At 42.2% G+C, this 57,671-nt stretch carries 61 protein-coding genes, 1 tRNA gene and 2 riboswitches (1 of these 64 running past the window's edge); of the genes, 15 read left to right on the top strand and 47 right to left on the bottom strand.

Annotated features, from left to right (window positions below; translation table 11 throughout):
• Positions 1-197 carry the beginning of a glycine cleavage system aminomethyltransferase GcvT gene (gcvT, locus tag D3H55_RS15865; protein ID WP_119548299.1) on the bottom strand. Its footprint begins 910 nt before the window's first position, so the window shows 197 of its 1,107 coding nt (coding positions 1-197); it begins with the start codon at positions 195-197; the stop codon falls past the left edge of the window.
• 121 nt (positions 198-318) lie between these two features.
• A riboswitch (glycine riboswitch) is annotated at positions 319-399 on the bottom strand.
• A 3-nt stretch (positions 400-402) separates the two neighbouring features.
• Positions 403-494: riboswitch (glycine riboswitch) on the bottom strand.
• 169 nt (positions 495-663) lie between these two features.
• On the opposite strand from gcvT, the gene D3H55_RS15860 reads away from it, so the two are divergent.
• Positions 664-2,361 (top strand): DEAD/DEAH box helicase, encoded by a 1,698-nt coding sequence (locus D3H55_RS15860; protein WP_119548298.1) that lies wholly within the window; start codon positions 664-666, stop codon positions 2,359-2,361.
• Entirely contained in the window at positions 2,330-3,115 is a 786-nt protein-coding gene (locus D3H55_RS15855) for a YqhG family protein (protein ID WP_119548297.1), read from the top strand. Before D3H55_RS15860 ends, D3H55_RS15855 begins: the two co-directional genes overlap by 32 nt.
• 48 nt (positions 3,116-3,163) lie before the next feature.
• Here D3H55_RS15855 and D3H55_RS15850 read toward each other — a convergent pair whose 3' ends face one another.
• From D3H55_RS15850 to comGA, 9 genes are read right to left on the bottom strand one after another with little or no spacing between them, the layout of a single operon-like run.
• Entirely contained in the window at positions 3,164-3,340 is a 177-nt protein-coding gene (locus tag D3H55_RS15850) for a YqzE family protein (protein WP_119548296.1), read from the bottom strand.
• Positions 3,341-3,365: 25 nt separating this feature from the next.
• Positions 3,366-3,881 carry a shikimate kinase gene (locus tag D3H55_RS15845; protein WP_119548295.1) on the bottom strand — a complete coding sequence of 172 codons (516 nt, stop codon included), beginning with the start codon at positions 3,879-3,881 and terminating at the stop codon, positions 3,366-3,368.
• 8 nt (positions 3,882-3,889) lie between these two features.
• The gene (gene comGG / locus D3H55_RS15840) at positions 3,890-4,243 is read right to left on the bottom strand and encodes a competence type IV pilus minor pilin ComGG (protein ID WP_119548294.1); all 354 of its coding nucleotides are present in this window, start codon (positions 4,241-4,243) and stop codon (positions 3,890-3,892) included.
• A complete protein-coding gene (gene comGF / locus D3H55_RS15835; protein WP_119548293.1) occupies positions 4,233-4,649 on the bottom strand; it encodes a competence type IV pilus minor pilin ComGF in 417 nt (138 codons plus the stop codon). The genes comGG and comGF overlap by 11 nt, the downstream gene beginning before the upstream one ends.
• Positions 4,646-4,969: a hypothetical protein gene (locus tag D3H55_RS15830; protein WP_119548292.1), complete on the bottom strand. Its 324-nt coding sequence runs from the start codon at positions 4,967-4,969 to the stop codon at positions 4,646-4,648. Before D3H55_RS15830 ends, comGF begins: the two co-directional genes overlap by 4 nt.
• Positions 4,956-5,399 (bottom strand): competence type IV pilus minor pilin ComGD, encoded by a 444-nt coding sequence (comGD, locus tag D3H55_RS15825; protein WP_168413128.1) that lies wholly within the window; start codon positions 5,397-5,399, stop codon positions 4,956-4,958. The genes D3H55_RS15830 and comGD overlap by 14 nt, the downstream gene beginning before the upstream one ends.
• Complete coding sequence (gene comGC, locus D3H55_RS15820; RefSeq protein ID WP_205685498.1) at positions 5,389-5,697, bottom strand: competence type IV pilus major pilin ComGC; 309 nt, start codon at positions 5,695-5,697, stop codon at positions 5,389-5,391. The genes comGD and comGC overlap by 11 nt, the downstream gene beginning before the upstream one ends.
• Positions 5,698-5,728: 31 nt before the next feature.
• Positions 5,729-6,754, bottom strand: a complete 1,026-nt coding sequence (comGB, locus tag D3H55_RS15815) for a competence type IV pilus assembly protein ComGB (protein ID WP_119548290.1) — start codon at positions 6,752-6,754, stop codon at positions 5,729-5,731.
• Entirely contained in the window at positions 6,751-7,827 is a 1,077-nt protein-coding gene (comGA, locus tag D3H55_RS15810) for a competence type IV pilus ATPase ComGA (RefSeq protein WP_119548289.1), read from the bottom strand. Before comGA ends, comGB begins: the two co-directional genes overlap by 4 nt.
• A 114-nt stretch (positions 7,828-7,941) precedes the next feature.
• On the opposite strand from comGA, the gene D3H55_RS15805 reads away from it, so the two are divergent.
• Positions 7,942-8,013 (top strand) — tRNA-Gln (locus tag D3H55_RS15805).
• 720 nt (positions 8,014-8,733) lie between these two features.
• Here D3H55_RS15805 and D3H55_RS15800 read toward each other — a convergent pair.
• Positions 8,734-9,114 carry a Spx/MgsR family RNA polymerase-binding regulatory protein gene (locus tag D3H55_RS15800; protein WP_119548288.1) on the bottom strand — a complete coding sequence of 127 codons (381 nt, stop codon included), beginning with the start codon at positions 9,112-9,114 and terminating at the stop codon, positions 8,734-8,736.
• A gap of 315 nt (positions 9,115-9,429) precedes the next feature.
• Between D3H55_RS15800 and D3H55_RS15795 the strand changes: the two genes are divergently transcribed.
• Positions 9,430-9,672: a DUF2626 domain-containing protein gene (locus D3H55_RS15795; RefSeq protein WP_119548287.1), complete on the top strand. Its 243-nt coding sequence runs from the start codon at positions 9,430-9,432 to the stop codon at positions 9,670-9,672.
• A gap of 259 nt (positions 9,673-9,931) precedes the next feature.
• Here D3H55_RS15795 and D3H55_RS15790 read toward each other — a convergent pair whose 3' ends face one another.
• Positions 9,932-10,567, bottom strand: coding sequence for an MBL fold metallo-hydrolase (locus D3H55_RS15790; RefSeq protein WP_119548286.1), 636 nt, complete (start codon positions 10,565-10,567; stop codon positions 9,932-9,934).
• A 289-nt stretch (positions 10,568-10,856) separates the two neighbouring features.
• Here D3H55_RS15790 and D3H55_RS15785 point away from each other — a divergent pair, with 289 nt between their 5' ends.
• A complete protein-coding gene (locus D3H55_RS15785; RefSeq protein WP_119548285.1) occupies positions 10,857-11,030 on the top strand; it encodes a DUF2759 domain-containing protein in 174 nt (57 codons plus the stop codon).
• A gap of 68 nt (positions 11,031-11,098) precedes the next feature.
• Here the strand turns inward: D3H55_RS15785 and D3H55_RS15780 are convergent, their stop codons facing one another.
• From D3H55_RS15780 to D3H55_RS15750, 7 genes are all read right to left on the bottom strand, one after another.
• Positions 11,099-11,407, bottom strand: coding sequence for an MTH1187 family thiamine-binding protein (locus D3H55_RS15780; RefSeq protein ID WP_119548284.1), 309 nt, complete (start codon positions 11,405-11,407; stop codon positions 11,099-11,101).
• 15 nt (positions 11,408-11,422) lie between these two features.
• Entirely contained in the window at positions 11,423-12,535 is a 1,113-nt protein-coding gene (locus tag D3H55_RS15775) for a YqgU-like beta propeller domain-containing protein (protein WP_119548283.1), read from the bottom strand.
• 288 nt (positions 12,536-12,823) lie between these two features.
• Positions 12,824-14,011 (bottom strand): M14 family metallopeptidase, encoded by a 1,188-nt coding sequence (locus D3H55_RS15770; RefSeq protein WP_119548282.1) that lies wholly within the window; start codon positions 14,009-14,011, stop codon positions 12,824-12,826.
• 127 nt (positions 14,012-14,138) lie between these two features.
• The gene (locus tag D3H55_RS15765) at positions 14,139-16,019 is read right to left on the bottom strand and encodes an LTA synthase family protein (protein ID WP_119548281.1); all 1,881 of its coding nucleotides are present in this window, start codon (positions 16,017-16,019) and stop codon (positions 14,139-14,141) included.
• Positions 16,020-16,699: 680 nt separating this feature from the next.
• Positions 16,700-17,671, bottom strand: coding sequence for an ROK family glucokinase (locus tag D3H55_RS15760; RefSeq protein WP_119548280.1), 972 nt, complete (start codon positions 17,669-17,671; stop codon positions 16,700-16,702).
• Between the two features lie 15 nt (positions 17,672-17,686).
• Complete coding sequence (locus D3H55_RS15755; protein WP_119548279.1) at positions 17,687-17,884, bottom strand: YqgQ family protein; 198 nt, start codon at positions 17,882-17,884, stop codon at positions 17,687-17,689.
• A gap of 616 nt (positions 17,885-18,500) precedes the next feature.
• Positions 18,501-19,958, bottom strand: coding sequence for a spore germination protein (locus D3H55_RS15750; protein WP_119548278.1), 1,458 nt, complete (start codon positions 19,956-19,958; stop codon positions 18,501-18,503).
• 179 nt (positions 19,959-20,137) lie between these two features.
• On the opposite strand from D3H55_RS15750, the gene D3H55_RS15745 reads away from it, so the two are divergent.
• A complete protein-coding gene (locus D3H55_RS15745) occupies positions 20,138-21,031 on the top strand; it encodes a hypothetical protein (RefSeq protein WP_168413127.1) in 894 nt (297 codons plus the stop codon).
• On the opposite strand, the gene D3H55_RS15740 is transcribed toward D3H55_RS15745, so the two are convergent.
• The 9 genes from D3H55_RS15740 to D3H55_RS15700 form a co-directional block, all read right to left on the bottom strand.
• The gene (locus D3H55_RS15740) at positions 21,025-22,533 is read right to left on the bottom strand and encodes a rhomboid family intramembrane serine protease (RefSeq protein ID WP_205685497.1); all 1,509 of its coding nucleotides are present in this window, start codon (positions 22,531-22,533) and stop codon (positions 21,025-21,027) included. The two genes, D3H55_RS15745 and D3H55_RS15740, sit on opposite strands and share 7 nt — an antisense overlap.
• A gap of 371 nt (positions 22,534-22,904) precedes the next feature.
• On the bottom strand, positions 22,905-23,081 hold the full coding sequence (yqgO, locus tag D3H55_RS24405; protein ID WP_168413126.1) for a protein YqgO: 177 nt from the start codon (positions 23,079-23,081) through the stop codon (positions 22,905-22,907).
• 106 nt (positions 23,082-23,187) lie between these two features.
• A complete protein-coding gene (locus D3H55_RS15730) occupies positions 23,188-23,970 on the bottom strand; it encodes a DUF92 domain-containing protein (protein ID WP_119548275.1) in 783 nt (260 codons plus the stop codon).
• Positions 23,963-24,526: a 5-formyltetrahydrofolate cyclo-ligase gene (locus D3H55_RS15725; protein WP_119548274.1), complete on the bottom strand. Its 564-nt coding sequence runs from the start codon at positions 24,524-24,526 to the stop codon at positions 23,963-23,965. Before D3H55_RS15725 ends, D3H55_RS15730 begins: the two co-directional genes overlap by 8 nt.
• Before the next feature lie 62 nt (positions 24,527-24,588).
• A complete protein-coding gene (gene rpmG / locus D3H55_RS15720) occupies positions 24,589-24,738 on the bottom strand; it encodes a 50S ribosomal protein L33 (RefSeq protein WP_006837007.1) in 150 nt (49 codons plus the stop codon).
• 58 nt (positions 24,739-24,796) lie between these two features.
• Complete coding sequence (locus tag D3H55_RS15715; protein ID WP_136035720.1) at positions 24,797-25,414, bottom strand: hypothetical protein; 618 nt, start codon at positions 25,412-25,414, stop codon at positions 24,797-24,799.
• A gap of 8 nt (positions 25,415-25,422) precedes the next feature.
• Positions 25,423-26,469, bottom strand: coding sequence for a nucleotidyltransferase family protein (locus D3H55_RS15710; RefSeq protein ID WP_119548272.1), 1,047 nt, complete (start codon positions 26,467-26,469; stop codon positions 25,423-25,425).
• Positions 26,466-28,796, bottom strand: coding sequence for a glycosyltransferase family 4 protein (locus D3H55_RS15705; RefSeq protein WP_119548271.1), 2,331 nt, complete (start codon positions 28,794-28,796; stop codon positions 26,466-26,468). The genes D3H55_RS15710 and D3H55_RS15705 overlap by 4 nt, the downstream gene beginning before the upstream one ends.
• A gap of 9 nt (positions 28,797-28,805) precedes the next feature.
• The gene (locus tag D3H55_RS15700) at positions 28,806-29,432 is read right to left on the bottom strand and encodes a DUF4912 domain-containing protein (RefSeq protein ID WP_168413125.1); all 627 of its coding nucleotides are present in this window, start codon (positions 29,430-29,432) and stop codon (positions 28,806-28,808) included.
• A gap of 503 nt (positions 29,433-29,935) precedes the next feature.
• Between D3H55_RS15700 and D3H55_RS15695 the strand changes: the two genes are divergently transcribed.
• On the top strand, positions 29,936-30,295 hold the full coding sequence (locus D3H55_RS15695) for a hypothetical protein (RefSeq protein WP_119548269.1): 360 nt from the start codon (positions 29,936-29,938) through the stop codon (positions 30,293-30,295).
• An 11-nt stretch (positions 30,296-30,306) separates the two neighbouring features.
• Positions 30,307-30,774 carry an endolytic transglycosylase MltG gene (locus tag D3H55_RS15690; RefSeq protein ID WP_119548268.1) on the top strand — a complete coding sequence of 156 codons (468 nt, stop codon included), beginning with the start codon at positions 30,307-30,309 and terminating at the stop codon, positions 30,772-30,774.
• Between the two features lie 31 nt (positions 30,775-30,805).
• On the opposite strand, the gene phoU is transcribed toward D3H55_RS15690, so the two are convergent.
• The 10 genes from phoU to D3H55_RS15640 all read right to left on the bottom strand — a co-directional run bounded on the left by phoU (position 30,806) and on the right by D3H55_RS15640 (position 42,342).
• Positions 30,806-31,462 carry a phosphate signaling complex protein PhoU gene (gene phoU / locus D3H55_RS15685; protein ID WP_119548267.1) on the bottom strand — a complete coding sequence of 219 codons (657 nt, stop codon included), beginning with the start codon at positions 31,460-31,462 and terminating at the stop codon, positions 30,806-30,808.
• Positions 31,463-31,496: 34 nt separating this feature from the next.
• Entirely contained in the window at positions 31,497-32,324 is an 828-nt protein-coding gene (gene pstB, locus D3H55_RS15680) for a phosphate ABC transporter ATP-binding protein PstB (protein ID WP_119548266.1), read from the bottom strand.
• A 23-nt stretch (positions 32,325-32,347) separates the two neighbouring features.
• Entirely contained in the window at positions 32,348-33,232 is an 885-nt protein-coding gene (pstA, locus tag D3H55_RS15675; protein WP_119548265.1) for a phosphate ABC transporter permease PstA, read from the bottom strand.
• Position 33,233: 1 nt separating this feature from the next.
• Entirely contained in the window at positions 33,234-34,181 is a 948-nt protein-coding gene (gene pstC / locus D3H55_RS15670; RefSeq protein ID WP_119548264.1) for a phosphate ABC transporter permease subunit PstC, read from the bottom strand.
• A 124-nt stretch (positions 34,182-34,305) separates the two neighbouring features.
• The gene (locus D3H55_RS15665; protein ID WP_119548263.1) at positions 34,306-35,295 is read right to left on the bottom strand and encodes a PstS family phosphate ABC transporter substrate-binding protein; all 990 of its coding nucleotides are present in this window, start codon (positions 35,293-35,295) and stop codon (positions 34,306-34,308) included.
• Positions 35,296-35,516: 221 nt separating this feature from the next.
• A complete protein-coding gene (locus D3H55_RS15660; RefSeq protein ID WP_119548313.1) occupies positions 35,517-37,682 on the bottom strand; it encodes a peptidoglycan D,D-transpeptidase FtsI family protein in 2,166 nt (721 codons plus the stop codon).
• 218 nt (positions 37,683-37,900) lie between these two features.
• Positions 37,901-39,118, bottom strand: coding sequence for an MFS transporter (locus tag D3H55_RS15655; protein WP_119548262.1), 1,218 nt, complete (start codon positions 39,116-39,118; stop codon positions 37,901-37,903).
• Positions 39,119-39,225: 107 nt separating this feature from the next.
• On the bottom strand, positions 39,226-39,834 hold the full coding sequence (sodA, locus tag D3H55_RS15650; protein ID WP_119548261.1) for a superoxide dismutase SodA: 609 nt from the start codon (positions 39,832-39,834) through the stop codon (positions 39,226-39,228).
• A gap of 224 nt (positions 39,835-40,058) precedes the next feature.
• Positions 40,059-40,538: a DUF456 domain-containing protein gene (locus D3H55_RS15645; RefSeq protein WP_119548260.1), complete on the bottom strand. Its 480-nt coding sequence runs from the start codon at positions 40,536-40,538 to the stop codon at positions 40,059-40,061.
• 190 nt (positions 40,539-40,728) lie between these two features.
• Positions 40,729-42,342, bottom strand: a complete 1,614-nt coding sequence (locus D3H55_RS15640) for a Na/Pi cotransporter family protein (RefSeq protein WP_119548312.1) — start codon at positions 42,340-42,342, stop codon at positions 40,729-40,731.
• Positions 42,343-42,599: 257 nt separating this feature from the next.
• Here D3H55_RS15640 and D3H55_RS15635 point away from each other — a divergent pair, with 257 nt between their 5' ends.
• Entirely contained in the window at positions 42,600-43,367 is a 768-nt protein-coding gene (locus D3H55_RS15635; protein ID WP_119548259.1) for a DUF1189 domain-containing protein, read from the top strand.
• Positions 43,368-43,416: 49 nt separating this feature from the next.
• Here the strand turns inward: D3H55_RS15635 and D3H55_RS15630 are convergent, their stop codons facing one another.
• The gene (locus tag D3H55_RS15630; RefSeq protein ID WP_240628606.1) at positions 43,417-45,183 is read right to left on the bottom strand and encodes a methyl-accepting chemotaxis protein; all 1,767 of its coding nucleotides are present in this window, start codon (positions 45,181-45,183) and stop codon (positions 43,417-43,419) included.
• A 291-nt stretch (positions 45,184-45,474) separates the two neighbouring features.
• Here D3H55_RS15630 and yqfZ point away from each other — a divergent pair, with 291 nt between their 5' ends.
• Together yqfZ and ispG are read left to right on the top strand one after the other, a co-directional pair.
• Positions 45,475-45,822 (top strand): protein YqfZ, encoded by a 348-nt coding sequence (gene yqfZ / locus D3H55_RS15625; RefSeq protein WP_119548257.1) that lies wholly within the window; start codon positions 45,475-45,477, stop codon positions 45,820-45,822.
• 129 nt (positions 45,823-45,951) lie between these two features.
• Positions 45,952-47,064, top strand: a complete 1,113-nt coding sequence (ispG, locus tag D3H55_RS15620) for a flavodoxin-dependent (E)-4-hydroxy-3-methylbut-2-enyl-diphosphate synthase (RefSeq protein WP_119548256.1) — start codon at positions 45,952-45,954, stop codon at positions 47,062-47,064.
• 99 nt (positions 47,065-47,163) lie between these two features.
• On the opposite strand, the gene D3H55_RS15615 is transcribed toward ispG, so the two are convergent.
• Positions 47,164-47,565: a DUF4190 domain-containing protein gene (locus D3H55_RS15615; protein WP_119548255.1), complete on the bottom strand. Its 402-nt coding sequence runs from the start codon at positions 47,563-47,565 to the stop codon at positions 47,164-47,166.
• 170 nt (positions 47,566-47,735) lie between these two features.
• Between D3H55_RS15615 and D3H55_RS15610 the strand changes: the two genes are divergently transcribed.
• Positions 47,736-48,305 carry a hypothetical protein gene (locus D3H55_RS15610; protein WP_119548254.1) on the top strand — a complete coding sequence of 190 codons (570 nt, stop codon included), beginning with the start codon at positions 47,736-47,738 and terminating at the stop codon, positions 48,303-48,305.
• Between the two features lie 95 nt (positions 48,306-48,400).
• On the opposite strand, the gene D3H55_RS15605 is transcribed toward D3H55_RS15610, so the two are convergent.
• Genes D3H55_RS15605 through D3H55_RS15595 form a run of 3 tightly spaced genes read right to left on the bottom strand, consistent with a single transcriptional unit; the run spans position 48,401 to position 50,456 of the window.
• Entirely contained in the window at positions 48,401-48,811 is a 411-nt protein-coding gene (locus D3H55_RS15605) for a Fur family transcriptional regulator (RefSeq protein WP_119548253.1), read from the bottom strand.
• Positions 48,808-49,671, bottom strand: a complete 864-nt coding sequence (locus tag D3H55_RS15600) for a metal ABC transporter permease (RefSeq protein ID WP_119548252.1) — start codon at positions 49,669-49,671, stop codon at positions 48,808-48,810. Before D3H55_RS15600 ends, D3H55_RS15605 begins: the two co-directional genes overlap by 4 nt.
• Complete coding sequence (locus D3H55_RS15595; RefSeq protein WP_119548251.1) at positions 49,668-50,456, bottom strand: metal ABC transporter ATP-binding protein; 789 nt, start codon at positions 50,454-50,456, stop codon at positions 49,668-49,670. Before D3H55_RS15595 ends, D3H55_RS15600 begins: the two co-directional genes overlap by 4 nt.
• A 349-nt stretch (positions 50,457-50,805) precedes the next feature.
• On the opposite strand from D3H55_RS15595, the gene D3H55_RS15590 reads away from it, so the two are divergent.
• Positions 50,806-51,060 carry a DUF2624 domain-containing protein gene (locus D3H55_RS15590; protein ID WP_119548250.1) on the top strand — a complete coding sequence of 85 codons (255 nt, stop codon included), beginning with the start codon at positions 50,806-50,808 and terminating at the stop codon, positions 51,058-51,060.
• Between the two features lie 45 nt (positions 51,061-51,105).
• Here the strand turns inward: D3H55_RS15590 and D3H55_RS15585 are convergent, their stop codons facing one another.
• Entirely contained in the window at positions 51,106-51,999 is an 894-nt protein-coding gene (locus D3H55_RS15585) for a deoxyribonuclease IV (protein ID WP_119548249.1), read from the bottom strand.
• Positions 52,000-52,027: 28 nt separating this feature from the next.
• Positions 52,028-53,332, bottom strand: coding sequence for a DEAD/DEAH box helicase (locus D3H55_RS15580; protein WP_119548248.1), 1,305 nt, complete (start codon positions 53,330-53,332; stop codon positions 52,028-52,030).
• Positions 53,333-53,782: 450 nt separating this feature from the next.
• On the opposite strand from D3H55_RS15580, the gene vrrA reads away from it, so the two are divergent.
• Together vrrA and D3H55_RS15570 are read left to right on the top strand one after the other, a co-directional pair.
• Entirely contained in the window at positions 53,783-54,418 is a 636-nt protein-coding gene (vrrA, locus tag D3H55_RS15575; RefSeq protein ID WP_119548247.1) for a VrrA/YqfQ family protein, read from the top strand.
• A 196-nt stretch (positions 54,419-54,614) separates the two neighbouring features.
• A complete protein-coding gene (locus D3H55_RS15570; RefSeq protein WP_119548246.1) occupies positions 54,615-55,571 on the top strand; it encodes a 4-hydroxy-3-methylbut-2-enyl diphosphate reductase in 957 nt (318 codons plus the stop codon).
• Positions 55,572-55,636: 65 nt separating this feature from the next.
• Here the strand turns inward: D3H55_RS15570 and D3H55_RS15565 are convergent, their stop codons facing one another.
• Both D3H55_RS15565 and D3H55_RS15560 read right to left on the bottom strand, forming a co-directional pair.
• Positions 55,637-56,755, bottom strand: coding sequence for a Nif3-like dinuclear metal center hexameric protein (locus tag D3H55_RS15565; protein ID WP_119548245.1), 1,119 nt, complete (start codon positions 56,753-56,755; stop codon positions 55,637-55,639).
• Positions 56,733-57,455 (bottom strand): tRNA (adenine(22)-N(1))-methyltransferase, encoded by a 723-nt coding sequence (locus D3H55_RS15560; protein ID WP_119548244.1) that lies wholly within the window; start codon positions 57,453-57,455, stop codon positions 56,733-56,735. Before D3H55_RS15560 ends, D3H55_RS15565 begins: the two co-directional genes overlap by 23 nt.
• Positions 57,456-57,671: the final 216 nt, after the last annotated feature.

Genomic DNA, 57,671 nt, shown 5'->3' with positions numbered 1-57,671 from the left:
TCAAGAGATCCGCTGCCTTTAACTTCAACTTCCCCCATGTGAGATACATCAAATAAACCTGCTTTGGTGCGAACCGCTTCATGCTCCTCTTTAATGCTTGAAAATTGAACCGGGAGTTCCCAGCCGCCAAAATCGATACACTTTCCGCCATTTTCTTTATAGGCATCGAATAAAGGCGTTCGTTTCAGTTGTGCCATTGTTTTTCCCCCTTCGCTGATATCCTCATTCTATGAACCTTCTTTACTAGTCCCGACCGTTAAACAAGAGATGTCATCCAAACACACAAAAAAGGACAGAGCAACCCCTTGTTAAGAGATCCTCTGTCCTTTCACCTGAAAGTTTAACCATCTGATGGCTTTCTTCTTGGGTGGCTTCGTAAAACTGAAACACTCTCCAGAGATGCGTCCGGCAAGAGTCTTTTTGCCTGAGAGATTCACAAGAATTTGCTTGCTCCTTCGGCGCTGTCATCCAACAGTCTCTCCTCTTGCTTTCATTCGCCAATATTCATTGAATAAATTGGTCATACTAACAATATAAAGAATTCTGCTCGAATAGAATGTTCGTTTTTTTACAAATTTCTAAACTTTAAAAATCTACTTACATCCTATCATTAATGACACATATCCGGCAATATTTTTATGATTAAAAACAAGGAGTGATTTCATGGACGTTGAAGTATTGTTTGATGACAGCTGGAGTGAAGAACTGGACTCCCGAATTGAGAAGGACGGGCCATGGAGTGACTGGGACCTGTTCAAGCTTGCGGTCGAGGTGGAAGAACATACCGTGATCCCGAACTTTGAAGGTCTCCAGGCCCCAAAACATTTGTCTAACCTGACACCGCTTCCCCATCAGCTTGAGGTGGCAAAACAAGTCGTCGAGTCTATGAACGGCAAGGCGATACTGGCGGATGAAGTCGGACTTGGGAAAACAATAGAAGCCGGACTGATTTTAAAAGAGTACATGATTAGGGGGCTTGTTAAAAAAGTGCTGATTCTTGTCCCGGCATCCCTTGTATCCCAATGGGCGATTGAATTGAACTCAAAATTCTTCATACCAGCGGTTGCACAAAGGAAAAGTTATGTCTGGGATCAGTGTGATATCGTCATCTCTTCGATTGATACAGCTAAAAGAAGTCCCCATAGGGAAAAGGTATATGAACAAAACTATGACCTTGTCATCATTGACGAGGCACATAAACTGAAGAACCACAAGACCAAGAATTACGAGTTTGTCCAAAACCTGAAGAAGAAGTTTTGTTTACTGCTGACAGCAACTCCGATACAAAACCGAGTGGAGGAAATTTTTCACCTTGTATCTCTTCTTAAACCCGGGCATCTCGGTAACGAATCTGCCTTTTCCGAAAAGTATAAGAAAGGTTCCCGCTCTTCAGGGAACGATGACCACCTGAAAGAATTGGTCAATAAGGTCATGATACGGAACCGCAGAAGCGATACAGGCATTGAGTGGACAAAGCGGCATGTCAAAACGGTACTCATCGACTTCACCAAAGAAGAAAGGGAGCTGTATGACAGCTTCTCCATCTTGAAGGGACCCTATGATGAATGGGTGTCAAGTTCATTTTCCTTGTTAACTCTGCAAAGAGAAGCCTGCAGCAGCCGTGAAGCCGTATTTTATACTTTGAAGAATATGCTCGAGCGGGCAGGTGAACCTTCCCCGCTTCTGACTGACAGTGTGAACGCCATAATGAAAAAAGTTGAACAGGTCCAGTCTAATTCAAAAGCTCAAGAAGCCCTTAAAATCATACAGTCCGTCAATGATAAAGTCATCATTTTCACAGAATACAGGGCAACACAGCTGTATCTGCAATGGTTCCTGAAACAAAATGGCATTACTTCAGTGCCTTTCCGCGGGGGATTTAAACGAGGAAAAAAAGATTGGATGCGGGAACTATTCAAGAATCATGCTCAGGTATTGATTGCAACTGAAGCTGGCGGGGAAGGAATCAACCTGCAATTCTGCCATCACATCATCAATTTCGACCTTCCTTGGAATCCCATGAGGCTTGAACAGCGAATAGGAAGGGTTCACAGACTCGGCCAGACCGAGGATGTCCATATTTATAATTTTGCCACTCGGGACACAGTTGAAGAACATATCCTTAAATTGCTCTATGAAAAAATAAATCTGTTTGAAAAAGTAATCGGGCAGCTGGATGACATTCTTACAAAGCTTGATTTTGGAAAATTTGAAGATCACTTAGATGATATTTTCACCAGTTCACGATCAGAAGGCGAAATGAAAATCAAAATGGATAACCTGACGGCAATGATTCAATTTGCCGAAAATATGAAGGAGGAACAACAGAATGCAGCAAGCCGAAATTCATCAATTTCTTGAGCGGTACTTCACAGCCAATGATTGTGGAATTGTAGAAAACCATCCCGGGTATATGAATGTCCAATTGACAATCGATATGGACAAAGAATTGATGAACCGGCCATTTTACTGGCATTACCTTGAAAAAACCGGAGGAATTCCGAATCCCATGCGGCTATGTTTAATAACCGACCAGGAAAAGGCACCTGAAAATTTAAAAGGGGAAGTACTGCATTTCGGTTCGCCCAGACTCCACCAGATATTCAGCTCAGCAAGAAGGCTGGCCAGCTATACCCGGTTGTTCGAGAGTAAAGCTGCTGTACCCGGCAGGCAGACACCCTTGCAACCCTGGCTTGGATTGAATATCAAAATCTCCTATCAATGCGACCTGAAAAAAGATCTTCTTAAGTCAATTGGCCTGAATCTAATCAATGGAATGATGAAGGAAGAATTTCACCGTGAACTTATGGAGAGGAGGCTTACGCCAAAAATACCGGATTTTTCATTCACCCTGACCCCGATCATCAAGCCCAAAAGCGGGATTGCGAGAATTAAATCCGTAATAGAAAAAGAGGTACACTCCCAGCCGACAGAGTGGGCAGAATCTGCACGAAAGAGATGGAAAGAGGATCTTGATTTGCTTGATCAATTCTATGATGGGATGGAAGAATTACCTGAATCCTATTTTGTGGAGAAACAGGCTCTTGCCGAACAATATGAGCCGAAAATTAATGTGGAAATCATTAACGGAGGAATATTTTACCTTTCCCCTTAAACCAGGGCAAAATAAAACGGGATGGGACCAGCAAAGTCCCCTCCCATTTTACTTCTTCTTAAATAAGAACATCAATGCATATGGAATGACGCCAAACCAACGAAACAGAAAACCCGGCCTTTCATTCTTCCGCCGTTTTTTTATTGTCTTTCTTTCTTGCGGCGATTTTTCAAAATGCCGGACGAAGGTCTGGGTCATATATTTGACATAATCATTGATTGACATTGGCCACACCATCCTTAAGGCTTCATCATCTAGTTTCACCAGGAGGCTTGATCTTTAAACAAGAAAGAATTTCTTTTACAATTTCATCAATAGTCAAGCCTGAAGTTTTTATGACATAGTCCGCGGCGGAATAATAGACAGGTTCCCTTTCTGTGAAAAGTTTCTTTATTCCTTCCAATCCCTTTTGCTTAACAAGCGGCCTTTTAGGATCACTCGCTATCCTCATTAATAATTCTTCAAAAGGGCAATCCAGCCAAATGACCTTCCCTTTTTCTTTCATAAGATCACGGTTGATTTTTTTGCCGGCTGATCCGCCGCCGGTCATAATAACCATTTCTTCTTCCTCCAGCTCTTTAAGGGTCTCGGTTTCCATCTCCCTGAATTTCGATTCCCCATACAGAGCAAAGATCTCTTTAACTTCCATATTGTATTTATTTTCAATCAGCTCATCAGTGTCGGCATACCTGCAGTGGAGTTCCTCTGCAAGCTTCTTTCCAACAGTGGTCTTCCCCGAGCCCATGAATCCTATTAAGAAAATCATAAATATTCCTACTCCCAATCCACAATTTCTTTCGTATCATTTTCAAATGTGATATGAACAGATTCATATTTCTTTTCTGCTGTCACAAGAGTTAGCGTCGCTCTTGTCAGTTCATCTTCTTTCTGTACCTCATATCGTACTACACCTTCAGGATAGGTAAAAGCTCCATTTAAAGATTGGTCGATTGAATACAGCCTTTTAATCGAAAAGAGCATCAGGCTTTCCCTTCTGTATGACTCTTCCATAATATCAAGATAGGAATATCGTGAAATAAATATTGCTGAAACAGATATAGAAAACAGCAATATTGCGGCTGCCAATATCATCGCAAAGGGGAGTATGAATCCTTTTTCATTGCGCATAGGTAAAGAACCTTCCAGTTTGTACTGCCCCTTCAAATCCTGCGTTTATTTCGACTCCATTGCTTGCAGAATTCAGCTCCAGTGAATCCAAAGGTCCCAGTACAATTTCATGCCCTTTCCTATTCACCCTCCGGCGAAGATAGTTTCCAAATTCCTCAATTAGAATTTCTTCATCGTTCTTTATAAACTTGATTGAGGATTCAGTGACCTCGATATTCTTTGCTCCTCTGATTTCCATCCTGAACTGGTGGCTGAACAGGTTCCATTCGTATTCTTTGGATGGGTCAAGCTTGTTTTCTATCATGTTGATTCCAGATAGTACTGCAGGTATGCAGGAAGCTGTAACGAGAAAGATACTCAGAGTAAATACAGCATGAAGAAGAGTATATCCCTTTTGACTTTTCACTCTATTCCCCTTTCTTCCAAACAGTTGATTTGATCGTCTCCGGTGTGATTTTTATATTGGATGCAGACAGCCCCTTCTTTCTTCACAATTTCATATACTTGGCCCTGCCTCTGATAGAAGCTGCTTTCTGGACTGCCGGTAAAGGTTTCTTCTTCCAAATGCTCATAGAGCACTCTTGCAGCAATCAGAGCGTTTTCCTTTTTTTCCATCGCAGAAATCATTCCAACCGCCATGGGGATGAACAGTCCCAATACCATAAAGATCGTGGAGACAGCTACAAGGGCTTCGGCAGTTCCGAACCCTTCATTACTCCTGAACATGAAATCTTCCTTGTCCTATCTGGAACGAGACTTTTATTTCATCTTCACCGGCCTTAAAGTATATAATCCCAAATCTGTCGGTATTTCCATTTGGATAGAAGGTTATGCTGTTCAGTGAACTGGGCCTCTGGGAAATCCCATCAGGTAAAGAGCGCACCACTAGATTCTCCCCTCCCATAACCTTCCCTGAATACTTGGCTTCATAAGGGTAAAACCGCAGCTCCACCCTTTCTTTCTTGTTGATTGCATAACTCTGAAGATAATATAGGTCAGCTTTAAACAGAGAAATAAAATTCTTTTTTGTGAGATGCTCATAGAATGGCAGGATACTGAGTGAAGAGATGAATAGAAGAGTGATTGAGATGGAAAGTACAATGAGCATTTCAAGCATAGTGTAGCCGCTTTGGGCAGCTCTCGGGTTAATCCACAATCGTGACGGCTCCTTCACTGTCGATAGCAAGCGCCCTTCCATCCGGACATTGCTTATATTCTTCGTTCAAGTACCCCGCATCCGCCAGCTCCTGCAGATCCTCGGGAATCGTTTTTTCTTCCATTCGATATGCTTCGACCTGCCCTTCCACCATATTTTTGAACGCCTTACACCCCTTGCTGTTAATCGAAGAACCTTGCTTAGTCACATTGGGAATGGTGATGAACAGCAGAACGGAAATCACAAGCAGGACAATCATCATTTCAATCAAGGTGAATCCTTTTTGATTTTTCAACAAAATTACTCCTCCTTTAGTTTTTTTGAGTTGATCAGCCGATAGACTGCATGACCTGAAATAATGGCATCATGATAGAAAAGTAGATGATAAGGATAAACGCTCCGATAAAGAAAAAGACAGCCGGCTGGATGACAGCCAAAAGTTTCTTACCGCCAAATTCGAGGGTCTCCATACAAAATTGACTGTACGTAAAAAGTTCCCTGGGCAGCTCACCGCGTCTCTCTCCATGCTTAATCACTTCCAGTAAACCATCTGTGAATAAATCAAAATACCCGACTGATTCAGGGAAGCTTTTGCCGATCGTTAAATCCTGCATCATCCTTTCAGCCATTTCTTTAAAGAGCGGCCTGTAGGTTTGGCTGCTGATTTCTTTCAAAGCCTGATTAATGGACATTCCGCTGTTAAGGAGATAACTCATTTCACGGGAAAAAAATTGGGTATAAAATATTCTCAAATAATGGGAAAGCAGTGGAAAACGCAGAAGGAACTGTGCTTTTCTTATGGGGGTATGAGACTGGTAGCGATAGAAGAAAGTGCAGGCTGCCAGTACTATAAAAACGAGAGATGCCACTATCAGAATAGGAAGATTATCGATGAAAAGAAGGAAGTTCCCTATTCCATTTCCAGGTGTATAGCCAAGCGAAGAATAGAGGACCTGAAATTGAGGGAGCAGTACATTTTTCAAAAGAACCATTACACCAGTCAGGATCAACACTAAAATGATGGGATATGTCATAACTTTCATCAATGCTTGCCGGTCCTTTTGCCTGGCCGCAAGGTAATCCCCGGCACTGATTAAAGTTTCTGCCATACTTCCATGTCTCTCCGCAAAATATATTTGCGAGCATACATGCAAAGGCAGCCCGGCACTTTTAAGGGTATCTGATAAACTTGATCCATCCTGGAGAAGGGCAAGCATTTTTGTCTTCAGAAAATCTTTTCTAGGGTAGTGGCCGATAAAGACAAATTCAATAGCCTCTGTTAAGGAATAACCGTTTGCAAGAAGTTCACCAAGCCGTTTTAAAAAGGTGCCTTGATTCTTAATGCCCCTTTTCATTCTAATTTCCACCTTTGCAATTCCTTTGTCGGGATATACCCCAAAGCATATCCTTTTTTAAGTAAATCAGTCAGGGTTGGATATTGATAATCAGCGAGTTCTCCCTTTGCTTCCTTTAAAACCTGTTCCAGTGCCTTTCCGTGCAAGATCTCATAGATGGTTGCCCTCTTTTCTTCTGGATCACGTATGCATGTATCCATACATGTTTCTCCACAATATGGACAAACCAGATTAATGAGCCGCTGTGCAGAAACTGCAATAAGACTTTGCTGGATCTCATGCCATTGAATGCCTAATTCCATCAATCGGTACACAGCCCCCTTGGCATCTTTGGTATGAAGTGTCGACAGCACTAAATGCCCTGTCAAGGCTGCCCTGATGGCAACAGCGGCAGTTTCTTCATCGCGTATTTCCCCCACCATTATAATATCCGGGTCATGCCGCAGAATCGCACGCAGCCCAGCAGAATAGGTTACCCCGGCTTTTTCATTCACCTGGACCTGGACTAAAGAGTCATTGAATTTTTCCACAGGGTCCTCCAATGTCACAACATTCCTTTGCAAGATAGAAGAACAATGCTCAACCAAAGAATAGAGTGTGGTCGTCTTGCCGCTTCCAGTTGGTCCTGTAAAGATAATCAAGCCATGGGAATTCATTAATAACGCAAGAAGTTTCCGTGCAGATGCGGGATAAAGGGCTAACTTTTCAATGGGGAGGTTCTTCTGCTGAGGGAGTATACGTATAACAAGACTTTCCTTCAAGTTTGTGGTAGGCAATGTAGAAACCCTGAGGTCGAGTGGTTTACTGGAGACGCTGAGGGTGAAGGACCCGCTTTGCGGCTTTCTTTTTTCACCTATATCCATGGAGGCCATAAACTTAAAATGTGAAATTAACCTTTCTCCTTCTGGAATGGGAATGCTTACGTTTGGTGTGAGGATGCCTTTGCTTCGATGCTGCATGAGGTAATCATCTTTACGGGGAAACAAGTGGATGTCAGTGACATGCTTCGTTACTGCTTTTTTCAGTATGGAATCGGCTAAAGCTTCAATTGAATAATATATAAGCTGCACCACCTTTCAGTTATTTAATACTCCAATTCGACAATTTTATATATTCTCCTGCTTTCTTTGCATAATTTTTTATTTTTATTTCATACTAGTAATGTACCACTGCTTCTATTTAATCGATGGGCTATAGCCAAGCGGTAAGGCATCGCACTTTGACTGCGACATGCGTTGGTTCGAATCCAGCTAGCCCAGTAAGAAAAGCGGAAGCGGCCGATCGGCGCCGTACAAACAGGTGAGGCCACCCCTAAGATACAGGAAACAGCGATTCAATGATGACTTATCGAAGGGAATGGTATTTAATCTGAAATAAATGAAAATAAACCGTATGAGGTCAGGGTTATATACTTGACTTCATACGGTTCATTCATGTTATTAGGCTCTATTTGAAAGGCTCTTTTCGTAAACTTTGTTGCTATTCAATATAAATTTCAATTAATATCCTGGTAAATCGTCGTAAAAACCCCTGTGAGCAGGAAAGAAAAGAGCTGCTCGTTCTTTTTCGAGAGTAAAACCTTTGTATACAGGGGAAAAATCCGGCACCTGGGATTTTTCCGAAAACAACAATATATGCGGAAACAGCCATTTGAAAGCTGTTGCCTTTATGGTTATTTACCGCTTTTTCTTGAACGGAGACAGATTGGAGCGGAAGGTGTGCGACAACCTGCGGGATTAGCGGGACAGGTGAGACCAAGGTTACGTACCCACTGGAACGTAACCCCCCAGGCAAAACCGGGGAGGCTCCCCGCCCGCCCCGCGGAGTCGTGGACCTGGAGCGGAAATCCATTCTTTTTATTCACTCTTAGGGAAGAGAGCTATTTATTAAGGTTGTATCCCAGACTCTTTATTTAGAAATCATACGATAAGTATGTCAGAAACCAAGGTGGAGAGTGCGTAAGAGGGGCACAGAAGGGCTCAGACGGTCAGCTGATATACCGACCTTTTACTGGTTAGGCTTCTGAGTCCTTCAGGGTCATACCCAACAACCAGCTTGCTACCATCCGTTACAATTGGTCTTCTAAGTAGTTTCGGTTCTTTGGATATCATCTCTACAACTTCGGACAAACTAAGTTCCTCAATATTAATGTTCAAAGCTTTATACTTCTGGCTTCGGGTTGCAAGGATTTCGTCCAATCCATTTGTCGTCATTGATAATAGATTTATGATTTCTTCTTTTGACGGAGTTTCACGGAAGATATGTCTTTCTGCAAATTCAATAGAATTGGCGCTGAGCCACTTCTTTGCTTTACGGCATGATGTACAGCTGGGATAGGTGAAAAAAGTCAAATTTGTCATTGTTACTCCCTCCTTGGAAGTTACTTATATACTTTATATATTAATTGTATACCACATGTATAACTATTGTACACATATTTGTTATGTTTTTTAAAAAATATTTATTTGCCAGGTGATACAGCCTGCAGCCTGAGGAAAAAGAAGGGTAATTCTTTTAAAAAGGTGGTATATTATAACTGTAGTTTTATGATTTATTATCATCTGCCATCTATTTACTGTATTCGTCACAAACTGGTTACAAAGATTATTTACTTTTGATGGATTTTTCCTTTATAATGTTTATTGATGGACTGAGGGTGCAAAGGAGGGATACATATGGATCGTATGTACAGAGTATTGGGATTCTGGACTGGAATTTTCGCAGTCTTTTTTTTCCTTGGTGACATGAAAACAACTTCACTGATCTTTTTAGGACAAACAGGATTCTTCATTCTGCTGGGTTACTTGAAATTATCTGAACGTATGTATATTTATATTTTCTTCGGATACTTAACTGTTTTCTTTGCCGGATTCACTTATTGGACAGTGTTCATGATGACGCCTGGCGCAGCGCACTAATAAAAAAACCTTAAAGCTGTCAGCTTTAAGGTTTTTTTATTAGGCTCTTTTCGTAAACTTTGTTGCTATTCAATATATATTTCAAAATTTCAAATAATATCCTGGTAAAACGCCGTAAGAACCCATGTGAGAAGGAAAGAGAAGGCATGCTCATTCTTTGTCGAGAGTAAAACCTTTGAATACAGGGGAAAAATCCGGCACCTGGGTATTTTCCGAAAGCAACTATATTATGCTAAACAGCCTTTTACTATGGACTTGATCAAAACCCGTTCAAAAATGGGTTGGAATCCATTTCATTACCTATCGTTGTCTCAGGACCATGACCCGATAACACGATTGTATCCTCTGGAAGTGTCAATAGATTGTCATGGATGCTTTTTATTAACTCCTTATGGTTGCCCCCCGGAAGGTCAGTCCTGCCTATACTTCCCATGAATAAGGTATCACCCGCGAATACAACCTGTTCCCCTCCATGATAATACGAGACGCTTCCCGGTGAATGACCCGGCGTTTCATATAAGTCGAAAGTGAAGCTCCCTACAGTAAGCGTTTTTTCATTCTTTATAACATGGTCTGCCGGTTTCAACCTCACCATTTCACTCATCGCAAAAAGCTGGGATCCATTTAAGGATGGGTCCAGTAACCATTTTGCTTCCTTCTCATGTACGTAAAGAGGAATCTCAAATGCTTCCCTCACTTTGTCTACCGCTCCTATGTGATCAAAGTGTGCATGTGTCAGCAATATGGCCAGCGGATTCAGCTGATTGGCTTTCAACCATTTAATCAGCTTCCCTGCTTCTTCGCCGGGATCAAATAGCACACATTCTTTTTTTTCATTCCACAGACAATAACAATTTGTCTGTAAAGGGCCAAGGGGCAATCGTTTCCAATTCATCCGGCCACCTCCCAAGTGATTTATTTCCTATTGTACCATTCCTGAACATGATATTAAAAAAGATATTGAATCCAGAGGTTTAGAAAGAGTACTGTGTGGAAAGATAAAATTTATAAAAACATTTATCTTCTTCTTAAATTAGACAAAGAAGTGTCAAATTTTTGAACTGTACAAACGCCTAAAAAAAATATAAAATAAATGTAAGTGCAATTTATTACATATGCTACTATCATTATCCCGCTTTTGGGAATTGTATTAAAAGGGGATTTATTGAAAGGAGTTTTGACCGATGGGTTTAGTTATTATTTTCGCTCTAGTGACATTGCTTGCTCTATTCGCCAGCATAAGTTCGTTGAAAAACAAAAATGCTCTAGGCATTCTTTTCGGATTGGGAACACTTGGCGTTTTTGGCTGGTTCACAATCATGACTGTCCTTCATTCAGGTTATCCTGGCGGACACTAAAAAAATGGAGCCCTTCGGCTCCATTTTTTATTTGCCAGTATCTAATCAGCGTCAGCTGTTCAGGAGACTTATAGTTTATTCTGAACAGACGCCAGTTTATCTTCCATCTTCCTCTTCTTATCCCTGCGGTCATCAACTCTGATGTTTGTCGCCACTCTGCTGATTCCTTTGTTGAAAGGTGCCTCATGTATCTCCTGTACAACACGAAAAAGGTCAGATAGGTCCCCTTCGATCAATGTACTCATAGGCGTAAGTTTAAACGATATCGTTCCCTCTTTCTGATGCTTCTGAAGAATCTTCTGAACATCTGCAACATATTCGCTTACACTGGGTGTTTCTGTTCCAATCGGGATTACGGTTACATCTACAATCGCCAAATCCACTTCCTCCTTTCACTCTAAAATGATCACGTCTTTTGCTTCTTTAGAACTTAAATCAACCGCTGTTTTCAATTCGTATCCTGTTAAGCAATACTCGCCATTAGGTGAACATTGAAGAGGCTGATTCTCCATCCCTGTCATTAATTCTTCACGTTCCCCTGTTTTGATATTCCATCGCTCCAATGTGAACTTATCCTGATAGGTATCAGCGGGCACCGATTTCACAGCAGACAAAGAAACAAATTCCGCTTCCGTGTCTATCTTATCATAGTAAGGAATCACCCAGTTGGAATAGCTGCTAAGAAGCGGCTGGGAAAAGCTTGATGATATTGTGCCATCCTTGGTTATAAACTCATAAATTCCAGTACCTTCAGTTCCCTCTGCCAAAGAGACGGATAGTATATAGGGAGTCATTGAATCAAAATGGATTGTCCCCTCTTGAACGAGTGCCGACTCTTCTGAATACAAGTTCCGGGAGTATAGAGGAGCTGACAAACTGATGCTTTCTTCAGGCCAATCCTGATACAGAAAACTGTTGTCGTTCTGCCATTTAATGAATGGCTGGGGAGCGGCCACTTCATTCAAAGTATCTTTTGATATATCAGCCAGCATCGTCTTAAAGCTCCAATCTTCAGCAAAGCTTGTTATAAACAATAAGTCTGCATTATCCTCATTCCATTCAAAAGCAATTTCATAAGATTCAATACTCTCCTGAAACAGGACTTTCCCATTCAGATCAATTACAGTCACAGCAGCAGAATAGGTAAGCGGAGCAGTATGCACCAATATCCTATTTCTGTCCGGTCCTACCTGGGCATCAACTATGTATTCAGGATCTTCATATAACACCTTTTGATCTCCAGTAAATAAATTATATTGAAGAAGTTGATTGCCATTTTCTCCTTTGGATAATATCAATATTTTCTCAGAATCAATCCAGTCAATCACTTTAATAAAAGCATCTTCTTTCATGATCAGCGGCAAAATTTCCTTTTCTTGACCAACCGGCTGTTCTTCTGCTGACTCGGATTGTTCATTTCCATTATTTTCAGGGAGATTTCCACTGCAGGAGGCAAGCAAAAAGAAGCATATCAATATAAAAAAAAGCCTATTTACTTTCTTCAAGTACTCCCCTCCCCCTAAAATGGCGTTCTTATAATTAGTACGTATATGTTATTAAAATGTTTCAAATTTAAAGAAAAATAACATTTTATTCTTCCTATTCTATACCTTTTTATTTCCAATTGGAATACCACAGAAAACAGGCGGAAGGTTAAAAAGAACTTTAATATCCAAAAAAGGCTGCCAGGGTATAGCACACTGGACAACCTTTGTCATATGAATAAATTACTATACTATATTTTAACTCTCTAATTCCATTTTAACAATTATTTTTGTATTTACCACTTGCACTCATCTGTAAATCGCAACTAAGAATATCCCCAGAACGTCCTCATAAATTTGATCAAACTGAGATAATGGCAGAGGATTAATCCCTTTCCCCAGTTCAAGTGTAAATCCTGGCCGCCGGAATTCCTTGATAAACCAATCTTTATAACCAGCATAGCTGTCTATATATCGAACAGATCGATATCCGCTCACCCTCTCAAACTCCTCAGCAAGCATTTCCGATTCAGGAGGTTCCTGTCCTTCATACCCCCAATAAAACTCTTCACCTTGAGTGTGAAGGGCAAGTACCCTATCCAGGTCTCCACTACTTGCAAGATCAGCCATGGCTGTTGATTCTGGTTCAGATAACGGCTTATAGCCTGGGAAATCACGAGGAGCTGGACTCTTCTCCTCTTTTCTTTCCTTTTCCAGTTCCCACTTTGCAGGGAACTGGTTGTTCAGGTCCACTCCATTAATGTTTGCCTTCCAGCCTGAGAAATCTGTACTTCCTTTATTCATACTGATCAGCTTTTCTCTCAAAGAAGCAGGCGGACCGGAGATCACCAAATCCACTCCATCAGGATTTACCATGGGCACTAAGGAAAGTGTGACATTATTATATAATGGTTCCATCATAACCCCCCTGATGGCTCCCCGATTAACGAGGGATAAAAGATAATCATTCATAAACCTCATTAGAATTGGAGTCGTGATCCATTCATTGGCATGAAAAGATGCATCGATATGAACCTTTTTCTCTCCATTGCCAATAAGGATTTCATAAATCGGCTTCCCCAAAACACTCTCTCCTATTTGATTGACCCTTACGAAAGGAAAACCGTATTTCAAACGGTTAATATCTTCCTCCATTTTTTCAAAGGAATAGGCCTGCCTGCCATTCACCAGCGGCTGGGTAATCCTTAATGGCACGCTGATGACACTTCCTGTTTGAAGAGTGTTAGGATTGAGATCCTGATTGAGAAGCAGCAGCGCATCCAGGGCAAGGTTCCTTCTACGTGCAATCCCCCAAAAAGTATCACCGGTTTTAATGGTATATTGTTCAATATAGAAACCAGGGATCCTTACAGTCTGGCCCACCTGTAAATAACTGCTGTCCGTTCCCGGGTTTGAATCAGAAATTAATGGAAGGGGCAAATAAAACAATTGACTGTAATAGTATAAGGTGTCACCTCTTCTTACTTTTACTTCCATATTCATCCCTCCTGTATTCAACTCTCTTACTACATGTATGTTTAAAAAATTGTTTAATGACAGGAAAGACTTTGCCAAACCGCACAAAAAAACCTGCGGAAGATCCGCAGGTTTTTTTGTTTGTGAATTATTCTTTTTCCAGGGAGATCTTACCATTCTTTTGTTCATAAAATCGAAGCAAGTCTCCGTAGATTACTTCATCTGAATAGTTTAGTTCTTCTTGTGTCCTGTCAATATATGGATCACAGAATTTATCCTCATCAGGTTGTTCCGTTTCTTTGTTATAGCATACACCCTCAGTATATACATGGTCCTTCGTGATAAAGCTTCCGTCCCTAAGGATGGCTAAATCTTCATGTTCTTTGGAGAACAAGTCAGAACCGAACTGAATATCTCCTTTCGAGTCGATCCCAAGAAGGTTAAGGAGTGTAGGGCGAAGGTCAATCTGCCCACCAATTTCAGTCATTGTCTTTCCTTCCTGGCCCGGAATGTGGATGATCAATGGTACACGCTGCAATTGAGTGTGCACAAATGGATCCACTTCCTTTCCAAGGTATTGACTCATGGCTGCATTATGGTTTTCCGAAATACCATAGTGGTCACCATACATTACAATAACAGAGTCCTCATATAGACCACTGTCTTTTAATTCTTGTATAAATTCCTTTACTGCTTCATCCATGTACCGTACGGTTTGGAAGTAGCGGTTCAATGTACCGGAATTGGAATCGAACTCATCGATATATTTATCTTCTTCATCAAGATAGAAAGGATAGTGGTTTGTCAAAGTGATCATCTTCGTAAAGAACGGCTTCTCCATTTCTTTCATGTGATCCACTGACTGAAGGAAGAAAGGTGTATCCTTCATTCCCCAGTTAACAGAGTTTTCATCTGTAATTTCATAATCAGTCATGGAATAAAACTTCTTGTAGCCAAGGGAATCATACATGATATCGCGATTCCAGAAGCTTTTGTTGTTTGCATGCATGACCGAAGTGAAATAACCTTCTTCGTTCAAGCGTTCTGTCATTGACTGATACTCATTTCCAGCATGAGTAAAGAATACAGCTCCGCGGTTCAACGGATAAAGCGAGTTATCCAGGATGAATTCAGAGTCAGATGTTTTACCTTGCTGGGTCTGATGGTAAAAGTTCTCAAAATAGTAGCTGTCTTTTATAAAGTCATTTAAGAATGGCGTCACTTCCTCACCATTCATGGTGTTATTTATCGGGAAGGATTGCAGTGATTCCAACGAAATGACAATAAGGTTCTTTCCTTTTGCAGCTCCGAATAATTCCTTATTCGGCTCTATTTCATTCGCCCTGACGTAATTATCAATGTCAGCAAGCTCACTGCCATCCGCAAGTGCGCGCTGGGCAGAAGATTTGGACTGCAGGAATGCGTCGTAGATATGATAATTATATGTTCCGATATTCTTAACAAGGATTTCACGGTCGAAAGTACGTGTCAGCAATTGCGGTCTCTCAGCTTCAGCAAGACCCAAATTGAAGAAAGTAAGGGCAATCGCTACAAAAAAGTATGCCCGTCTGTTCACTCTGCTGAAAGCATTCACTTCAAATACCGAAGGCTTGAATTTAATAAGCAGGGCCAAAATGATTGTATCGATGAAATAAAGGGAATCAGACCAACTGACAATTTCCCCTGCACTTGTGCCCAGATCCGCGAAGTTGCTCGTCTGCATCAACACAGGCAGCGTCAGGAAATCATCGAAGAAACGGTAAAAGGCTACATTTCCATAAAGGACAAACGACAAGATGAAACTTGTAATCAGAATGTACCTCACCCTGGACTTCTCTTTTTTCATGAATAGGCTGATGCCAAAGATGAACAGCAAAAAGCTTAAAGGGTTGATAAACAATATAAATTGCTGCATTACATTTTCAATTTTAATATCAAAACTAGTTTGATAGACTATATACGTTTTTAGCCAAAGTAACACTGTAGCAATGATGACCAGTGAAATCCTAGGCAGTTTCATGTTATTCATCTCTTTACCTCCTTGCTGCTTGATGGTGCACAGCAGCGATTCTGTTGGAAGATATTGGTTTGTTTTTACATTATCAGGCAGCGTTATCCGATAACATTCAATATCTTAATACTTTTTTTACATTCCGTCAATCGTCAGTTAATTATGTCAATGTATACTGGATTGAATAAGCTGATTAACATTTCCCTTATATAAGACGAGCCAAACCGGTAAAAGTTTCAATTTATCCTGTTTTTTCTTAAAACGTTACCTTTGGCCCAATTCAATTCAGTGAAGCCATTGTACATATTCAAAGGTTTCAACCTCATGTACATATATAACGAATATTGTGTCCGTTTAAGTAATCATTTATCCCGGCTCCACCATTAAATAAACGATGTTCAACATGATACTCCTTTATTCCGTAATAATCTATAACAAATTTATTCCATCCATTATGCAAACCTTCCCATTACTAAGAAATCTCTCTTTGTCCCTATATTTGCTGAGCAGCCTTATGTTGAAAATAAAAAGGCTGTTTTGGCATATATTCTTGCTTCCGGAAAAATCCAGGCGATTTACCAGGACATTAGTCGAAAATTATATTGGGTAGCAACAAAGTTCACAAAAAAAGGCATCAAAAAAGAAGCTGAGGATGCCCAGCTTCTTTTTGGTCTGATGGATTTAAGTTCAGTTCAGTTTCAAGCAAGTTTGTTCTTTACAAGCCATGCTGCCCCAATAACGCCTGCATCATTGCCAAGGGTGGCTATGGACAGGGAGGTGGATGCAGCAACAGTAGGGAAAGCAAAAGAATGGAAGTATTTATTTACAGGATTGAGCAGTACTTCCCCGGCTTTGGAAACTCCTCCGCCAAAGACTATTTTGTCGGGATTTAAAGCATTGCCAAGGTTTGCTGCTGCCAGCCCTAAGTAAAACGATAGTTGATCGACAATCGAGACAGCAAGGACATCCCCTTCGCGCGCCGCATCAAAGATTTCCTTGGCGCTGATGGAACCTGCTGTTTCCAGAGCTGAGCGGAGGGCTGATGCCTCCTTGCTTTTTTTCAATGCTTTTATAGCCAGCCTGACAACTCCAGTTGCAGAAGCAACCGTTTCCAGACACCCTTTCTTTCCACAGTTGCATTGAAACCCGCCTTCAGGGACAACTGTGATGTGTCCGATTTCACCAGCGGCTCCTTTTTTTCCATGAACAATGTCACCATTGGTTATGACACCGCCGCCTACCCCGGTTCCCAGTGTAACAGCTACAATATCTTTAGCACCGTTACCTGCGCCTTTCCACATTTCACCCAAGGCAGCACAATTTGCGTCATTATCTATCACAGAGGGAAGCCCTGTTTCCACTTCCAGAAGGTCTTTCAGGGGTGTATTCTTCTCCCAGCCAAGATTGACTGCTTCATAGATGATGCCGTTTACCATATCAACCGGACCGGGTGCCCCCATTCCTATCCCTCTTAATTTCAGTTTGGATTCTCCCAGTTCTTCTAAATGAAGATCGATCGATTTTGCAATATCCACGATGATATTCTTGCCGTTCTCCGAGGTGTCCGTAGGAATTTCCCATTTATGTATGATTTCCCCATATAAACTAATAAAGGCTAACTTTGTGGTGGTCCCACCTAAATCTACGCCAACAAGCCATTGCTCTGCCATTTCCTTCACCCTGTTCTACTTATTGTTTTCTTTTGAAAGTTCACTTCTGAGAATCAGCATGGAGGTTTGGAATTCATTCGGAGTGATCAAGCCCGATTGATAAAGCTCTCTCACTTCTTCCTGCATCATTTCCAAATCAGCCATCCTGTCTCCTAAGTAAACGAAGATTCCATACTTTTTTAATAATTGCTGTACGTCGTACATATTTTTCATTTGAAGCACCGTCTTTCAAGCTTTGCTAACCCTTTCAGTATAAGATAAAGTCACTTTCTTCACAAGAACCACTCTTGTTGTAAGGCTCTTCTCGTAAACTTTGCTGCAACTCAATATAAATTTCAACTAATATCCTGGTAAATCGTCGTAGTAACCCTGGTGAGCAGGAAAGAAAAGAGCTGCTCATTCTTTTTCGAGAGTAGTTGCTTTTGGAAAAATCCCTGGTGCAGGATATTCCCCCTGTATATATGCGAAAACTGACTCTTGTAAAAATGAGAAAGCTCTTCACCTTGGTGGTTCACAACTGTTGAAACGCTGTAACCTGTTGGTGTTGATGTATTCCAGTCATATTTTGATATGACTTTCGATGCTCTTCATAAAACATAGTGCCCTCTTTCGCCACTTTTGCCGATTTTCTCTGCATCCATACCTTATGGAAGCTCTCCATCAACACTTTCTCCCATATAAATACCAACTTCAGAATTCCTACCTCATTTAAACGTTCCCAATTATCATTCCATATTAAAAGGGCGAAATCATTATTGATTCCGCCCTGGCTGTTTATATCTTCTATAATCCGGTGCTTTGTAAAGACTGTCTTCGAATTCGTTTTAAGTCAACGATCAGGATCTTGCGGGTTGAGGAACCTCGGCCTTCTATTCTTTAAAGGCATCGGCGACCTAAGCAGCACATCCCTCATGGCCCTGAGATTAAACGGAATGAACGGCCACATATAAGGAACACCAAATGACTTGATTCTTGACAACAGCAGAATCCATACTGCCAGGCTGATGACCAGCCCATATACCCCGAAGATGGCTGTCACAATCAGCAGGGCTATCCTGACTATTCTATTGGCCAGACTTAATTCATAACTTGGTGTAGAGAAAGTCCCTATGGCAGCCACTGCAAGATACAGGACGACTTCATTGACAAACAATCCCACTTCCACCGCCACCTGGCCGATCATCAACGCTGCTACCAGTCCGAGCGCTGTTGCCAGCGAGGTGGGGGTATGGATGGCGGCCATCCTGAGCATATCTATGCCGATCTCCACAATCAAAAATTGGAAGATCAAAGGCACCTCTCCAACATCATCAGGGCCGATGTAAGCAAAAGCCGGCGGAAGAAGATCAGGCTGTACAGCGAACAAATAATAGAGCGGAAGCAAAAAGATGGAAGCCCAAACCGCTATAAACCGGACAAATTTCAAATAAGCGCCTACCATCGGCTTGTTCCGGTATTCCTCCGCATGCTGCAGATGGTGCCAAAAGGTGGTCGGAGTTATCAAGACACTCGGGGAGCCGTCAACGATAATACAGACATGCCCCTCAAATAAATGGGCTGCCGCTGTATCCGGCCTCTCTGTATACCTGACCATCGGATAAGGATTCCAGTGCCTTCCTGAAATGAATTCCTCAAGGGTCTTCTCCCCCATGGGAAGTCCATCCGTATCCACTTTCGACAAATCAGATTTAATGCGGTCCACCAATTCCGGATCGGCGATATCCTCTAAATAACAAACGACGATATCTGTCTTGGATCTTCTTCCGATTTGCAAATATTCCATCCTTAAGGAGCGGTCCCTTATCCTTCTTCGGGTTAAGGCAGTATTGAACACCAGTGTTTCAACGTATCCATCCCTTGACCCCCTTACTACCCGCTCCATATCCGGCTCTTGAGGTCCCCTGACCGGATAGGTCCTGGCATCGATCAGGATGACTTTATCAATCCCATCAACCACCAGCGCTGTGGGACCAGCAAGGACCATGTCGGCAACTTTGTTCAGATCGTCTGTTTCTTCCACTTCCACATACGGGATGTAAGTTTTCATTAACTTTTTAAGTGTATCTCCATCCAGCTGCCCTTCATCCAAGTCAGCAAGAAGCTTCATCAGGTAATGCATAATATCGTCTTTGACAAAACCATCGACCAGATACATGGCCATATTTCTTCCTGCATAAGATAAATCCAGCTGGATTACATCAAAGCTTTTATCCACTGCAAGATAATCTTTTAGGTAATCCGTATTCTCCTTCAGTGAAGAAGACACCGGTTTCTTTTTATCAGTCATGAGACAGTCACCCCATTCTTTATGACAAAAACCTATCTATATCAACTGACATAGATTGGCACAGTTCTATGTATGAATCATATTTACCATCCTAGACATTGACTGCTAAGTTCATACATTGAGAACATAATATTTTTGCTTTTCACATAGAATGGCACAAAAGGGACAAACATGATTAAGTGGGTGAAATTGTGAAGCGGAAATCGATAATATATATCATTTGGGGCACAGCTGCCATCCTTCTTGCATGGGGACTGTATATTGTTTTTGATCCGCCGGCAGAAGAAAGCATCATCTTTTTCCCCTTGAATGAAAATGCTCAATATCAGTCAGCCGATACACTTCTTACTTTGAACGATAATAAGGTCAACAACTTGTACGAAGTGAACTGGAAGATATCTTCAGTATTGAATCAAGATGCTTATTTAAGGCAGGATATAGGATTCTTATTTGTGAACGGCCGCTTGAAGGCCAAGATGAGTGAATGGGAGCAGAATACGGACAGGATAGTCGAGGAAGACATATTCCGTGGGAAAGAGAGCAGCCTTCTGCAGGCCATTTCTTTTCATTACGCAGAAATCCACGATGATGAAGAGAAATATACAAGTGCGCAAACGATGTCCGAAGATGGACTGTATGTAATAGATTCCAACTTCAGCCCTTTAAGTTCCTTCAGAAAGCCCGATACTGATGCTGAGGAAGAATGGAAGGCAATATTAGAAAAAGTGACAACACAGCAGCTTGAATATAATTGGGAGAAAACCATGGAAGCATTCAATATTAATGGAAAGGAATATTTCCAAATGCCATTGGCTGAATTGCCTCGATACAATTCAACCCCTCCCAGGGGCTTCCGGACTGAACAATGGAAGATGATAGTGGGGAATTTATGGGAGGGACTTTATAAGAATTACTTTTTGGGAATAAGAACCAAATCCGGAACAGTCGTGGACCCTGAAGACAGTTCCATGCCGCTTATTCTGATTGACCCCCAAAAAGGAGTCGTGCTCGTCCTCCTGACAACAAAAGGAGGAGAACCTGCTTTGCTCAAGCAAACGTTCCCTGTTCAATAACTCTTCAGCTTTTCGTACAGGTCTTTAAATTGCTCATTACTTTCCTGAAGCCTGTAAGCACGTTCAGCGTGGGGCTTTGCTTCAGCTTCTTTTCCCCTCTCGGCAAGGAGCACCGCAAGGTTATAGTGAGCCTCAGGAAATTCCTTATCGCGTTCCAATGCTTCATGCAGCAGTGATTCAGCTTCACTGTATTGTTCATTTTTTATCTTTACAATGGAAGATAAAAAGTAAGTGTGGGCGTCACCCTGGTCACTTTCTATAAGTTCCTCCAGAATGGAAGAGGCTCCTTGAACATCGCCGGCATTCAACAGTTCCTGTGCTTCCGCATTACTTATTGAAGGATCTGCAAACACTGGTCCTTTTTCAAAACCATACCAAAGCATAGCAGGAATCAATACTATTCCCGCCAGCACTGCAATCGACTGTACCACCGGCCTTCTTGCACGAGGTAAATGAACAACAGCGGCTGAAAGCGCACCTCCTGCCAATCCCCCTATGTGGCCTGCGTTATCAATTCCAGGAATCGTGAAACCGAATGCAAGGTTGATCCCGATGACCACCAGGATATTGGTGCCCATCGTCCGGAAGAAAACCTTGGGGTGGGCAGTTCCGAAATACAACAGGGCTCCGAAGCAGCCGAAAATCGCACCGCTTGCTCCTGCCGATAAAGAATTGGAAAAGACAAAACTCGCCAGTGTGCCGCTGAAGCCTGCAAATAGATAGATGAAAAGGAATCTTCCACTTCCAAATATCCGCTCAACAGCGGTTCCCAAGAAATAAAGGGCAAATGTATTCATCAACAGGTGCAGAAATCCTATATGGATGACGATCGGGGTGAAAAATCTCCACCATTCCCCCTCAGTAATAAGTGGATTATACTTTGCTCCGAACTTAATTAAATTCTCCGTATTCTGCGTTCCACCTGCCATCTCCATGATAAAGAAAATTACGAGCTGCAGGGCTATGAAAATATAAGTAAAAAACGGCTTGCCCCTTGTGAAAAGAGACTGTTCTTTTTTTGCAGAGTGTGCAGCGAACGATAATACACTTTCTTTCAGAGCATGAACTTCCAAATCCTCTGCGTCTTCCTTGATCACCCAGTTCATCTCATCCCCAAATATTGATGATATATCATTGATTTCATCATTTTCCAAAGTAAGGATTGAGGACTGAACTGATATTTTCGGTGACTGGGGCAATGTGTAAGGTTCGGAGGTCAATCCTTCATAATCGTCAACAGGTGGATAGCTGCTTATATAAATATTTTTGATGTCCATTTTGTTCTTCTTCAGGGCCTTTCTTATTTTTTCACCATTCATGGCCGTCAGATGGACATCCCGCTTCATCTTGCTTCCCCAATCCAAATCTTGACGAAGGAGCCTGATGACCGGAGCCTGCTTATAAGAAGCATTTTCTAGCCAGAGCTGTTGTTGGTCCTGTGACATATTTATAATCCGAAATCCTTTATCTACTATTAAATAGTGTGCGATTTTCCAGAACATATAATTAAGGTTGGTATTCAAAAATTCTCCTCTGCCTTTTCGGTTATTTTTGACTTTCTTCTACTAAATCACCATCCGGGTCAAAAGTAAAGGCATATGATTTTGATCAATATCCCGATTATTTCAATACAAAATAAAAAGGCTTTTTCAAAAATAATATCCTGGTAAATCGTCGTAAAAAACCCCTGTAAGCAGGAAAGAAAGGTGCTGGGGAAAAATCCGGCACCTGGGATTTTTCCGAAAGCAACAATGTATGCGAAAACAGCCAATAAAAAAGATGTTCTCCAATGGGCAGTCCATGTTCAGGGAGCAAACCCTCCTGAAACAAAACTGTTATGTTGGCCGAACACCTTCTTTAATTCTATTTCATGTTAACGAAATGCAGTGTTGAGAAACTTTGATCGCAGCCAAGGCATACTCATCATTGCCCTGACTACCAGTCTGCGGATTGTGAAATTACCGAGAACCACATTCAAAAGCTTATAACGATTTTGGTATAACACAGAAACAAAGCTGGCAATGATAATCCATTTAATAATGCCGTTCATAGTCATCAGCCTCCTCGTTCTATGTTGTGTAACTCAAATCTATTTTATCCTTCATTTTGGGTTTTTCTTAAAGTTCGCTGCTATACTGGGGCATCCCCAAACATTCTTACATTAAAATGGCTGCCGCTGAACCGGCAAGCAGGCTAGCCGCAAAATTCACAAATTCATTGTTCACCAGATAGGCGCCTTTCTCTTTTTTACATTTCACTCCACAGTGGCTGGAAGCTTCTGTTGTAATATCGCACTTTATGCATTTATATTCCATTTGAATAAAAGCACCAAGCAGGGTATCGATAAGACTGCCAAAGAAACCTGCAGAAATGATCAGAAGCACACTCTGCCAATCCAATTCGTGAAAAACCCAAGACGATATCCATCCGATGATTGCAGCACCACCCAGGCTCGCAATCAATCCAAGGAAAGAAACTGCTCCGGACGTTCCTCTTTCTACACTTTTCCATGTCCTTACAGAAACTGGATTCCTTTTGCTTAATGTTCCAATCTCAGATGCCCATGTATCAGCATTGGCTGCCGATAAAGACGCGCACATCCCTGCAAGGAAAATGACTTCATTAGTCCCTATATATAGAAGAGAAAATATGACTGCACTGCCTCCGTTAGCCAAAACTTGCTGCCAATCTCTTTTAGAAGTCTTTGCAAGCTTCTTTTCTATTCCTGACTTACTGCTGCTTTTGTATTTTGACCAGAAACTGGATGTACCGAAGAATACCCCCAGCACGAGCAGGCCCTTCCAGCCGAAAGCCCACGAAATCGCTGTTCCTGTAACGACTGCAGCAAGGGCGCCGCTGCGGTTTAAGTTATTGGTACTCCATCCAGCCAAGCTTACCGCCAATATGATGAATAATTGAAAAACAAACTGGTCATTCACATTTCATTACCGAGTCCTCACTGACGATTTTCTCAACTGGAATATCAAAATATTCAACAGGTATGTTTTCCGCCAATTGTTCCTGAAAAGCAAGTGAAACAGTCCTTCCTTGAAAGGTTTCCAGGAAGCGGTCATAGTAGCCGCCGCCGAACCCCAGCCTGTAACCGGTTGCCATAAAAGCCAGGCCAGGAACAATGACCACGTCGATATCCCTCGGATGTGCCGGTTTATTCTTCTCTGGGGAAGGTTCCAGGAGACCATAGAAAACTTTTTCCAAATCGGCAAATGAAGTAAGATAATAAAAATCCAGTTGTTTTTCTTTTGGCCTGCATTTTGGAACCGCTATCCTCTTTCCTTCTTCCCACCCCTTCCGGATAATCTGCCAGGTATCCACTTCGGGAAAGTTTGAAACAGTGACAGCAACCGTACGGGCAGATTTCCACTCTTCTGTGTCAAAAAGCCGGCTGGCTATTAGAAAGGATTTATGTTCATGGATATGCCTCTCCAAGGTAGAGAGCAAAGCCTTCTGTTTCTTCCTGAGCTCTTTCTTGTCCATTTACAAACACTCCTAATTGTCATTTTCAGGCACAAAAAAAGCAGCAGGAAAATCCCGGCTGCTTACTTTGTTTCACGATGCACTGTAGTGCGTTTTTCTCTAGGGCAATATTTTTTTAGCTCTAAACGGTCTGGGTTGTTACGTTTGTTTTTTGTAGAAATATAGTTACGCTCACCGCAATCAGTGCAAGCTAAAGTAATGTTTACACGCATTGTTTATTTCCCTCCAAACTTAGCTATCTTCATCTATCCATACGACTTTTCTATAATATCACTTTTTCAGATGAAATGCTAGTCTGTTTTTCAAGTGTTTGTGTAAATTTCTTAATTCTTCCCTTGATTCTCCTTCAATACCGAAGACACGGCCTTGAATCTTCTCCAATGGACTAAAGATTAAGTCAAAGGCTACCACTGTCAAAGCGGGTCCCCTAAGAAGCGGCTGATAAGGAATCGAACCGGTTTTCAATGTTTCTTTCCAGTGTAAGATCCCTCTTTCCGTCAGTGGATACACAGACCTTCTGGCCATCCCGGTCCTGTTATTTACCTGATAGTCCACTAGAGCATAGCTGTTCGAAGAGTAATGATATACCAGATGGTTGTCAGGCGATATAAAACTGAGCCTCTCAGTACCGTCGGTTCTCCAATCAAGAAGAAAGAAGAGTTTTAAACGGCGGTGAGTTTTTTTGCGGTTTTCAACTGTAAAGCTGAGAATGCTGCCTTCTGGCGGAGACTCTTCATGGAGGATCAAGTTGAAGTCCTTCCAATTTGAAAAGTTGGTAAGCTGCTGAGACTCTATCCTATTCTTCTCATTTGACCAGGCAAAAATTTCATAGTTGAAACGATTCACAGGGCAACTAATCGTCTGAGCATGTGATAAATTTGTTTTCATCTTCATCTCTACACCTTTTGCCATTGTTTTATTTTGTTAAAGTAATAACCCGCAAACTCCTTGGCGAGGTTCCTCCGCTCGGCCTTTGAATAAATGATAAATCCATTGCTCGGCAGGTCGACGATACGGGTCCATCCTCCGAGGCTGTGCGGAATCAATATTCCGTCAAGGTTCAATAGTGGAGTTTCTCTTTGCTCCGCGACCAGATTATTGATGATTTGCTGTTTTTGGTGGTCTGGACAAGCCACCATCATCCTGGTCAAATAGTTAAGAGTACTTTCCAAACCTTCTTTTGGTGACTCAACGTCTTCAATAAACCCTGCACTTATCTTCTCTTCCTTTTGTTTCATTTTGCCGTTCAGGAAATCCTCCCTTGCCATCTTATATTGTTCAGGAGTACCGATATCACGCCAATAGTCTTTCGTTTGAAACACGTATATATCTTCCTCTTCAAGAAGCAGCCGGGGGAAAACATCCCTGCTGAAATCCGTGAAACCTTTAAACGGATACATCTGCAGTAACTCAGGCTGAATGACATAGATCCCCGTGTTGACAATATTGCTTATGATTCCTTCTGAACCTGGTTTTTCCACAAACTCTATCAACCTTCCCTCAGAGTCTGTCTTGCATACACCGTATCCCCATGGATCAGGTATATCCTTTCCGACAATTGTCAGCAGTGATCCTTTTTCCTGATGAAACGCTGCTGCTTCACTCAGCGCAAGGCTGGTAAAAGCATCTCCGCTGATGACCACAAACGGCTCACTGAGGTAGCTGCCTGAGTCAAAAATCCCTCCGGCAGTACCGAGAGGCTGATCTTCTTGAAAATAGGTGATATCTACTCCAAACTCACTTCCGTCCCCGAAATAGTCAGATATCTTTTCAGCTTTATAGCAAGTAGTAATCATAATGGAGGTGATGCCGCTCGCCTTTAGCAAAGCAATATTATATTCAAGGATTGGTTTGTTCATGATTGTGATCATTGGCTTTGGAACAGATAAGGTATAGGGCTTTAAGCGGGTCCCTTTGCCGCCTGCCAGAATGACCCCTTTCATAAGAGGGACCCTTCGACTCTATGCTGAAGAGTGAGTTCCTCATATATCTCCATGGTTTGTTTTGAAATCCGTTCCCAGCTGAACATCATCTCAGCCATTTTATACCCGTTATCACCCATCTTGGTTTTCAATGAATTGGATTGGTTCAATTCCAGGATACATGATTTCAGGCTTTCCGCATTGCCAGGATCAAAAAGCAGTCCGGCATTCCCATGTTCCACCAATGATTTCAGGCCGCCTGTTTTGGAGGCTATGACGGCTTTCCTGGCAGCCATCGCCTCCAATGCGACAATTCCAAAAGGTTCATAAATACTTGGGAATATAACTGCCTCGCTATGGAACAGGAGAGTGTTTCGCTCCGCATCACTTACATATCCGACAAAGTGTACGAAATCGTCCAGCCCTTTCTCCTTTACGCGGCGGCGGTATTCCTCAAGAAGAGGGCCTTTACCAGCTATGACAAAATGGATATTTTTCTCCTTGCTGATTAGCAGGGATGTCTCGATAATCGTCTCGAAGCCTTTCTCATGGACGGTCCTTCCGATGGAGAAGTAATAATTTTTGCCGAGCAATGCCTCGTTTAAGGGATATCTATCATCCTGAAATACACTATTTAAGTAAACCCCATTTGGGATTACGGATATTGGCAGCTGATCTTTTGGCTCAAGCTGTAACAGCTCTTCTTTCATATGGTCGCTGCAAATGATCACTTGATCGGATAACGCAACCAGATTCTTCTCTTCTTCATGGATCCGCTTCTGCAATTCAGTGAAAATCCCTTGGTTCCTGCCAGACTCAGTGGCATGGATCGTTGTTAATAGAGGGATATGGTAATGCCTCTTCACCATTTCAGCTGCCTTTCCAACAATCCAATCATGTGCATGAACCAGATCAATATTTTCTTTCACGAAAATTTCAGCAGTTTTCTCGATAAAGGACAAATTCAGCTGCATGACCCAGTGAAGAAAATCTTCTTCAATAGGGTGAAGAGGACCGGTCCTGTAGACCTGCACGCCTTCGTCTTCTTCAAATTCAGGAGCACTTTCGGCAGAAGCAGTGACCACAATGACCCTGCATCCTTTCTTGACCAGGGATTTGGAAAGGTCATGTACGTGTCTGGAAAGGCCTCCTACGATATTGGGGGGGTATTCCCAAGAAAGCATCAACACTGTCGGCTGCCTATTCGGTGAAAGGACCTTCTCTTCCGATGGCCGGCTTTCTCCAATCTGCAGAGGCAGATATTCCAAACCTTCCCTATACTCAAGGAGGTGGATGTTTTCCGATATTTGCTTTTGCTGAGAGAGCTCCATAAAAGCCTGTAAACAAGTTGAATCGAGTTCTTCGTATGTGATCAAGTAATGCAGGCAAGCCATCCATTCCCTTATCAATTGTTTATAAACTCTCGGCTGACTTTTCTGAGGTGTTTTCCACTCTTTGATTTTTTGTTCCAAGGTATGCAATTCCCTCATGAGTACAAGTACGCCGTCAGAAAGTATCGCCTTCCCCTCATCCATCCCCAGGTACCCGAATCCTGCTCGAGTGAGGCTGTCTTGCTGATTCAACATCGTCTGCTCTATAAACGGTTCGATAGAATACCCTTTGTCAATGAGCTCTTCAATCAATTCATCTGCCCTGCTGCTAAGTCCATCTACAGTGTGCATGTGAAAGTCTTTCGTTCTGATATCTACTGGTATAAGGCTAAGACCTCTCGGGGTCCTGAGGACAGCAGATCTTCTATCATCTTTCTCGCTGTACTCATAGGTAGTATGAGATACGAAAGTATAGTCCAAGCCCTGTTCTTTCAAGAAAAGGTCGATTCCTGGGCTGTATGCACAGTGCGGAAGCCAAATTCCCCTGGCCTGTTTTTCAAAATGCTTATTATAAAGATATAACGATTGCGTGAGCAGCATTTCAATTGCCCAACCAGTAATCAGGTGAGTGACCGGGAAGTTGACCAGCAGCGAAGGAATGACGGTCATCTTTTTATCTTCTTGAAGTTTATTCAGGGCGGAAGGGATATCACAATTAATTTTCATCCAAATAGTATATAACTCTTCAATATTTTCCTGTTTCTTAATTCTGTTTTCTTGCATGGACACCATAAAGAGCCGTTCAATCTGCACTTTTGCCTCCTCTGTTGAGAGCCAATCGACAACAAGAGGATTCATTACATATGCAATTCCAGCACTTTCTTTCCGGCCGCGCTGAATCAGCAGCAGACATTCATCCATTAATTGATAGATGAAATCAGTATTCTTCTTTAAATCTGAAGGGAACCGGGAAATCGTATTTGACAGGACCAAAAGAGAGAGAGATTTCTTTTCCATGACTTCCTCCTAATTTTTCAAATAGTATGAGTATGTACTGACATGCTCTACCCATTGAGGCTTTTTCGATTTTCCCGATTCATAAGCCTGCAGTTCATTGAGATGATGATATTCCTGATCATGGCCGGTTCTCGGCGTGTGGATCACGTTTGAGCGGGTTATACCAGTGAATCGACCGCTCTCATCGACTACCCCATACTCTATACAATATGCCCGGTTAGGTTTAAGGCTGTTGATGAACCAATGAGCAGCTTGTGGAGGAATGATGATATCCGTTTGGCCATGGTGATTATGTCCATCAAAGGAAATTGAAGTGACATCAAATACCCTCAGGCAGTAATGGAACTGGTCCTCCCTTAGTCCATGAAACTCTCTTACCTGCCTTATAATAGAATGGGGAATATCCCAGCAGCAGAATATTCTTGTTGGATGTGAAAACATGACAGTCATTTCCGTTTTTAACGGCCTTGCTTTCTCCTTTGCCAAGGAAACCCTGCCTTTATATCTCCCCCTGCGCACCGGTTTAGTCTGTATTTTTGTTTCCTCCGAGGCGGCCGCTGTGACAGCTGCTGCATTTCCAAGCGTTCTTTGGTATTTCACCCATTGATACTGTACCTTTCCAACTGTAGTACTCATTTCTTTAGCAATTTTCCTAAATGACAAACCTTGTCTACGGTACTCAATAATTTGCTCGAGCATCTTTTTCACCTCTTGGAAAAAAATTTATGTTTATATGCATTTATTACACTATTCATTCTTCTATTTAATCGTATCACCAAGGGCAAAAACCTACAATAAACGCATTTTGTCGCATTTTGCTGGCCTGCACCAAGACAAAGAAAGAAGTGCAAAAAAAATTCTTTTTTTTGTGTTTTACTGAATTATTTATCCCTTCATCAACGGAAAACGACAAGTTTCTTCTATAATATTGACTGTTTACCTATGGACCCGAGCAACCAAAGAATCCTGATCTCACACCAGTAACCCGGAAGTTATGAAATCAACTTAAGCAGAAAATCTCACAGGACTGATGAACTCTTAGAATTCTTGTTTCCTGCAATGCGAAACAGATCCCATCTAGTGAAAAGAAGAAATCTATGCTATAAATAATAGGTAGCAAACTCATAAGAGGTGAATTTATGACAATCCTAATCATCAGCCTGCTTTCACTTGCTGCCTTGCTATTTATTCTTTCTTTCTTTCAGAAAGACAGGTATAAGACATTGGAGAAAGATGTGGAGGAGCTGTCCATGAAATTTCTGCAGGAGAATTATACGGTAAAGAAGAGGCTCAAGGTGCTCGAGGAAGAACTGTTAATGGATGAAACGCCGGTTTTTCAAGCACCGCAGGGAAACAGCCCTAAAAAGAAAGTGCATGAAATTGTAAGAAATCAAGTGCTTGCCCTTCACGCCCAAGGTATGGGGCTGGAGCAAATCGCCAACCAATCTGCACTGCCGATCAGGGACGTACAGGATATTATCAAAGATAGAAGTGTCTGAAAGGAGTTTTCATGAATAAGCAAAGTACAAGAGCTTTTGCAGCAGGGATTTTTCTTTCTGCCATTATATTGGCTATCTATTCTTTCTTTATGAAAAATCATGAGGACCCTGAAAGCTTATTGGAAGCACAAGGGTATGTCATCCTTACACAGGAAGAAGCAAAGGAACGCTCCCAAGAGGTAAACGACTTGCAAGATCAGGTAGATACATTATCTAGTAGTCTTCACGCAGAAGACAAAGAAGAGAAACAAAATAGCGGTGATACAAAGAATCTGACGAAAATGACGCTGACTGTATCACCAGGCATGACACCAAAAGAAATTTCAAATGAGCTGGAGAAAAACGGGATCATTCGGAACTCCAGTGATTTGAACAGCTATCTGATAAACAGCGGCTTGGCCGATAAAATACAAATCGGAGAATATATGCTCGATTCGGAAATGACACTGGAAGAAATATCCACCCTTTTAACAGAGTAAAAAGGCAGCCTCAGGCTGCCTTTTCTGATTTCTATGCATTTAAATCAAAGCGTCTCCCTTTAACCAGATAGAATACACCTTCAGCTACATTTGTCGCATGATCTGCAGCACGCTCAAGATAACGGCAGATAAAGGACAACTGCGTGATCTGGTCAGTGAACTCCGGCTTTTGCTTATTTAATGACAACAATTCCTTGATCGTTTCACCATATAAATCATCAACTTCGTCATCTAAATCAGCTATTTTTTTCGCTTTGACAACATCTTCCTCTACAAAGGATTCTAGTGTCAAATTAATCATGTTTGATGTCAGGGAATACATCTTTTTAATGTTCTGAATTGGCTTTATCAACGGCTCCTTGCCAATCCTTATGGTGGATTTTGCAATATTCACTGCAAAATCTGCGATCCTTTCAATATCGGAAGCGACCTTAATCGTAACAATGATCCTGCGAAGGTCAGTAGCGACCGGCTGCTGTTTAGCAATCAGGAGAATTGCAATATCATTTATTTCTTCTTCAAGTAAATCTGCATGTGTATCATCTTCTATGATTTCCAATGCTTTTTCAATATCTTGTTCTTCCAGCGCTTTAACACTTGCATCAAGTGCTGTATTGGCAAGTCTGCCCAGCTCCATTAATTTGGATTGCAAATCCTGCAGACTTTCATCAAATTGTCCTCTAGCCATGAATACCCCTCCGTATGTTCAAATTGACCAAATTTCAACCAAATCTTCCTGAGATATAATCTTCTGTTCTCTTATCACTAGGTGTAGAGAAAATTGTGTCTGTTTTGTCGAACTCGATGACCTCACCGTTCAAGAAGAATGCCGTCTTATCAGAAATACGTGCAGCCTGCTGCATGTTATGCGTTACAATGATGATGCTGTAGTCTTTTTTCAGGTCTTGTACCAGTTCTTCCACCTTTAAAGTAGAGATTGGATCAAGTGCCGAAGTCGGTTCATCCATAAGGATGACATCCGGTTCGATCGCAAGGCAGCGTGCAATGCACAAACGCTGCTGCTGACCGCCTGAGAGGCCGTAAGCATTTTCTTTTAAACGGTCTTTGACTTCATCCCAGATTGCTGCACCTCTAAGGCTTTTCTCCACTATCTCGTCAAGGACCTTTTTATTTTTGATGCCATGGATCCTTGGACCGTAAGCAACATTATCATAGATTGATTTTGGAAATGGATTCGGCTTTTGGAATACCATCCCGACTCTTGTCCTTAAATCTTCAACTGTAAATGATTTATTGAGTATGCTTTGGTTCCGGTAGGCAATATCCCCGGAAATACGGACTACAGGAATCAGTTCGACCATCCTGTTCAACGTTTTAATAAAAGTCGATTTACCGCACCCTGAAGGTCCGATGATGGCTGTGACTTCATTTTCATTAATCGCAAGGTTGATATTCTTCAATGCCTTATCTTCACCATACCAAAGATTAAGATCTTTCGTTTCGTAGACAATGTTTTGCTTTTGGCTTCTGTTTATATCGTCATTTAAAGTAACCTTGCTTTTTCTTTCATTATCAGATAGTACTGCCATTGTGAAAACCTCCCAAGATTAAATTAAAATCTCTTTTGAAATTTGTTTCTGATGATAATCGCGATTGAGTTCATAGCAAACAACACAATCAACAATACAACGATCGTAGCCGCCGCTAAAAAGGCATATTCATCTGTCAATGCAGAATCGACTGTCCAGTAATAAATCTGCATCGGCATAACCGTGAATTTATCGAAAACACCTTCAGGCAGAGGAATTAACAATGCCGGAATACCGATAACTACAAGTGGTGCCGTTTCACCAATTGCGCGTGATAGTGCAAGGATTACACCCGTCAGGATTCCCGGAATGGCAGTTGGCAGAACAATATTCTTGACGGTCTGCCACTTCGTCGCTCCCATTCCATATGATGCTTCTCTCAAAAATTGAGGAACAGCTCTTAAAGCTTCCTGGCTTGCCACAACAACGATAGGAAGAACGAGCAAGGACATGGTCAATCCACCAGCCAATACAATATTCCCCAGATCAGCCATGCGGACAAAAACAGTTAAACCAAGGATTCCGAAAACGACTGAAGGTACACCTGCAAGGTTACTGATATTGGTTTGGATGATGCTCTTCAGCTTGCCTTCTTTTGCATATTCTTCAAGATATATAGCTGTGCCGACGCCAAGGAACATCGTCACTGGCGCCACAACCAGCATGAGCCATAATGTCCCGAGAATGGCACCAAATATTCCGGCTTTTTCAGGATTCACAGAAAGTTTCCCGGAAAGGAAATTTAAATCGATCCAGCCAAGACTGTCGTTGACCACACGATAGATTAACGTGATCAAAACAGCTAATCCGAATAAAATGGATAATAAGAAAACCGCTTTGGCCAGCTTATTTTTGAATAAGCGCTGTCCCATATTTTTCTGTACTTGTTGTGCGTCTACATATTTCATATCAATATTCCTCCCTGAATCTACGAGAAATATATTGTGCAATCAAGTTCATTATTAATGTAAAAACAAATAGTGTCATAGCTACTGCGTAAAGACTGTAGTAAATAGTTGTTCCGGCTGCAGCTTCACCGCCGGTCACTTCTACGATATACGCCGTCATCGTCTGCATGGACTGGGTGATATCAAACGTGAAGTTCTTGTTGCTTCCAGAAGCAATCGTAACAATCATCGTTTCCCCAATCGCACGGGATATACCTAATACAAAGGAAGATATTATGCCGGAAATAGCAGCAGGAATTACTACTTTCCAAGTCACTTCGAGCTTTGTTGCACCAAGTGCCAGTGCTCCTTCTCTCATCGAGTTGGGTACAGAACTCATAGCATCCTCAGAAAGAGATGCCACCATCGGGATGATCATGATTCCCATTACTATTCCTGGACTGAGGATATTCGTGGGCTCAAGAGCAGGAATAAATGATCTTAATAGAGGAGTCACAAATGTGAATGCAAAGAATCCGTATACGATTGTCGGAATTCCCGCAAGGATTTCAAGAATAGGCTTAAGTGTTCTTCTTACTCTTTCAGTAGCATATTCACTCAGATATACAGCTGACATCAAGCCTATCGGAATTGCAACAAACATGGCTATGACAGAAGATATGATTGTTCCTGTCAGCAACGGCAGTACCCCAAACTGCGGTTCTCTTCCGATTGGATTTAATTCAGTCCCTGTAAAAAAGTCAAGAAAAGGAACATCCCTAAAGAAATTGACCGTTTCTGTCAATAAAGTAATGACAATTCCGATTGTCGTAAATATGGAAATTGCCGCTATGGCAAACAAAAATTTCGGAACGAATTTTTCCATGACAGAATTGATGTTCACAGTGCTCTTTTTTTCTTCAATCATCTCACGAACATTCAATTTATCCTGGGTTCCTAGATCCTTCATGATGATAACCCCTTTCATCCTTCATCCATGCAGGAATAAAATTCCTGTATATTATTAACACACAAGAAGATGAGAAGGATTTCACTTCTCATCTTCCGAGTTTTTCAGAAAATAACTCAATGAATTATTTAATTTCTTCTAACTTAGATAGGTTCTCTTCAATTGTTTCGTCTGAAAGTGGAGCAAAACCAGTTTCAGCAGCAACGTCTTGAGCATTGTTCATAATGTATTTAGCATAATCAAGAACTTGCGCCTTTTCCTTCGCCAAGTTCACATTCAAGTAAGTGAATACAGGGCGGGTAAATGGTGCATATGGTGCATCGTCAAGTCCGATGGTTTCAAGGCTTGGTTCAACCGGTCCGTTGCCAAAGTCTACTGCTACTGCACCTAGTTTATCTTTGTTGTTTTCATAGTAACCGTAACCGAAGAATGCAATGGCGTTCTTGTCTTTTGATACTAGGTCAACCAGAGTAGAGTACTCTTGCTGCAAGTTGATGCTGTCTACAAAGTCTTTTTCTTCCATGATTGTTTCGTACATGAATTCGTTGGTTCCATGGTTTTCATTTGGACCCATCGGCTTGATTTCTTCATCCGGCCATTCAGGGTTGATATCAGACCATTTAGTTACTCCGCCTTCAGCAAGGAAGATGTTCACTACTTCTTCTTGAGTCATTTCGGTTGCCCAGTCATTTTCAGGGTTGATGACGAAAGTCAAACCATCAAGAGCAACTTGGAATTCCATTGGATCTATACCAAGCTCTTCAGCTTGAGCTTTTTCTTCGTCCTTGATTTGTCGGGATGCATCGTTGAAGTCTGTTCCGCCTTCTTCAACTAAGAACTTCTTAAATCCTGCAGATGTACCTGCACGGCTTACTTCTACAGAAACATTTTCATTTTCAGTCATGTAATTCTCAGCCATTTGAGCCATGAACGGATATACTGTACCAGAACCGTCGATTACTACGCTTCCTTCGACTGAAGCTTCGTCTCCACCTTCAGCATTGTCTCCGCCATTGTTGGCAGTGTTGTTACCGTTGTTGGATCCGCAAGCAGCAGTGAACATTACTACAGCCGCCATTACTACTAATAGAAGCAGTCCTTTGAAGTTCTTCATTCCTAAATTCCCCCTAAAGCAAATTTTGTTTTTATCTTGCCTACGAGTAATAGAATAATAGAGAAGTGTTAATGCGGTTTTAATCGAATGTAAAGGTTTTGTAAATTCGACTTTTTTCTTGTTTATTTGACTAGTGAGCGGGCTATGGATTGCTCGGGTTGTACAACGATTGACATGAAAAACGGGACCTTCCACTTTTGGAAGGTCCCGTTTTTATTACATTATTCTTCTGTCGAGCTGTCGCCGCCATTTTCCTCGGCATTCTCTTCACGAGTTTCCTCCTGAAGCTGGGAGGCATCATCTACATTCTCTACCTTGCTTTCGACTTCTGATGAGTTCATGCCTTCCTTTTCACGTTTTTTCTTCAAATCATAATAGGCATCCATGATTTTTCTTGAGATGATTTTGTTGATATAAGGATCATCCTTTACATGCGACCAAGGAACAACTGTGGAAAACGCAACTTCAGGTTGACTATAAGGGGCATAGCCAATCAGTGTAGTGTTATAAGTATCATAATAATTTCCACTGACAGGATCCCTGTAACGGGCTTCAGCTGTTCCTGATTTACCAGCTGCGACATATGGGGCATCATGGAATTCCTTGGATGCAGTCCCGCTGGGATAATTATGGTACACCCTATAGAACCCGCCTTGAACATGCTCAATTTGATTCTGAGTCACATCTACTTTATTCATGATTTGAGGCTGTTTGACTGTTTCAACAGGGCCCATGCTTTCCTTTTCACCGCTGGGCTTTCGGATTTCCTTCAGGATATGCGGCTGGACCCGATAACCGTCATTCGCAATAGTTGAAACATATTGTGCCAACTGTAAAGGTGTATACGTATCAAACTGGCCGATGGCAAAGTCCATCATATTACCAGGCTGATCAAACGTTCCTTTATACCCATCTACTTCACCAGGCAAGTCAATTCCCGTTTTGACCCCAAGGCCGAATTGAGCGAAGTGATTTCTCATGGTATCAAGATCTTTTGCAGAACCGCTGATAGGGGCATCCCGCACATAGTACGGATTTCCGGCAATCCTCATAGCAACCTTCCACATGTATCCATTGGAAGATACCTCCAGGGCCTGCTGATCCGTCAATGTTCTACTCCCGCCATACCAGGATTTCTTTATAGGCGTATCTTTAATTTTAATTGGTTCATCGCGAATTACTTCACCTTGATTTAAAACACCCGTCATATAGCCGGTCAATACAGTCGCACCCTTTACAACCGAGCCCACTTCATAGAAGCTCGTATAAGTGCCGAGGGCATAATCTTCAATTCTGTATTCACCTGTATTTGGATCTTTGGCATATTTTTTGCCGACCATTGCCAAAACTTCTCCTGTGTTAGGATCCATCATAACGACAAAAGCGCGGTCTAAATATCTGGATTCTGACTTATGAACATTCTTCAGAAGCTCTTCTGTTACAATTTTCTCCACTTCCTGCTGAAGTTCCATATCAATGGTCAGGACGACATCTTTCCCGCGCTGACCTTCCTGGATCAATACTGATTCCAGTACGCTGCCGTCTTTCGTGATGTTCTTGATCTTTTCTTTCTGTCCTTTGAGGACATCCTCATATTGTAACTCAAGGTAGGTCTTTCCGACCCGGTCATTACGGTTATAATCCCTTGCTAAATAGTAATCTACCATTTCACTCGGAAGGCCTTCCCTTGAAGAGGATACATTACCCAGAATGGAGCGTAACGTTTTATCAAACACATAAGTTCTTTCCCAGTCTGTTGTAGTATTTACACCAGGCAGTTCGGAAAGATGTTCGCTCACCCTGGCGAACTCCTCCTGTGAAACTCCTTTATTCTTGACCATTTGCGGAGATAGAGCATATCCGCTGTTCATTTCCCGGAAAATGGCCAGGTCTTCCATATCCTGGTTTGTTAAGGACTCCAGGTCTTTTTCCGTTATTCTGTCCAGTGTTAGCTGATAAATTTTGGAGTTGATTTCGTCTTCGGAAAGGTCTTCATTGCTGCTGATTTTAGCTTTCTCTTTTTTCGAAACTTTTTCATCAGCCTCATCTTTGTTATTCAATATCCAATAATCTTTTTTGTCACGGTCCCTTACTGCATCTGTGTCCATTTCAATCAGTTGTGCAAGTTTGCGGGCAACATCCATTATTTCATCCGTTTTGGTAGACTGCGTCCGTGTATAAGTGATGGCGTTCATAGGGGTATTGTCGACAATGACATTCCCAACGCGATCATAGATCTTCCCTCTGGGAACACTGTTATTGACAAGCACATCTTCTGTTCTTTCGACTTCCCGTTTATATTCTTCCCCTGATACTATCTGCACCACACCAAGGCGCAGGATCAATAAAGAAAATAATAAAAAGACCGCAAAGAACAAGATGTTCATGCGAATGGGGACATGTGTCTTTTTCTTATTTTTGTTCTTTTTCAAGCTCTTCAAGTCCTTCCTATATATATATTCCTAGTAATGACAGAAACAATTCTCATACTCTTTATATTATAGAAAATAATGGCCTATTTCCACCCATAACATCTACTGGATACTAAATAAATATTTTCCATTTTAATAAGCGGGGAAGAAAGAATCTTCCCCGCTTAAGATGATCAAGTAGCAGAAAGGTTCACTTTCCGTATGAACAAGTAAATGAAGGTATGGCCCGAACCAAGGATCAGAAGCAATATGGGTATGCTCTTTTCCTGATTAAAGAATGTGATGGTGAATATGAATGCCAGAATGGAAACAATCCTGCCCATGTTGATGAAGATTTCTCTGACGACAATATATTCTATTCTCATTTCGGCAGCCTTCCATCCTTTCCCGATTACATCATAGGTCATGGATATATAGGGGACGAGCAGAAGCGGGTACGCAATCGCAATGGTACCGGCATATATCAGCAGCTTTCCGTAGGTTAAGTCGAAAACAATCAAAAAGATGGCCAGATACAATAATACACCCCCAGCCAATATCGATCTTTTTCGATACTCCTTCTTAATCAATCTTGATGTCAGGAAATAACCGACAAAAGCAATTCCAGAATTGATCAGTCCAAACTTACCGATGGCAAATTCACTTCCGGTACTGATGAATACGAAAACCGATATGATGAATACAAATGTACCCTCTCTCAGCCCCTGGAAGAAGTGCGCATTTGTTATCAGACGCCAGTTTTCGTCATTTTTTCTTTCTTTAAGTATCCTCATGAAGAAATATCTGCCGTGTGCAGGTCGCCTCTTAAGAAAGAAACTTAAAATCACAGCCAGTGAAAACAAGCCGAGGGAAAGTCCGAAAACAATCGTATACCCCTGGTATGAAGTAAATCTTGAAATGATATACCCCGCCAGAATAGGGCCGACCATACCTCCCGCGGAAGTAAGCGTCCCTAGAAATCCATTAAAAAAATCCCTTGTCTCCGGCTCAGTAATCTCAAAGGTGAGTACATTGAACGCCAGCCAATAAAAGCCGTAACCGATTCCCAGCAATGCACCCAATATTACTAGATTGCTTCCGGCATTCTCACCAAAAAACAAAACCGATAAATAGAAACATGCCAAAAAGATGACCCCTATCCTCAAAACGATGACCCTGTCAATTTTCTTCGCCCACCTTCCCGCCAATATAAAGGTCAGCGGCTGAAAAATGACAACTGTCAAGTTATAGATGCCGAGGTCCAGATACTCGCCTGACTGCTTCCATAAATAAATATTCACAAAGGTGTTGGATAAAGCTACACTCATTGAATATAAGCCGCCTATCAACAATAGGAACACAATGTCTTTTTTTAATTCGATATCGCCTAAAAGCCTGTTAAACCTTATCATTTTAATACTCCCCTTTTTCGTACACTTATTTTTTGAAAAAGGGGGGCAAGTTATACCCATTAAAAAAAGAAGGTCCCGGAATTGGGACCTTCTTCCTTACATACGTATTATTTTGCTGCGCTGTAGCGCTTGGAAACCTCATCCCAGTTAACTACATTCCAGAATGCATTGATGTAGTCAGGACGGCGGTTTTGGTAGTTAAGGTAGTAAGCATGCTCCCAAACATCAAGGCCAAGGACAGGCGTCTTGCCATCCATCAGTGGAGAGTCCTGGTTAAGCGTGCTTGTTACTTCAAGCTCACCGTTGTTTACAACCAGCCAAGCCCAGCCGGAACCGAACCGGCCTGCTGCTGCTGCTGCGAATTCTTCTTTGAATTTTTCAAAGCTGCCGAATTTGCTCTCGATTGCGCTCGCAAGTTCACCATCAGGGTTTCCGCCGCCATTTGGAGACAGGATTGTCCAGAATAATGAGTGGTTGGCATGTCCCCCTCCATTATTGCGGACCGCAGTGCGGGCGCCTTCTGGAACAGCATCAAGGTTTGCCACTACTTCTTCTACAGATTTGCTGAGAAGTTCGTCATTCCCCTGAAGTGCATCATTCAATTTTGTTACGTAAGCGTTATGGTGCTTCGTATGGTGGATATTCATCGTTTCCTTGTCGATATGAGGTTCTAATGCATCGTAAGCATACGGTAGTTGCGGTAATTCAAATGCCATGATTATATTCCTCCCTATGTAATATTTGGAATCGTTGAACGATTCCACTGTATTCATTTTTAAGATTACCAAATTTAGCTTATTCCTTCAAACGAAACGCTCGTCTGGAGAAAAAGTTTGATGACAACATTATCATCACCAAAATGAACGTTTCTATTCCTGAACGGTATATACACCTTTTCCCTTATCCGCCCTAAGTGAAACCCACTAACTCCCTTGGCAGCCTATATGACGATGAAAAAATAAATGACCATTATGATTTGAATAAGGCCTTTAGTTAAAGCGCTTGAGATAAATCCAACAAGCGAACCGGCACCAACTTTCAATGACTGCTTAAACCCTGTCCGGTTTACGGCCATTTCCCCCAGCACTGCTCCAAGAAACGGACCGGCAAGGATGCCGATGACGGGAATCACAAAAGGTCCGATCAATAAACCGATTGTACTTCCCCAGATTCCCGCTTTGGAACCGCCGTATTTTTTGATTCCAATAAGGTTAGCGGCGTAATCTGCACCAAATAACAAAATGACGAACAACCCCTGGATGCTCCAAAACAGCAAGCTGAATGGCTCAAAGGTGAAAAACACTCCATAAAGGAGAAATGCCCCCAATAGGACCAGCACGCTTGGAATAATCGGATAAACCAGCCCGATAAAAGAAGCTGCTATCAAAATAATAATAATCCCCCAGTAAACAATCTCCATTTTCTCTCTCCTCCATTCATTTTAAAAATCACTAAAACCGTAATTTTTCATATCCCCCCGCAGCCGCGGGAACGGATTTTTACTTTCTTGTACATAAGGTACTTCAAATAAGCCTCTTTTGAGGTTATAAAAAATGCAAAAAAGGACTGACCGTGAGACTAATGCCCCAGGTCAGTCCTATTATACCTTATCAATCGTTATTTTCACCAAGCACTGCTTCCGCAATATTAACAGCATGATCTCCAATACGCTCCAAGTTGCTGATGATATCAACGAATACAATCCCCGCCTGGCCCGAGCAAAGCCCTTCGTTTAGGCGCAGTATATGTTTCTTGCGCAGTTTACGTTCCATTTTATCGATCATATCTTCTTTCTCTGCCACTTCGCGGGCAAGTTCATGATCATTATTATCCAATGAGGAAACAGCCTTTTTCACCGTTTCAATTGTCAATTCAAACATTCCATCCAGGTCAGCCATTGCATCCTCAGTGACCTTAACTTTGTTCGCTTGCTGATACTCTACAAGCTCAAGAATATTTTCAAAATGGTCACCTATACGCTCAATATCCCTGACTGTATCCATCAGGATTGAATGCTTCTCTGATTCAGCTTCCGTCAAAGACACAGAAGAGACATCGACTAAGTAATTTGTAATCTTCTTATCAAGATTATTGATTGCATCTTCGATTTGGTACGCTACATCAGAATGCTTATTTTGCTTTGTTTTAAGGAAACAAAGCGACTCTTCCATACCCTTCACGGCAAATTCACCCATTCGGAGGACTTCTTCTTTTGCTTGTCCCAATGCAATGGAAGGTGACTGCTCAATGAACATGGGATCAAGATGTTTTGCTTTATAATCCACCAGGGCATCCTCTCCAGGAATCAGCTTGGTTACAACAAGTGCAAGCAGACCTATGAAAGGGAACTGAATGATTGTATTAGTCAAGTTGAAGGTACCGTGAGCAAATGCAATCGTCATTTCAGGATTAAGATTGAAGACTTCCTGAAGAAATGAGACCAGCCTGTGATAAATCGGCAGGATGATCAGAAAGATCGTCGTTCCGATCAGATTAAACAATACATGTGTTGCAGCAGCTCTGCGCGCAGCTACGGATGCACCGATAGCAGCCAGCACCGCTGTAATCGTCGTACCGATATTATCGCCAAACAGAATTGGCAATGAAGCATTGATGTCGACAAGCCCTTCAGAATATAATCCCTGAAGAATACCAATTGTAGCAGAAGAGCTTTGTACAATCACCGTGAACACTGTACCGATAACGACTCCGAGAATCGGGTTTGAACTCATGCTGACAGTCAGATCATGGAAAGCTTCCAATGATCTCAACGGCTTCATTCCGCCGCTCATTAATTCCAGACCATAGAAAAGGCCGCCAAACCCAAATACAATTTGTCCAAGGTATTGGACTTTTTTATTTTTAAAGAAGAATAACATCACTGCACCGACTGCAATGATAGGAAGTGCATATTCTCCAAGATCGATTCCAATGATGAAGGCTGTAACAGTCGTTCCAATATTGGCACCCATGATGACACCAATCGCCTGCCGAAGTGTCATGAATCCTGCACTCACCAGACCAACCGTAATGACGGTCGTACCACTGCTCGATTGAATCAGGACGGTTACAATAACACCAGCAAGAACACCCATGAATGGATTGGTCGTGAATCTATCAAGGATATCCCGTAAACGGTCACCTGCAGACTTCTGCAATCCGTCTCCAAGATACTTGATTCCAAAAAGGAAAATTCCAAGACCGCCAAAAAATTGAAATAACATTTCCTGCCAATTTAATTCCAAAAGATTTCAACCCCTAAAAATAAGATTTCGACATTAAACAACAAAAACCCCTTTCAATTATTAAGGCATATTCATTCTAATGTAAAGTCTTTTTTAAAATTTTTTAATTTACCCTTTTTTCTAAAACAGTAAACCTTAATTCCTTACTATTTCTTACTGATAATCCTCTTGAAGTTTAAGCCGCTGCAAGCCTAAAATGAGAAAGGAACAAATAAATTAGGGAGCGTAATAAGCTGATGAATATATTCAAACAGTTATACAAAAGTCTGTATTCTCCCAAGGATATAGCTTCTTTCCGGCATCAAGGAATCGGCAGGACGATTTTATACATTTTTCTCCTGGTACTAGTGTCTATCCTGCCGGCCGCTTATAATCTTGCAATATTTGCTAACGATGCTATAGACAGAAGCATTGAAACAGTGGAAAAAGACCTGCCGTCCTTTACTATAGAAGATGGAACACTTACTTCAGAAACACAAGAGCCACTGGTAATTGACCAAGGTGCGCTGACTTTTGTATTCGACAGTACAGGGTCATTTCCACCTTCCAAGCTTAGTGAGGAAATGAATGCTGCTGCACTTTTGAAGGATGAATTTGCCATAGCGGCCGCCGGGCAAGTCCAAAGCTATCCTTATGCCATGTTCAATGGATTGCATGCTGATAACACTGATATATCAAGCTTCCTATCTTCACTGGATTCTTATAAGGGTATTATCCTGGCTGTTTTCCTGGCCATTCTGTACCTTTTATCAGCCGGCATAACGTTCATCAAAGTCAGCATCTTTGCACTTATCGGCAGGCTGTATGCCAATGTGCTGAACAGAAAACTTGCATACAGGCATTCCTGGAGAATAACGGCCTACAGTGTAACGCTTTCAACCATCTTTTTCACTATTATGGAAGGGCTAAACACTTTTATTCCTGCCAGTTTTTTTCTTGATTGGATTGTCACTTCGATCGTCCTGTACCTGGCCGTCAAAGAAATACCGCAAAGCGAAAATTGAACTCAGTAAAAAAAGGAGACCTGCTAATTGTCCGCAGGTCTCCTTTCTATTACTTGACGGTGAATTTTTTTGTTAAGGAAGCAAGTGACTCTGATAAAGTCTGCAGTTTCGTTCCAATTTGGTGTGTCGTCTCCATTTCAATGATTTGTAAACCGCTTGTGGAAAGCATTTCCTCCGTGCTTGCCAGTGTTTCTTGTGATACGGATGAAAAGCTCTCAGCTGCTAGTTCCAATTGAGGAAGTTCGACTCTCAGCTCATGCAGTGCTTCCTGCATCTTTCCAAGGTTGATGCTCACAGTGTCCACCTCATGCATTAGTTCTTCAAAAGAAAGGCCAGCCTCACTCGCTGTAATCAGGTTGCCTTTAATCTTAAGAAGCATTTCATCGAATTCCTCTGAAGCTCTAATGGTTATATCTTCCATCTCAGCTATCGAGCCGGTTATATCTTCTGCAGCTATGGCAGATTGGTCAGCAAGCTTTCTTACTTCTTCAGCAACGACTGCAAACCCTTTACCCGACTCTCCAGCTCGTGCCGCTTCGATAGCTGCGTTGAGGGCAAGCAGCTTTGTTTGTTCCGCTACCCCTTTGATGAGTCCTACCAGATTTGCTATCGAGAAGGCATGGTTCCTGACTTCCTGTACAGTTGAAGCCATATGCCCAAATTCACTTTCAAACGAGTGAATGGCTTTAATTAAATCACTATTGGTTCTCTCCCCCTTTTTGGCGGAGACGTTCATGTCCATTGAACTCTTCTGAACCGCATCCATGCTGGCATTCAAAAGACTTACTTTCTGATTCATCGTGATGAAGCCGTCGACACTTTGTTCAGAGCTGCTTGCTGTCTGGCGTGCTCCATATTTAACAACATTGATTGCTTCCACCAGTTCCCTGCTGTAGGTCAGTGCTCCTGAAGAAGAATCAGCCAGCCTGTTACCGGTTGCCTCAAGTTCACCTGTTGTGTCGTTCAGCTCGTTTATAACTCCACGCATTTGCCCGATCATCATGTTAAAGCTTTTCTCCAGAGATTGGATTTCAGGAAGATTCGTCTTGATGCCGGACGTTCCATTTAAACGCCCTTCCCGCACTTCTCTCATCACGTTCTGAAGCAGGACGAGCGGCTTAGTGAATGTACGGACAAACAGTGTAATCACAGCAGTCGAAACCGCCAGGCTGACCAGGATGGTGATAAAGGTGAACATGGCCATATCATTAACCGGCCCCAAATAAGATTTTTGCGGCACAGCCAATATGTACCGTCCGCTGATTTCATCTATTTTAGAAATAGACAAAGTGTATCCTTCTCCATTGATGCTTGTATGCAACACTGCTTTAGTTTCCTGACCCATTTTTGCAGCCTGGTCTTTTGAAAATGTAAGATTTGCACCGGAACTCACTTTAAATGGAATGACCTCTTTATCCTTCAGATAATAAATTTCTGACTCTATCCCATCCGCTTTCAACTTTTCTTTCTGATCCTTGATACTGCTTTCGAGCTGCTGAAAGAAGTATTCATCGTCACTGACATAAAGGAATTTAAGGTTTTCAGCTACAGATGATATTAAATCGGCTTCACGGCCCAGCCTGTTTTCTATTGTATTCACTGTTGCTTCCTTCGCTTTAATATAGGAGCTGGCGCCCACTAAAATAATCGAGATAGTGGACAAGAATATGAATAATGCCAGCAGCCTGTTCTGCAAGCTGACTTTAGAAAGGAAACTGTTCCACTTAGCTTGTCCCTTTCCATTTTTCCTGCTCTTTTTTCTCAAAGTTATCCATTCAGATATTTTTTTGAAATTCTTTTCTAATGTCTGTCTCAACCTTAATTCCTCCTGCAAAAAATCCGTCTGCCTATTCCAGACAAATTCACTCATAGTTCGACTTCATACCTATTTCATTTTCACAGATAAGTATTAAGGGAATGTAAAGGGTTTGTAATAGTTGTATAAAATTGGCGATGCTTCTCATATTATCCAGGTGCCTGATGCATCATCCGACAAATGAAGAACCTCGCTTAAACCGATTAGTAGTAGGAAACAACACTATCAGTGCCGAATACTAAGATAAGCATGTTTATCAATTCATACATTGATTAATCGGGGGCGGCGCATTTGAAAAGGTTGTATGTTTTTTTACTGTTTATGATCATTACCTACAGTATATATTATGATTTAAAAGCAGGTACACTGCCCAGGTCTGAAGAAGCTGCCGTTACAGTCAATGTTAATGAACAACAGCCCCTGGAAATTACTCCTGAGGAAACAAATGAAAGCAAAATTGATTTTGTGACGGTTGAAATAAAATCGGGCGATACCATCTTATCAATAATGGAAGAAGCACTGGATGGACCACTTCCTGTTTCGATTGATCAATTAATAGAGGATTTCAAATTTCTCAATGAAGGACAATCCCCCCATGAAATACAGGTCGGGAAGGATTACAAACTCCCCGTCTATTGACTCTGCCTGAAAACAGCTTTTGCCAGCATCTATTTCTTGTCAATTCCAAGCAAACATTGTTACAATACTTTCGTACGCTTATATTTTGTTTCACTAAAAATGAAATTTTCCAAAAGGAGCGAATGACCCTTGAGTGAAATAATCCATCGTTCTAAAACTCGTCCCGTCAAAGTCGGCAACCTGACAATCGGCGGCAACGATGAGCTTATTATACAAAGTATGACAACGACAAAGACGCATGATGTTGAGGCGACTGTCAAAGAAATCCACCGCCTGGAAGAAGCAGGATGCCAAGTCGTCCGTGTCGCTTGTCCTGATGAAAGAGCAGCGAACGCGATCGCTGATATTAAAAAACAGATCAACATCCCGCTGGTTGTTGATATCCACTTTGATTACAAACTGGCTTTGAAAGCAATTGAAGGCGGAGCTGATAAAATCCGGATCAACCCTGGCAACATCGGCCGAAGGGAAAAAGTAGAAGCGGTTGTAAAAGCGGCGAAAGAAAAAGGGATTCCGATCCGCATCGGGGTTAATGCTGGAAGCCTTGAGAGAAAGATCATCCAGAAATACGGTTATCCTACAGCAGACGGAATGGTTGAAAGTGCCCTTCACCATATCAAAATCCTTGAGGACCTTGATTTCCATGATATCATCGTCTCCATGAAAGCATCAGATGTTAACCTTGCTATCGAAGCGTATACCAAGGCAGCCCAGACATTTGATTATCCGCTTCATTTAGGAATTACAGAATCCGGCACCCTGTTTGCGGGCACAGTCAAAAGCGCGGCAGGTCTTGGTGCACTGCTCAGCAAAGGAATCGGAAATACTCTCAGGATCTCCTTGAGTGCAGACCCTGTCGAAGAAGTGAAGGTTGCCAGGGAATTGCTTAAGTCATTTGGGCTTGCTTCCAATGCGGCTACTTTGATCTCGTGCCCAACCTGCGGAAGAATCGAAATCGATTTAATCAGTATCGCCAATGAGGTTGAGGAGTATATCTCCAAAATCAAAGCCCCTATCAAAGTTGCCGTACTTGGCTGTGCGGTAAACGGACCCGGGGAAGCTAGAGAGGCGGACATTGGAATAGCAGGTGCACGCGGAGAGGGCCTTCTATTCCGTCACGGAAAGACAGTCAGAAAAGTTCCGGAAGAAACTATGGTCGAAGAACTAAAGAAGGAAATCGATATTCTTGCTGAAGAGCATTACAGAAAACAGAGGGAAGAAGAAGAAAAGCAGGAAGTGTAAGAAAAGCTGTATAAGGCTTACGGAAAAGAGCATGGCTGAAAATCAGCCATGCTCTTTTCCTTGCTGCCGGGATGCTCCCAATCCCGGCATTACAATTGGTTAGAAAAACGGCAGGACGAAGATCCCGACGATGATGGAGACTGCTCCTATGCCGATGGCCCAGGCTCCCAGTGCATCCGATCCTCTGCGTCTGGCTACAAAACCCAGCACTATTCCCGCTGCCCCGAAGAGGACAGGTACGATGAAGAGCGACAAAATCGAAAGTGCTAAAGCTGCATATCCCAGAATCCTTCCTGATGTACTGGTTTCTTCAACCGCATCCCTTTCAAAATCGCTTCCGAGTGCCATTGGAGTTGTAAGCTCTGCTGCAGTTTCCTCGTTATACTTGTCGCGAACCACTTCAACTTCCGGATTGTCATTTACATTGATATAGTCATTATAGATGTCTATATTTTGAAGATCTTGATTAACGCTGTCATTTTTGCGTCTCTCATTATCCATTTTACAATCCCTCGCTTTCGGTGTTCAGGAGCATTTATTATTGTTTGTCAAAGTCTTGTTTTTACATATGCTAATGATTGTCAATATTGAATAATGGGTAGAGGATTAACCTATTATTAGCAGGAATATGGTACACTTTGACTTGTAGCAAAACTGAAGGAGATGTACATATGAAGAAAAGATTTGGTATAGATATTGATGGCACGGTGACATGCCCGACCTCTCTTCTTCCTTATATCAATAAGGAGTTTAACTTGAGTTTGACGTTAAACGACATTACAAAGTACGAGCTTACCGAAGTATTGGATATCACCCCGGAGGTGTTTGGAGAGTGGTTCAAGAACACTGAGGGGACAATCTACAAGGAATCACCATTGGCTGAAGGAGCAAAACCTGTGCTGGATGATTGGAAGGATCACCATGAACTTTATTTTATCAGTGCCCGTCCATCACACTTACTGGAACTGACAAAAGATTGGTTCAACTATCAGGATCTCCTGTATCACCACATCGAGCTGATTGGATCGCATGATAAAGTTTCAACTGCGCAGAAATATAACGTGGATATCTTCTTCGAAGACAAGCATGACAATGCGGTCATGATTCATGAAGAACTGAACATCCCTGTCATCCTTTTCAATACTCCCTATAATCAGGACGCGGTTCCAGAAGGGGTCATCAGGGTCAATGACTGGCAGGGTGCCCAAAAATGGGTGGATGATTGGTTGAAAACATTTTAAATCGATGAAAAAAAGCCGGAAGACACCAGTCTCCGGCTTTTATAGATATAAAATGCATCCAATTGTTTTTGATAAGTGAACGAACGAGCTGAGTCTCAACTGCATTCGGGACATTTTCCATAGATTTCAAACTTATGCCCTGAAATATCATAGCCATTCAAGCTCTCCTGAAGAGCCTCCATTGGACAAGTATTGATCGCCTTTGTCTTTCCGCAATCCATACAAATAAAATGATGGTGATGATGATTACTTGAGCACGTAAATCTAAAATGCTTTTCTCCGGAAAGGTCTGTTTCTTCCAGGATCTCAAGATCAACAAACATGGAAAGATTCCTGTAGATGGTATCAAAACTTAAACCCGGATAGTCATCCTTCATATTTTCGAGAACTTCTTTAGCGGTCAGATACCGGTCAGAGTGTGAGAACAGTTCCAGCATCTGCTCCCGTTTCCCGGTATGCTTATACCCTTTCTCCTTCATCAACATCAAAGCTTCATCCAGTTTCATACATTCACCCCGTCCTTTCTCACAGCTGTATTTGAAGAGATTTTTTTGTATAAGATGGTCAAAAGCAGAATGACAATGGCAGAAAGAACGATTGTCCCACCCGGGGCTAAATCAAGATAGTATGCCGAAATCAAGCCGGTGATTACCGCCAATTCACCGAATAGCAGTGAAAACCCGATAGTCTGCTTGAATCCCCGGGCTACCCTGATGCTAGCTGCAACAGGAAGTGTCATCAAAGAGGAAACAAGCAGAATACCGACAATCCTCATTGAAGCTGCAATGACCAATGCCACCATGACCATGAAGATGAAGTGAATCATTTTGGCTGAAATCCCCGAGGCCTTCGCATATTCTTCATCGAACGATAGCAGAAATAATTCTTTATATAGAAAGATGATGATGGCAATGACAATGACAGCAACAGCTGCTATTAAATATAGGTCAGTCCGGCTGACAGCACTGACGCTTCCAAAAAGATAGCTGAATAAATCTGTATTGAATCCATCGGCCAGAGAAATGAAAATGACCCCGATTCCTATCCCGCCTGATAATATGATAGGGATGGCAAGTTCCTGGTAATGCTTATAGAGACTTCTCAACCGCTCAATAAACAATGACCCAGTTACAGAAAAGGCCATTCCCAGATAAAGGGGATTCAATCCTCCCAGAGCGCTGACATTCTTGCTTAAAAATAAGCTTGCGGCGATTCCTGACAGGGTAACATGGCTTAAGGCATCGGCAATGAGGGATAACCGCCTGACCACAATAAAAGCACCGATAAGCGGCGCTACAATACCAATCAGGATACCGGTCAGAAATGCATTCTGTAAAAATTCATAATTAAGCAATGCTTCAATCATCTTTCCACCTCCTCATGCCCGTGATTGTGATCATGGTGCAGAAGCTGAACATCATGTCCATATATGCCTGATAGATCACTTTCCTTCATATGCTCAAACTCTTCGGTATTTCCATGGAAATGAAGCTGCTTATTCAAACATGCCACATGTGTGACTTTACTAGAAATCGTTCCAATATCATGTGTAACAAGCAATAACGTGATATCCAGGTCCTTGTTCAGGTGTTCCAGCATCTCGTAGAATGCCTGAACATTCCTGCTGTCCACACCTACTGTAGGCTCATCCAATATCAGGACATCCGGCTCGCTCACCAAAGCCCGTGCAATGAATACCCTCTGCTGCTGGCCGCCTGAAAGTTCCCCGATATTGCGGTTGGAAAATGCGGACATCCCGACAGATTCAATTGCTCTTTCAATATTTCCTGAATGTTTTTTCCCGATCATCTTGAACAACCCGACTTTCTTCGTCAGGCCGCTTGATACAACTTCCCTTACTGTAGCTGGGAATCCCGTATTGAAAGAATTGGCTTTTTGGGAAACATACCCTATTCTATCCCAATCCTTAAATTTTTGATGAGGCTGGCCAAAAAGGTTGATTTCACCCTGATTTGACTTCAAGAGCCCAAGGATGAGTTTCAAAAGAGTCGATTTTCCAGAGCCATTTGGTCCCACGATCCCCAGAAAAGCTCCTTTTGGAACCTTCAGATTGATATCCTCCAGCACAACTTCTTTATCATAGCGAAAGCTTAAATGATTTATTTCAATAACAGATTTGTTGTTCTCCATAAAAAATCCCTTCCATAAGAACCATTCCGATTTAATATAAGAAGTATACAGGATGACGAATTTAATGTAAACCTGGAAATCTTGAATGTGAAGAAATGGTATTAAACATGCTGCACTAGAATTTCATTAAAGTCTCCTTCGTAAACTTTGTTGCTATTTAATATCTATTTCAAATCCTATCCTGGTAATGCACCGTAAAAAAAAACTGGAGTACAGAGGAAGGATCCGGCATTGGGGTTCTTTCTGAACACAGCAATACATAAGCTCATTAAAAGACCGGGCCCATTCTGTTTTTGTTGTCACATTCGCTTTGTCCCCCTCATATGTATCCTATGAGGAGTGATGAGCGATGAAGTTATTGCAAAATGTGGTAAACCATAAAATCAATAATATTACCGGCGATGAGTTATTGGGATATGGAAAGCAGTTCAAGGTGAAAATCAATCCAGAACAAGCTGAAAAAATTGCAGGTTACTTAAGAGGGAAAAACATTAACGTCTTCAATCCTTCAGAACGAAGCAAAGTGATCAAGGAAATTGCCAAGATTGCTGGACCATCCACGGCAAAAGAGGTCAATAAGATATTCACTAAATTCACAAGCTGAAAACAAAACGAGGGTTTCTCATTTGAGAAGCCCTCGGTTGTTTTATTATGATCCCTGGATTTTCGTCAAAAGATCTTCGTCCCAGGTTTTGCTCCTCAGCATTTCTATCTCAAACTTATACGGAGCTTTCTTGTTCTTCTTGTCTTCACCGACAAAAGGCGTTTCAAGTATCTTCGGAACATCTTCAAGCTGCGGGTGATGAACGATTTTCGATAGAGCATCGAAACCGATATGGCCGAATCCGATGTTTTCATGCCTGTCTTTAGAGGCCCCGCGTACATTCTTACTGTCATTGATATGAAGTACTTTCAAACGGTCGATGCCTATGATACGGTCGAATTCATCAAGTACACCATCGAAGTCATTCACGATATCATAACCGGCATCATGAGTATGGCATGTATCGAAACAAACCGACAAGCGGTCATTATGTTCTACACCTTCCATGATCATGGCCAGCTCCTCAAATGACCTTCCGCATTCAGAACCTTTTCCTGCCATCGTCTCAAGGGCAATCTGTACTGCCTGGTCTTTAACCAGGACCTCATTCAACCCTTCGATGATTTTTTTGATTCCCGCTTCAGCCCCTGCACCCACATGGGCACCAGGATGGAGGACAATCTGTTTAGCTCCGAGCGCTGCAGTCCTCTCGATCTCAGACTGAAGGAAATTGACCCCCAGTTCGAATGTCGCTGGATTCGTCGTGTTGCCGATGTTAATGATGTATGGTGCATGAACGACAATATCATCAATGCCATTTTCTTTCATATGAAGAAGACCCTGCTCGATATTCAAGTCCTCAATTTTCTTTCTTCTTGTATTTTGGGGAGCACCGGTATAAATCATGAACGTATTAGCTCCATATGCTGCTGCTTCTTCACTTGAACCAAGCAGCATTTTCTTCCCGCTCATGGAAACATGTGATCCTAGCTTTACCATCTGTATCCAACTCCCTTGCATTCAAAAATCAGGAATTATTTCGTCTCTTTACTCTTCTTTCACGTTTCTTTATTTGATCCATTTTATATTTCATTTTTTTCTTATACCCTGGCTTGACCTTCTTAGGCTTACGGACAAGCGACTTTGCTTTCTGGTCGATATCATCCTCAGCCTTCTGGCGGTTTTTACGCTTATTGCGGTCGGCGAGCTCTTTCCATTCCCCGCGGATAAGATCCTGGTTTTCAAACGTGATGCCCATCTTCTCCAGCTGATTCAATGCATCCTCATCTGAAGGCTCATAAATCGTAACGGCTATGCCTGAATGGCCTGCCCTTGCCGTCCTTCCCGTCCTGTGAATGTAAAAATCAAGTTCTCCCGGGATTTCATAGTTGATGACATGGCTGACCCCTTCAATATCAATTCCTCTAGCAGCCAGGTCTGTAGCAACAATATACTGATACTCCAATGACCTGATCTGTTTCATCATTTTCTTTCTTTCACGAGGAGACAGATCTCCATGGATCCTTCCAACCTTCATGCCCTTACTCAGTAGATAATCAGCCACTTCATCCGCTTTCACCTTTGTATTAGTGAAGACGATGGCCAAATAAGGATTAAGAGAAGAGAGAGCCTCATGAAGGAGGGTTTCTTTGTTCCGGCTCTTTCTTGGAAGCAGTATATGTTTGATGTTCTTCGCGGAAATGTGTTCAGGTTCCACATGTGCATACTGCGGGTTCTCCATGTATTTTTTCAGGAAAGGCTTTAATTTCTCAGGGATTGTCGCTGAAAAGACAAGGATTTGAAGTCTTTCAGGCATCCTTCCTGCAATTTGATCGACATCATAAATGAATCCCATATCGAGCATCAGGTCGGCTTCATCCACTACAAGGATCCCCGCCTTGTGAACAAGCAATGCTCCTTCTTTTACCAGATCATTTATCCTTCCAGGCGTGCCCACCACGATTTGCGGCTGGGTCTTTAATTTATCAATCATTCTCTGCTTGTCTGTGCCGCCGATATAACAGCGTGAAGTGATCCCCTCTTCGCCGGTGATTTTCAGGATTTCCTGATAAATCTGCTGAGCTAGTTCCCTCGTAGGCGCTGTGATCACGGCTTGTACCACTTGAGCATCCCTGTCAATCTTATTCAGGATCGGCAGGAGATAGGAGTGTGTCTTTCCGGTTCCCGTCTGGGACTGGCCGATTGCACTCTCCCCTTTGTTGATCATTGGAATCATTTTTTTCTGGATTTCGGTTGGTTCAAAAAAGCCCAGTTTCTCAATAGCATTATTGATAAATGGCTGAAAATCATATTGTTCAAATTGATTTCCCATTATATCACTCCTTCATCTTGCATTTTTGTTTGAGGCTTTACTCGGATAAATTGCTGACATCGAAAATATTCTTAAAGACCGGTCCATGGGTAATAGCAGCAAAGTTCACCAAAACAGCCTTATTTGAAGAGATTATCTTTGATTTCCCTCTTTGTTTATTCATACAGTCTTGTTCGTTAGCCCTTGGAAAATAGAGAATAAAAATCGGCAAGATACTGCCTTCCTTATATAACAATACCGTTTTTTCCCGTAAATTCAAAATAAAGCTGCATAATTTGACAAATCAATACTTCTCAGACAAAATTTCATCTCTTCATTATAATAAACAATTTTTAAAAGTTCTAGCAGATAGACAAAATAAATAAATTCCGCATTTTCCTTAGACGTTTTGCCTCAATTTGCATATTGTATTATTAGAACCTATGAGCGTAAGCGGAAAGGAGGCCAATAATGCCGCCAAGACAACAGATGCCTTACAACCCCAATTATTTCGGTCAACAGCCTTTTCAGCCGATGGGAGGCATGAGAGGACCGGGTCCTGCAGGATTCGGAGGGATGAGACCGGGTGGTATGCAAGGGAATTTCCAGGGAGGAGCTGGCCGGAGATCAGGAGGGCTGCTTTCCAAGATCCTGAACAGGGGCAGCTCTGCACAGACAGCTGCCAGCCAATTCAATCCACTTCAAGGAGCTGCAGGTTTTCAACGGTCTGCCCAAACCGGTGGGGGATCGTTTCTGAAAAACCTCATGAATCCCGGATCGATCAACGGCTTTCTGAACAATACCCAGTCTGTATTAAAAACCGCCCAGCAGGTTGGCCCGATGTTTCAGCAGGTCCAGCAATACGGACCGCTGGTCAAAAACCTGCCAGCGATGTGGAAGCTTTACAGAGGCCTGAGTGCAGCCGAAACAGAAGAAGAGGACATAAGTGAAGCAGCACAAGATGAAAAAAAAGAAAAAAATGAAGAAAGTTCAGAATCGAGACCTCACAAGAAGAAACCAAGTATAAAGCAAAACAAGTCCACTACTGAGGAGAGGCCAAAGAAATCCCGGAATCCCGGCGGTTCTCAGCCAAAATTATATGTCTGATCAACGCTCTCACCCGAGGGCGTTTTTTCATTGGACAGAAGCATTATAAAAAGTTCCTCTATATTCTTGTGAAAATCTTTGCTAATATGGTATTCGCCTGCAGTAATGATTCTTTGTCATCAACTCCAATCTACTTTATAATGAAGCTGTAGGTACAAGTAAACATCCGACTTTATACACAGGAGGATTTCTAAATATGAAAGTAAAAAAAATTACGCCGAGAGGCTATTGTTATGGTGTCGTTGACGCAATGGTGATTGCGCGAAACGCTGCCTTAGATAAATCCCTGCCAAGGCCGATTTACATCCTTGGAATGATCGTCCACAATAAACATGTGACGGATGCCTTTGAAGAAGAAGGCATCATTACATTGGATGGAAAGAACCGGAAAGAGATATTGGATCAGGTAAATGAAGGCACAGTTATCTTTACCGCACACGGAGTTTCCCCTGCAGTGAAGAAGCTGGCGAAAGATAAAGGCCTGGTCACTCTGGATGCTACATGCCCGGATGTCACAAGGACACATGAACTGATCAGGGAAAAAGAAGCCGAAGGCTTTGATGTCATTTATATCGGAAAGAAAGGCCACCCTGAACCTGAAGGTGCCGTAGGTGTGGCTCCGGAAATCGTACATTTGGTGGAAACAATGGAAGATGTCGACAAGCTTGACATCAAGAATGAAAGAATCATTGTGACCAACCAGACAACCATGAGTCAATGGGATGTAGCTGATGTCATGGAAAAAGTGAAGGAAAGGTACCCTCACGCAGAAGCACATAAAGAGATCTGCCTTGCTACACAGGTAAGGCAGGAAGCTGTTGCAGAACAAGCAGGCGAGGCAGATGTCCTTATAGTGGTAGGAGATCCGAAAAGCAATAACTCCAACCGTCTTGCGCAGGTTTCGGAAGAAGTTGCCGGAACAAAGGCTTATCGCATAGCGGATATCAGCGAACTTGAGGTTGACTGGATCAGGGATGCAGAGCTCGTTGCAGTGACGGCTGGGGCTTCGACACCTACCCCGATTGTAAAAGAAGTAATGAACTTTATCACGCAGTTCGAGCCTGAAAACGAAGACACCTGGACAAGGGAAAAGAAAGTCCCTTTAAACAAGATCCTTCCAAAGGTAAAAAAACCAAAATCAGTTGCAGAGTAAAGCAAAAAGAAGGCATTCATCTCGAATGCCTTCTTTTTTGAATCTGTTTCAGAAACTATATTGCCTTATAAAAAGGTAAAAGGATCAGTATTGACTTCAGATACAAGGTATTCCACATCCAAACCCTTTTCCCGGCTCTTTTCAGCCATCCACCTTGCCACTCCCTCTTTCATTACCTTCTCAATATGATGGCCTGCATCCACAACATTAAGTCCCAGCATCATTGCATCGTGAGCGGTGTGATAATACAAATCTCCCGTTACGAATGCATCCGCACCACTGAATTTGGCAGTATGAATGAATTTATTTCCATCCCCGCCAAGCACCGCCACTTTTTGGATGGAATCCGTCAGTGCACCGGTTACACGGACATTGGAAACATTCAGCTTTTCTTTTACATAGAGGGCAAATTCTTTGAGGGACATAGGTGAGGAAAGTTTCCCGATCCTGCCCAGCCCCAAGGTCTCTCCGTCATTTTCAAGCGGCAGGATATCATAAGCTGCTTCTTCATACGGATGGCTTTCAACCATGGCTTTCAGTATCTTTTTTTCCACCTTATCCGGATAAATCGTCTCTACCTTCACTTCAGCTGCTGCTTCCAGCTTCCCTTTTTCACCAATATACGGGTCTGTCCCTTCTCCAGGAAGGAACCTGCCAGTTCCTTTGCTTGTAAAAGTACAATGGCTATAGTTACCTATATGGCCAGCACCCGCATCCCCCATCGCCTTTCTGACTTTATCGGCGGCTTCTTCTGGGACAAATACCGCAAGCTTCTTAAGCTTTTCTTTAAAGGTAGGCAGCAAAAGCCTGGTTTCCTTAAGTTCCAGTGCCTCAGCCAGTAAGTCATTCACCCCGCCTCTGGCGACATCCAGGTTTGTATGCGCTGCGTAGACTGAGATATCATTCTTAATAAGTTTCTCGATCATCCTGCCTTGGACAGTATCCGTCTTTAATGTTTTTAAAGGCCGAAACAAAGGCGGATGGTGTGCAATGATCAACTTCACGCCTTTATCCACTGCTTCATCCACTACTTCCTCAAGGACATCCAGGGTAACCATCACCTTATCGACCTTTTGATTCAGACGTCCAATTTGCAGCCCGATTGGATCCCCATCTTCCGCCAGCTCTTTGGGGGCCAGCGTTTCGAATAGATTTATGATTTCATGTCCGTTTACCTTTTTCATCAAATACCTCCTCAACAATGTCAATTTTCTTTAGAACCTGAGCCTTTCTCTCTCTCAGTCCCGGAGAGTCCCCTGCCTCTTTCATCTTCTCGATGATGTTCCTCCACTGTTTCAGCTCCTGCTCCCATTTTTGCTGAAAAACAGGGCTGTTTTCTTTAAGGAGAAATGGGCCAAGGAGAAATTCCCGTTCGAATTGATTATAAGGGGTCTTCGGATTTCCTCTGTCAGCAGCCAGAATTTCATAGATCTTATTATCTTCTTCCAAAATCTTCTCTGCTTTAAGCTCCCATCCATTCTCGAAGAGCCATTTCCGTATGGCCGCAGCTCCTACATTCGGCTGAAGGATTAGCCTGCTGACGCCGCCAAGTTTATCCTTGCCGTTTTCCAAAATGCTTGCGATCAATGCGCCCCCCATTCCGGCAATCGTGATGCAATCCGCTTCATTTTGGTTCAGGACCTCCAAGCCATCTCCTTTTCTAACAGAAATGACATCTTCCAACAGTGAATACTTCACCTGTTTCACCGCCGATTGATACGGCCCCTCTGCAACCTCCCCAGCAATGCCGGAAACAGCGATCCCTTTGTCCACAGCATAACAGGGAAGGTAAGCATGGTCTGAACCAATGTCGGCGATTCTGGAGCCTTCAGGGATGAACGAAACAACCGTTTCTAGTCTTTTGGATAATTTATCTGCATTCATGTTTTCACCTTTTTGTATGTATTTGGTATTCAGCAGCCTTTTTTGAGGCTGTAATCACATTCATCGTACCTTACACAAAAATCCCAAGAGTCGGATTCTCACCTGTATTCCAAAGTTTACCTCTCGAAAAAGCAATAGCAGCAAAGGTTACGAAAAGATCCTTTTTGTGATGGAGAGCTCGTTATCATGTTTCTCATTCTAACCAAGTTTCCCCGC

This window comes from Bacillus salacetis (assembly GCF_003581585.1).
Taxonomy (GTDB): domain Bacteria; phylum Bacillota; class Bacilli; order Bacillales; family Bacillaceae_B; genus Rossellomorea; species Rossellomorea salacetis.
The sequence above is the reverse complement of the archived record's forward strand: the minus strand, read 5'-3'. Positions and strand labels throughout refer to the sequence as shown.

Coding starts and splice junctions, on each gene's coding strand:
- D3H55_RS15570 (WP_119548246.1), top strand. CDS start 54,615: ATGAAAGTAAAAAAAATTACGCCGAGAGGCTATTGTTATGGTGTCGTT.
- vrrA (WP_119548247.1), top strand. CDS start 53,783: ATGCCGCCAAGACAACAGATGCCTTACAACCCCAATTATTTCGGTCAA.
- D3H55_RS15850 (WP_119548296.1), bottom strand. CDS start 3,340: ATGTCAATCAATGATTATGTCAAATATATGACCCAGACCTTCGTCCGG.
- D3H55_RS15710 (WP_119548272.1), bottom strand. CDS start 26,469: ATGAAAGGGGTCATTCTGGCAGGCGGCAAAGGGACCCGCTTAAAGCCC.
- D3H55_RS15830 (WP_119548292.1), bottom strand. CDS start 4,969: ATGTTCAGGAGTAATGAAGGGTTCGGAACTGCCGAAGCCCTTGTAGCT.
- D3H55_RS15665 (WP_119548263.1), bottom strand. CDS start 35,295: ATGAAGAACTTCAAAGGACTGCTTCTATTAGTAGTAATGGCGGCTGTA.
- D3H55_RS15610 (WP_119548254.1), top strand. CDS start 47,736: ATGAAGAAAAGATTTGGTATAGATATTGATGGCACGGTGACATGCCCG.
- D3H55_RS15580 (WP_119548248.1), bottom strand. CDS start 53,332: ATGGGAAATCAATTTGAACAATATGATTTTCAGCCATTTATCAATAAT.
- D3H55_RS15855 (WP_119548297.1), top strand. CDS start 2,330: ATGCAGCAAGCCGAAATTCATCAATTTCTTGAGCGGTACTTCACAGCC.
- D3H55_RS15800 (WP_119548288.1), bottom strand. CDS start 9,114: ATGACAAATTTGACTTTTTTCACCTATCCCAGCTGTACATCATGCCGT.
- D3H55_RS15765 (WP_119548281.1), bottom strand. CDS start 16,019: ATGAATAACATGAAACTGCCTAGGATTTCACTGGTCATCATTGCTACA.
- D3H55_RS15695 (WP_119548269.1), top strand. CDS start 29,936: ATGACAATCCTAATCATCAGCCTGCTTTCACTTGCTGCCTTGCTATTT.
- comGB (WP_119548290.1), bottom strand. CDS start 6,754: ATGAAAAGGGGCATTAAGAATCAAGGCACCTTTTTAAAACGGCTTGGT.
- D3H55_RS15795 (WP_119548287.1), top strand. CDS start 9,430: ATGGATCGTATGTACAGAGTATTGGGATTCTGGACTGGAATTTTCGCA.
- D3H55_RS15860 (WP_119548298.1), top strand. CDS start 664: ATGGACGTTGAAGTATTGTTTGATGACAGCTGGAGTGAAGAACTGGAC.
- D3H55_RS15740 (WP_205685497.1), bottom strand. CDS start 22,533: ATGTTCTGGAAAATCGCACACTATTTAATAGTAGATAAAGGATTTCGG.
- D3H55_RS15565 (WP_119548245.1), bottom strand. CDS start 56,755: ATGAAAAAGGTAAACGGACATGAAATCATAAATCTATTCGAAACGCTG.
- D3H55_RS15655 (WP_119548262.1), bottom strand. CDS start 39,118: ATGATAAGGTTTAACAGGCTTTTAGGCGATATCGAATTAAAAAAAGAC.
- D3H55_RS15715 (WP_136035720.1), bottom strand. CDS start 25,414: ATGAAAACAAATTTATCACATGCTCAGACGATTAGTTGCCCTGTGAAT.
- pstA (WP_119548265.1), bottom strand. CDS start 33,232: ATGAAATATGTAGACGCACAACAAGTACAGAAAAATATGGGACAGCGC.
- D3H55_RS15760 (WP_119548280.1), bottom strand. CDS start 17,671: ATGGCAGAGCAATGGCTTGTTGGCGTAGATTTAGGTGGGACCACCACA.
- comGG (WP_119548294.1), bottom strand. CDS start 4,243: ATGCGCAATGAAAAAGGATTCATACTCCCCTTTGCGATGATATTGGCA.
- D3H55_RS15645 (WP_119548260.1), bottom strand. CDS start 40,538: ATGGAGATTGTTTACTGGGGGATTATTATTATTTTGATAGCAGCTTCT.
- D3H55_RS15790 (WP_119548286.1), bottom strand. CDS start 10,567: ATGAATTGGAAACGATTGCCCCTTGGCCCTTTACAGACAAATTGTTAT.
- D3H55_RS15595 (WP_119548251.1), bottom strand. CDS start 50,456: ATGGAGAACAACAAATCTGTTATTGAAATAAATCATTTAAGCTTTCGC.
- D3H55_RS15755 (WP_119548279.1), bottom strand. CDS start 17,884: ATGAAAAATATGTACGACGTACAGCAATTATTAAAAAAGTATGGAATC.
- pstB (WP_119548266.1), bottom strand. CDS start 32,324: ATGGCAGTACTATCTGATAATGAAAGAAAAAGCAAGGTTACTTTAAAT.
- yqgO (WP_168413126.1), bottom strand. CDS start 23,081: ATGAACGGCATTATTAAATGGATTATCATTGCCAGCTTTGTTTCTGTG.
- rpmG (WP_006837007.1), bottom strand. CDS start 24,738: ATGCGTGTAAACATTACTTTAGCTTGCACTGATTGCGGTGAGCGTAAC.
- D3H55_RS15635 (WP_119548259.1), top strand. CDS start 42,600: ATGAATATATTCAAACAGTTATACAAAAGTCTGTATTCTCCCAAGGAT.
- D3H55_RS15605 (WP_119548253.1), bottom strand. CDS start 48,811: ATGAAACTGGATGAAGCTTTGATGTTGATGAAGGAGAAAGGGTATAAG.
- D3H55_RS15705 (WP_119548271.1), bottom strand. CDS start 28,796: ATGGAAAAGAAATCTCTCTCTCTTTTGGTCCTGTCAAATACGATTTCC.
- pstC (WP_119548264.1), bottom strand. CDS start 34,181: ATGAAGGATCTAGGAACCCAGGATAAATTGAATGTTCGTGAGATGATT.
- D3H55_RS15845 (WP_119548295.1), bottom strand. CDS start 3,881: ATGATTTTCTTAATAGGATTCATGGGCTCGGGGAAGACCACTGTTGGA.
- D3H55_RS15785 (WP_119548285.1), top strand. CDS start 10,857: ATGGGTTTAGTTATTATTTTCGCTCTAGTGACATTGCTTGCTCTATTC.
- D3H55_RS15640 (WP_119548312.1), bottom strand. CDS start 42,342: ATGTTATTTCAATTTTTTGGCGGTCTTGGAATTTTCCTTTTTGGAATC.
- D3H55_RS15615 (WP_119548255.1), bottom strand. CDS start 47,565: ATGGATAATGAGAGACGCAAAAATGACAGCGTTAATCAAGATCTTCAA.
- D3H55_RS15700 (WP_168413125.1), bottom strand. CDS start 29,432: ATGAGTACTACAGTTGGAAAGGTACAGTATCAATGGGTGAAATACCAA.
- D3H55_RS15660 (WP_119548313.1), bottom strand. CDS start 37,682: ATGAACATCTTGTTCTTTGCGGTCTTTTTATTATTTTCTTTATTGATC.
- D3H55_RS15750 (WP_119548278.1), bottom strand. CDS start 19,958: ATGACTGATAAAAAGAAACCGGTGTCTTCTTCACTGAAGGAGAATACG.
- D3H55_RS15770 (WP_119548282.1), bottom strand. CDS start 14,011: ATGGAAGTAAAAGTAAGAAGAGGTGACACCTTATACTATTACAGTCAA.
- sodA (WP_119548261.1), bottom strand. CDS start 39,834: ATGGCATTTGAATTACCGCAACTACCGTATGCTTACGATGCATTAGAA.
- D3H55_RS15600 (WP_119548252.1), bottom strand. CDS start 49,671: ATGATTGAAGCATTGCTTAATTATGAATTTTTACAGAATGCATTTCTG.
- D3H55_RS15560 (WP_119548244.1), bottom strand. CDS start 57,455: ATGAATGCAGATAAATTATCCAAAAGACTAGAAACGGTTGTTTCGTTC.
- D3H55_RS15590 (WP_119548250.1), top strand. CDS start 50,806: ATGAAGTTATTGCAAAATGTGGTAAACCATAAAATCAATAATATTACC.
- D3H55_RS15725 (WP_119548274.1), bottom strand. CDS start 24,526: ATGGACAAGAAAGAGCTCAGGAAGAAACAGAAGGCTTTGCTCTCTACC.
- phoU (WP_119548267.1), bottom strand. CDS start 31,462: ATGGCTAGAGGACAATTTGATGAAAGTCTGCAGGATTTGCAATCCAAA.
- D3H55_RS15690 (WP_119548268.1), top strand. CDS start 30,307: ATGAATAAGCAAAGTACAAGAGCTTTTGCAGCAGGGATTTTTCTTTCT.
- D3H55_RS15585 (WP_119548249.1), bottom strand. CDS start 51,999: ATGGTAAAGCTAGGATCACATGTTTCCATGAGCGGGAAGAAAATGCTG.